The 42933-nt window shown below is 68.0% G+C and carries 44 protein-coding genes and 2 pseudogenes; 26 read left to right on the top strand and 20 right to left on the bottom strand.

The genetic code is table 11. The features are described 5' to 3' along the window. From HMPREF3115_RS32920 to HMPREF3115_RS26910, 9 genes are all read left to right on the top strand, one after another. The coding region (locus HMPREF3115_RS32920; protein WP_256276444.1) for a TOBE domain-containing protein at positions 1-555 on the top strand (555 nt) is incomplete at its 5' end. A 61-nt stretch (positions 556-616) separates the two neighbouring features. Beyond that, on the top strand, positions 617-1489 hold the full coding sequence (locus HMPREF3115_RS26870) for an ABC transporter permease (RefSeq protein ID WP_070556839.1): 873 nt from the start codon (positions 617-619) through the stop codon (positions 1487-1489). Next, positions 1489-2412 carry an ABC transporter permease gene (locus tag HMPREF3115_RS26875; protein ID WP_070556842.1) on the top strand — a complete coding sequence of 308 codons (924 nt, stop codon included), beginning with the start codon at positions 1489-1491 and terminating at the stop codon, positions 2410-2412. The genes HMPREF3115_RS26870 and HMPREF3115_RS26875 overlap by 1 nt, the downstream gene beginning before the upstream one ends. Before the next feature lie 151 nt (positions 2413-2563). Beyond that, a complete protein-coding gene (locus HMPREF3115_RS26880) occupies positions 2564-3004 on the top strand; it encodes a hypothetical protein (RefSeq protein WP_006414202.1) in 441 nt (146 codons plus the stop codon). A 615-nt stretch (positions 3005-3619) separates the two neighbouring features. Further along, on the top strand, positions 3620-3832 hold the full coding sequence (locus tag HMPREF3115_RS26885) for a hypothetical protein (protein WP_006414192.1): 213 nt from the start codon (positions 3620-3622) through the stop codon (positions 3830-3832). Positions 3833-4252: 420 nt separating this feature from the next. Continuing rightward, positions 4253-5443 carry a CaiB/BaiF CoA transferase family protein gene (locus HMPREF3115_RS26895; RefSeq protein ID WP_070556846.1) on the top strand — a complete coding sequence of 397 codons (1191 nt, stop codon included), beginning with the start codon at positions 4253-4255 and terminating at the stop codon, positions 5441-5443. A 12-nt stretch (positions 5444-5455) separates the two neighbouring features. Beyond that, positions 5456-6433, top strand: coding sequence for a hydroxymethylglutaryl-CoA lyase (locus tag HMPREF3115_RS26900; RefSeq protein ID WP_070556848.1), 978 nt, complete (start codon positions 5456-5458; stop codon positions 6431-6433). Beyond that, the gene (locus HMPREF3115_RS26905; RefSeq protein WP_006404794.1) at positions 6430-6813 is read left to right on the top strand and encodes a VOC family protein; all 384 of its coding nucleotides are present in this window, start codon (positions 6430-6432) and stop codon (positions 6811-6813) included. Before HMPREF3115_RS26900 ends, HMPREF3115_RS26905 begins: the two co-directional genes overlap by 4 nt. 223 nt (positions 6814-7036) lie before the next feature. Beyond that, positions 7037-7930, top strand: coding sequence for a LysR substrate-binding domain-containing protein (locus HMPREF3115_RS26910; protein WP_006400046.1), 894 nt, complete (start codon positions 7037-7039; stop codon positions 7928-7930). A 54-nt stretch (positions 7931-7984) separates the two neighbouring features. Here the strand turns inward: HMPREF3115_RS26910 and HMPREF3115_RS26915 are convergent, their stop codons facing one another. Beyond that, a complete protein-coding gene (locus HMPREF3115_RS26915; RefSeq protein ID WP_070556884.1) occupies positions 7985-9442 on the bottom strand; it encodes an MFS transporter in 1458 nt (485 codons plus the stop codon). 291 nt (positions 9443-9733) lie between these two features. On the opposite strand from HMPREF3115_RS26915, the pseudogene HMPREF3115_RS26920 reads away from it, so the two are divergent. The 5 genes and pseudogenes from HMPREF3115_RS26920 to HMPREF3115_RS26935 all read left to right on the top strand — a co-directional run. Next, positions 9734-10039 (top strand): annotated as a pseudogene (locus HMPREF3115_RS26920) (LysR family transcriptional regulator); the annotation flags it as partial. 111 nt (positions 10040-10150) lie between these two features. Then, positions 10151-11251 (top strand): NAD(P)H-dependent flavin oxidoreductase, encoded by a 1101-nt coding sequence (locus HMPREF3115_RS26925; protein WP_070556852.1) that lies wholly within the window; start codon positions 10151-10153, stop codon positions 11249-11251. Positions 11252-11379: 128 nt separating this feature from the next. Beyond that, on the top strand, positions 11380-11751 hold the full coding sequence (locus HMPREF3115_RS26930; protein WP_070556855.1) for a GFA family protein: 372 nt from the start codon (positions 11380-11382) through the stop codon (positions 11749-11751). Next, positions 11748-11894: a hypothetical protein gene (locus HMPREF3115_RS31825; protein WP_006404788.1), complete on the top strand. Its 147-nt coding sequence runs from the start codon at positions 11748-11750 to the stop codon at positions 11892-11894. Before HMPREF3115_RS26930 ends, HMPREF3115_RS31825 begins: the two co-directional genes overlap by 4 nt. Positions 11895-12026: 132 nt before the next feature. Continuing rightward, complete coding sequence (locus HMPREF3115_RS26935; protein WP_006404787.1) at positions 12027-12482, top strand: MarR family winged helix-turn-helix transcriptional regulator; 456 nt, start codon at positions 12027-12029, stop codon at positions 12480-12482. 312 nt (positions 12483-12794) lie between these two features. On the opposite strand, the gene HMPREF3115_RS26940 is transcribed toward HMPREF3115_RS26935, so the two are convergent. The 6 genes and pseudogenes from HMPREF3115_RS26940 to HMPREF3115_RS26960 form a co-directional block, all read right to left on the bottom strand. Then, positions 12795-13127, bottom strand: a complete 333-nt coding sequence (locus tag HMPREF3115_RS26940; protein ID WP_070556856.1) for a DUF4148 domain-containing protein — start codon at positions 13125-13127, stop codon at positions 12795-12797. 60 nt (positions 13128-13187) lie between these two features. Continuing rightward, the gene (locus tag HMPREF3115_RS26945; RefSeq protein WP_069220203.1) at positions 13188-13517 is read right to left on the bottom strand and encodes a DUF4148 domain-containing protein; all 330 of its coding nucleotides are present in this window, start codon (positions 13515-13517) and stop codon (positions 13188-13190) included. Between the two features lie 59 nt (positions 13518-13576). Further along, complete coding sequence (locus HMPREF3115_RS26950) at positions 13577-13996, bottom strand: organic hydroperoxide resistance protein (protein ID WP_070556859.1); 420 nt, start codon at positions 13994-13996, stop codon at positions 13577-13579. 275 nt (positions 13997-14271) lie between these two features. Further along, a pseudogene (locus HMPREF3115_RS32925) lies at positions 14272-14520 on the bottom strand (RidA family protein); the annotation flags it as partial. 208 nt (positions 14521-14728) lie between these two features. Next, a complete protein-coding gene (locus HMPREF3115_RS30420; protein WP_227747611.1) occupies positions 14729-14956 on the bottom strand; it encodes a hypothetical protein in 228 nt (75 codons plus the stop codon). After that, positions 14953-15771: a helix-turn-helix transcriptional regulator gene (locus HMPREF3115_RS26960; protein ID WP_070556861.1), complete on the bottom strand. Its 819-nt coding sequence runs from the start codon at positions 15769-15771 to the stop codon at positions 14953-14955. The genes HMPREF3115_RS30420 and HMPREF3115_RS26960 overlap by 4 nt, the downstream gene beginning before the upstream one ends. Positions 15772-15944: 173 nt before the next feature. On the opposite strand from HMPREF3115_RS26960, the gene HMPREF3115_RS26965 reads away from it, so the two are divergent. Both HMPREF3115_RS26965 and HMPREF3115_RS26970 read left to right on the top strand, forming a co-directional pair. Then, positions 15945-16790, top strand: a complete 846-nt coding sequence (locus HMPREF3115_RS26965) for a carbon-nitrogen hydrolase family protein (protein ID WP_070556863.1) — start codon at positions 15945-15947, stop codon at positions 16788-16790. Positions 16791-16924: 134 nt separating this feature from the next. Further along, positions 16925-18265, top strand: a complete 1341-nt coding sequence (locus HMPREF3115_RS26970; RefSeq protein ID WP_070556865.1) for an APC family permease — start codon at positions 16925-16927, stop codon at positions 18263-18265. 607 nt (positions 18266-18872) lie between these two features. Here the strand turns inward: HMPREF3115_RS26970 and HMPREF3115_RS26975 are convergent. Beyond that, on the bottom strand, positions 18873-19361 hold the full coding sequence (locus HMPREF3115_RS26975; RefSeq protein WP_006404776.1) for an aminoacyl-tRNA deacylase: 489 nt from the start codon (positions 19359-19361) through the stop codon (positions 18873-18875). Between the two features lie 465 nt (positions 19362-19826). Here HMPREF3115_RS26975 and HMPREF3115_RS26980 point away from each other — a divergent pair, with 465 nt between their 5' ends. Then, positions 19827-20114: a YciI-like protein gene (locus tag HMPREF3115_RS26980; protein ID WP_006400027.1), complete on the top strand. Its 288-nt coding sequence runs from the start codon at positions 19827-19829 to the stop codon at positions 20112-20114. Between the two features lie 6 nt (positions 20115-20120). On the opposite strand, the gene corA is transcribed toward HMPREF3115_RS26980, so the two are convergent. Beyond that, positions 20121-21098 (bottom strand): magnesium/cobalt transporter CorA, encoded by a 978-nt coding sequence (corA, locus tag HMPREF3115_RS26985; protein WP_006404775.1) that lies wholly within the window; start codon positions 21096-21098, stop codon positions 20121-20123. Positions 21099-21275: 177 nt separating this feature from the next. On the opposite strand from corA, the gene cydX reads away from it, so the two are divergent. Further along, complete coding sequence (cydX, locus tag HMPREF3115_RS26990) at positions 21276-21419, top strand: cytochrome bd-I oxidase subunit CydX (RefSeq protein WP_006404773.1); 144 nt, start codon at positions 21276-21278, stop codon at positions 21417-21419. Next, positions 21416-22033, top strand: coding sequence for a P-loop nucleotide/nucleoside kinase family protein (locus tag HMPREF3115_RS26995; protein ID WP_006404772.1), 618 nt, complete (start codon positions 21416-21418; stop codon positions 22031-22033). Before cydX ends, HMPREF3115_RS26995 begins: the two co-directional genes overlap by 4 nt. 97 nt (positions 22034-22130) lie before the next feature. On the opposite strand, the gene HMPREF3115_RS27000 is transcribed toward HMPREF3115_RS26995, so the two are convergent. Beyond that, a complete protein-coding gene (locus HMPREF3115_RS27000; RefSeq protein WP_006404771.1) occupies positions 22131-23231 on the bottom strand; it encodes a saccharopine dehydrogenase family protein in 1101 nt (366 codons plus the stop codon). Between the two features lie 518 nt (positions 23232-23749). Further along, on the bottom strand, positions 23750-24214 hold the full coding sequence (locus tag HMPREF3115_RS27005) for an Lrp/AsnC family transcriptional regulator (RefSeq protein WP_006400020.1): 465 nt from the start codon (positions 24212-24214) through the stop codon (positions 23750-23752). A gap of 240 nt (positions 24215-24454) precedes the next feature. Between HMPREF3115_RS27005 and HMPREF3115_RS27010 the strand changes: the two genes are divergently transcribed. Together HMPREF3115_RS27010 and HMPREF3115_RS27015 are read left to right on the top strand one after the other, a co-directional pair. Continuing rightward, positions 24455-24994, top strand: a complete 540-nt coding sequence (locus tag HMPREF3115_RS27010; RefSeq protein ID WP_070556867.1) for a Spy/CpxP family protein refolding chaperone — start codon at positions 24455-24457, stop codon at positions 24992-24994. Between the two features lie 134 nt (positions 24995-25128). Next, positions 25129-25560 (top strand): PGDYG domain-containing protein, encoded by a 432-nt coding sequence (locus HMPREF3115_RS27015; RefSeq protein ID WP_006400018.1) that lies wholly within the window; start codon positions 25129-25131, stop codon positions 25558-25560. 56 nt (positions 25561-25616) lie between these two features. Here HMPREF3115_RS27015 and HMPREF3115_RS27020 read toward each other — a convergent pair whose 3' ends face one another. The 8 genes from HMPREF3115_RS27020 to HMPREF3115_RS27060 form a co-directional block, all read right to left on the bottom strand. Further along, positions 25617-25979: a DUF3022 domain-containing protein gene (locus tag HMPREF3115_RS27020; protein ID WP_070556869.1), complete on the bottom strand. Its 363-nt coding sequence runs from the start codon at positions 25977-25979 to the stop codon at positions 25617-25619. Between the two features lie 63 nt (positions 25980-26042). Further along, complete coding sequence (locus HMPREF3115_RS27025; RefSeq protein WP_053297226.1) at positions 26043-26831, bottom strand: YhfC family glutamic-type intramembrane protease; 789 nt, start codon at positions 26829-26831, stop codon at positions 26043-26045. A gap of 54 nt (positions 26832-26885) precedes the next feature. Continuing rightward, a complete protein-coding gene (locus tag HMPREF3115_RS27030; RefSeq protein ID WP_006404763.1) occupies positions 26886-27929 on the bottom strand; it encodes a LacI family DNA-binding transcriptional regulator in 1044 nt (347 codons plus the stop codon). Positions 27930-28224: 295 nt separating this feature from the next. Continuing rightward, positions 28225-29190 (bottom strand): NAD(P)-dependent oxidoreductase, encoded by a 966-nt coding sequence (locus HMPREF3115_RS27040; RefSeq protein WP_053297225.1) that lies wholly within the window; start codon positions 29188-29190, stop codon positions 28225-28227. 4 nt (positions 29191-29194) lie between these two features. Further along, entirely contained in the window at positions 29195-30475 is a 1281-nt protein-coding gene (locus HMPREF3115_RS27045; RefSeq protein WP_006400012.1) for an MFS transporter, read from the bottom strand. 136 nt (positions 30476-30611) lie between these two features. Beyond that, positions 30612-31598: a sugar kinase gene (locus HMPREF3115_RS27050; protein WP_006404761.1), complete on the bottom strand. Its 987-nt coding sequence runs from the start codon at positions 31596-31598 to the stop codon at positions 30612-30614. A 27-nt stretch (positions 31599-31625) separates the two neighbouring features. Then, on the bottom strand, positions 31626-32390 hold the full coding sequence (locus HMPREF3115_RS27055; protein ID WP_070556871.1) for a TIM barrel protein: 765 nt from the start codon (positions 32388-32390) through the stop codon (positions 31626-31628). Positions 32391-32610: 220 nt separating this feature from the next. After that, positions 32611-33504, bottom strand: a complete 894-nt coding sequence (locus tag HMPREF3115_RS27060) for a LysR family transcriptional regulator (RefSeq protein WP_070556873.1) — start codon at positions 33502-33504, stop codon at positions 32611-32613. Between the two features lie 112 nt (positions 33505-33616). On the opposite strand from HMPREF3115_RS27060, the gene HMPREF3115_RS27065 reads away from it, so the two are divergent. Next, positions 33617-34684, top strand: a complete 1068-nt coding sequence (locus HMPREF3115_RS27065; RefSeq protein WP_080559059.1) for a YeiH family protein — start codon at positions 33617-33619, stop codon at positions 34682-34684. 103 nt (positions 34685-34787) lie between these two features. Then, the gene (locus HMPREF3115_RS27070; RefSeq protein ID WP_200053103.1) at positions 34788-36521 is read left to right on the top strand and encodes a ClcB-like voltage-gated chloride channel protein; all 1734 of its coding nucleotides are present in this window, start codon (positions 34788-34790) and stop codon (positions 36519-36521) included. Between the two features lie 15 nt (positions 36522-36536). Here HMPREF3115_RS27070 and HMPREF3115_RS27075 read toward each other — a convergent pair whose 3' ends face one another. Beyond that, entirely contained in the window at positions 36537-37157 is a 621-nt protein-coding gene (locus HMPREF3115_RS27075; protein ID WP_006400005.1) for a TetR/AcrR family transcriptional regulator, read from the bottom strand. 178 nt (positions 37158-37335) lie between these two features. On the opposite strand from HMPREF3115_RS27075, the gene HMPREF3115_RS27080 reads away from it, so the two are divergent. The 3 genes from HMPREF3115_RS27080 to HMPREF3115_RS27090 all read left to right on the top strand — a co-directional run. Beyond that, positions 37336-38448, top strand: a complete 1113-nt coding sequence (locus HMPREF3115_RS27080; protein ID WP_070556877.1) for an efflux RND transporter periplasmic adaptor subunit — start codon at positions 37336-37338, stop codon at positions 38446-38448. Continuing rightward, positions 38445-41597: an efflux RND transporter permease subunit gene (locus HMPREF3115_RS27085; protein WP_006404754.1), complete on the top strand. Its 3153-nt coding sequence runs from the start codon at positions 38445-38447 to the stop codon at positions 41595-41597. Before HMPREF3115_RS27080 ends, HMPREF3115_RS27085 begins: the two co-directional genes overlap by 4 nt. A gap of 2 nt (positions 41598-41599) precedes the next feature. Next, the coding region (locus HMPREF3115_RS27090; RefSeq protein WP_070556879.1) for an efflux transporter outer membrane subunit at positions 41600-42933 on the top strand (1334 nt) is incomplete at its 3' end.

The raw sequence follows: 42933 nt of genomic DNA on the forward strand, positions 1-42933 counted from the left end.
AAGCTGCGCATCGAGATGCGCGCGGAGATCCGCCGCATCCACACGCAGCTCGAGCGCGCGACGATCTACGTGACGCACGACCAGGACGAGGCGCTGTCGATGGCCGACCGGATCGTCGTGATGAAGGAGGGCGTCGTGCAGCAGGTCGCGTCGCCGAAGGAGGTCTATACGCGCCCGCACAACCTGCACGTCGCGCGCTTCATGGGCTATCGCAACGTGCTGCCGTTCACGCTCGAAGGGATGGCCGGCGACTACGTGACGGTCGCGGCCGCCGGCGTGCGTCTCGCGGGCGTGCCGATGGCGGGCTTCGACGGCAAGGCGGTCGCGGTCGCGCTGCGGCCCGACGATATCGAGCGCGCGGATGCCGCCGCCGACAACACGTTCGAGGCAACGGTCGAGACGGTCGAATACGGCGGCCGCGATTCGCTGATTCGCGCGCTCGCGCCGTTCGGCGCGATCTGGGCGCGCGTGGCGGGCGAGTTCGCGCCCGGCGAACGGCTGACGCTGCGCGTCGCGCCGTCGCGCACGCTCGTCTATCCGGGAGACGCGCCATGACCGCGTGCCGCCCGCTCGTCCGCATGCCGCGCGCGGCACGGGCCGCCGGCCGGGAGGCCGCATGAGCACGCTTGCATCCGGCAGCGCGCCGCGCGACGCGAAGGCGTGGCTCGTCACGCCCGCGCTCGCGTTCATCGTCGCGCTGTTCATCTACCCGTTCGCCTACGGCCTCGTGCTGTCGTTCGAGCCGATGAACGGCGGCGGAATGCTCGCGAACTACGTGCAGTTCTTCACCGATACCGCGCTGTGGCCGACCGTGCTCGTCACGCTGAAGCTCGCGGTGCCGGCGACGCTGATCAACGTCGGCGTGTCGGTGCCCGTCGCGTTCGCGCTGCGCCGCAATTCGCCGTACCAGAAGTTCGTGACGACGCTGCTCGTGATCCCGGTCACGCTCGGCACCGTGCTCGTCGCGGACGGGATGCTCACGTACTTCGGGCCGAACGGCTGGTTTCCCCAGGCGCTGCACGGACTGCATCTGTACGCGGACGAAGTGCGTCTCACGCACAACTACTGGGGCGTGCTGCTGTCGCTGATCGTGTCGGGCTTTCCGTTCGCGTTCCTGCTGATGCTGTCGTATATCAGCGGCATCGACCCGACGCTCGCGCGCGCGGCCGCGACGCTCGGCGCGAATCCGTGGCAGCAGTTCCGCCAGATCTATCTGCCGCTGCTCGTGCCGGGGCTCACGATGGCCGCGTGCCTGTCGTTCGTGCAGGCGTTCTCGGTGTTTCCGTCGGCCGTGCTGCTCGGTGCGCCGGCCGGCCCGACGCGCGTGATCTCGATCGCGGCGGCCGAAGCCGCGTTCGAAAACTACGACTACTCGCTCGCGTCGGCGATCGCGATCGTGATGGGCTTCGTGCAGCTGCTGGTGGTCGCCTCGATGCTCGGCGCGCGCCGTTTCTTCTACTCGGGTCCGGCGACGGGAGGCAAGGGCTGATGGCGACCGACAATCATGCCGCACCGGCCTGGCCGCCGAAGCAGGGGCCGCAGGACGCTCGCCCGGCCGATACGCCGAAGCCGCGCGCGCTGCGCGGCGGCCTGACGGGCCGCGCATGGCATGCGCTCGTCTGGGCCGTGATGGCGTTCTTTCTGCTGAACGTGCTGCTGCTGATCGCGACCGTGGCCGTGAATTCGGTCGCGACGCGCTGGTTCGGCACGCCGCTGCCGCAGGGCTTCACGCTGCACTGGTACGCAAAGGCGTGGGAGGACTTCCAGCTCGCGAGCGTGCTCTGGGTGACGGTCGAAGTCGTCGGCGCGGTCGTGCTGCTGTCGATCGCGCTCGGCGTGCCGGCCGCCTATGCGCTCGCGCGCGTGCAGTTCCGCGGCAAGCGTTTCGCGCTGCTCGTGTTCCTGCTGCCGCTGATGGTGCCGCCCGTCACGTACGGAATTCCGATGGCGACCGCGATGTACAAGATCGGGCTCGCGGGCACGCTGTCCGGCGTGATTCTCGCGAACCTCGTGCCGGCGCTGCCGTTCGTGATTCTCGTGATGACGCCGTTCATCGAGCAGATCGACCCGAACCTCGAAGCCGCCGCGCGGATCTTCGGCGCGAATACGTGGCGCTATTTCCGCTACGTGCTGCTGCCGCTGCTCGTGCCGGGCATGCTCGCGGCCGGGCTGCTCGTGCTCGTGCGCACGATCGGGATGTTCGAGCTGACCTTCTTCACCGCCGGGCCGAGCACGCAGACGCTCGTCGTCGCGCTGTACTACGCGGTGTTTTCGACGGGCGTGCGCGCGCCGCAGTCGATCGACGCGATGGCGATGATTTACATGGCGATCACGCTCGTGTGGGTCGTGATCGCGCTGCAGTTCGTGAGCCCGACGCAGCTCGTGAGCCGCGTGAAGCAGGAGCGTCAGTAGCGTCGCGGGCGCGTGCCGTCCGCACGATCGGTTACAAATGGATACCGCGTGCGTCGCGCGGACGTTGCAGACTACGCGGCGTACCGGCCCCGCGGCGCGCGCATGCGCGGCTTCGCAGGCCGCCCGCTATCGACCGATCGACGAATACTCCATGAAGTTTCACTCGCTGCTGATCCTCGGCTGCGCCTCGACGCTGCTGGCCGCCTGCAACCTGATCCACGACGGCCCCGGATCGTCGGACGTCGATGCCGCGGTGCGCCGCGCGCTCGAAGCCGAGAACCACGGCGGCCTGAACGCGCTATTCGGCCAGCCGCTGCCGGTGTCGGCCGACGTCGTGTCGGCGCGGCCCGACGGCGACTGCAGGAAGGCCGGCGAACGGACCTATACGTGCGACGTCGTCGTCACGTGGCGCAATGCCGATTACGCGCCGTCGCGCGCGAACCTGACCTTCGTGCAGGCCGCCGACGGCACGTGGCAGACCTCGGGCGTCGATGCCGCGATCGCGACCGGCGCCGCCAAATCGCTGATCGACAAGATCGGCCGCGCGTGGCCCGGCAACGGGGCGAGCGGCACGTCGGCCGCCGCGCGGTGATAGAGCGTTCGGCGTATCACGCTGGCGGCGACAGCGGGAGCGGCAGCGACAGCGGCATGGCGCGGCGTGCGCCAATGCGAATCCGCTGGACATGATTCGACGCGATTCGCCCGGCGGCATCGACGTGCAGACGCAGGCTGCGACGGCGCGATAGCGCTCGACACGTCTGGCTCCCGCGCCAACGGCCGTGGCCTCAGCGACGCGCACCTCGCCGGCCTGAATGTCGTCCGGACACGCGCTCTTGAACGGCTTGTAGCCGGCGAGTTCGAGTCGACTCAGCTGCGCAACCACTTAGGCACGCGTCACGGGCCCGTTGGCCGGCTGCGCGAACGACCCGAACGAACGCGAGCGGTGCCGCGATCGCAGCGGCAGCGACGAGCAGGGAAAGGGCGGCTTTCCTCATCTTCCGGCTTTGCGTCAAGACGCGAGGCCGACGCAGCCCGATTGCCGCACTGGTCCCATCGCTTTCGACAGGCGCTTGACGGCGGCTTAACGGCGAAAAAGGGCACGAACATCGCGCCCGGCCGCCTCCCGCGCATCTTCGGTATGACGAATTCGATATAGGGAAAACCCTTATCTTGCGCTACAATGTCGGCCTTGCTGAAAGGTCGAACCATGCCTGAACGTTTCCAAACCCTCGAAAAATTCGTGTTCTCGCTCGTCGTAATGTCCGCGGTCGTGTGCTCGGCATTTCTCGCGTACGAACGCCATCCGGAAATCAAGATCGCGCTGCAGCAAGGCGAAGCGCTGATGCGCGAAAGCGCGAAGTACTCGACGATCTGCTCGCCGTCGAAGGTCGATCCTTGCGTCGAGATGTCCGCTTACTGAGCGGCGTCGCAACTGAACCCGCGTTTTGCCGACTTCCGCCGTCGCGTGACGATGCTCGCGCGACCGGCGGCGCTGCTGTAAACCGACTCGCCAACAGGCCGTCGATAGGCTCGCCGACCGGCTTGCCATCCGACTCGCCAACCGCTCCCCGGCGGGCCTGACCGCGGCTGCCTGAGCCGCCGTCCCCTCGTCGTACATCACCGCCCCGCATCCACGCGGCGCCGGTCCATTCCCACGTCATCGTGGCTTCTGCGCTTTCCGCCCCGGAAAGTACGCGCCTCTCCGCTGCCAATGCACCGTCGATCGCCCGCCGACGCCTTTCCGAAACGGAAAGGGCGCTTGAGCATCGATCGATTTTCGCGCCGCGCAAACGCGGTCATGATCGCCGCCATGGACCTCATCATCTGATCGGAGACAGTCATGACAACACCGCTCGACGGCATCCGCGTCCTCGAACTCGGGCAACTGATCGCCGGGCCGTTTGCCGGCCGGATGCTCGCCGAATTCGGCGCGGACGTGATCAAGATCGAGCCGCCCGGCGTCGGCGACCCGCTGCGCAAATGGCGGCTGCTGCACGACGGCACGTCGGTATGGTGGGCCGTGCAGTCGCGCAACAAGTCGTCGGTGACGCTCGATCTGCGCACACCCGAAGGACAGGACGTCGTGCGCCGCCTCGTCGCCGAAGCCGACGTGCTGATCGAGAATTTCCGCCCCGGCACGCTCGAAGGGTGGGGGCTCGGCTGGGACACGCTGTCGGCGATCAACCCGCGGCTCGTAATGCTGCGCGTGTCGGGCTACGGCCAGAGCGGCCCATACCGCGACCGGCCGGGCTTCGGTGCGATCGCCGAAGCGATGGGCGGGCTGCGGCATCTGACCGGCGAGCCGGGCCGGACGCCGGTGCGCGTCGGCATCTCGCTCGGCGATTCGCTGTCCGCGCTGCACGGCGTGATCGGCGTGCTGCTCGCGCTGCGGCATCGCGATCGTCCGGGCGGCACCGGGCAGGTCGTCGACGTCGCGCTGTACGAGTCGGTCTTCAACATGATGGAAAGCCTGCTGCCCGAATACGCGGTGTTCGGCACGGTGCGCCAGCCGTCCGGCAGCAGCCTGCCCGGCATCGCGCCAACCAACGCGTATCGCTGCCGCGACGGCAAGTACGCATTGATCGCCGGCAACGGCGACAGCATTTTCCGGCGGCTGATGGACCTGATCGGCCGGGCCGACCTCGGCCAGCATCCTGCGCTCGCGCACAACGACGGCCGCGTCGCGCAGGTCGAGCGCCTCGATGCGGCGATCGGCGCCTGGACCGCGCAGCACGATCTCGACGACGTGCTCGCCGCGCTCCATGAAGCGCGCATTCCGTCGGGCCGCATCTACGACGTCGCAGACATCGCGTCCGATCCGCACTACCGTGCACGCGACATGATCGTCGAAGATGCGCTGCCGGACGGCACGCCGGTGCTCGTGCCGGGCATCGTGCCGAAGCTCGCGGCGACGCCGGGACGCATCGCACGGCCCGCGCCCGCGCTCGGCGCGGATACCGACACGGTGCTCGAATCGCTCGGCGTCGATGCGGCGACGCGCGACGACTGGCGCGCTCGCGGCGTGATCTGACGGAGGCTCGACATGAACGCTCGACACCAACGGTACAAACGGCTCCATCTGCACGAAGTCGCGCCGCGCGACGGTCTCCAGAACGAAGCGGCATTCGTCGACACCGACGCCAAGATCGCGCTGATCGACGCGCTGAGCGCGTGCGGCTACGCGAAGATCGAAGTCACGTCGTTCACGTCGCCGAAGGCGATCCCCGCGCTGCGCGACGCGGAGGCCGTGATGCACGGCATCGCGCGTGCGCCGGGCGTCGTCTACACCGCGCTCGTGCCGAACGTGCGCGGCGCGGAGCGCGCGCTGTCGTGCGGCGTCGACGAGGTGAACCTCGTGATGTCGGCGAGCGACAGCCACAACCGCGCGAACCTGCGGATGACGCGCGAGCAGTCGTTCGCGCAACTGCGCGAGGTGATCGAGGCGGTGCGCGGCACGGGCATCGCGATCAACGTGTCGCTGTCCACCGCGATGGGGTGCCCGATGGAAGGCGACGTGCCCGCCGAAACGGTGCTCGCCTGGATGCAGCGATTCGCCGATCTCGGCGTGCACGGCTTCACGCTCTGCGACACGACCGGCATGGCGTTTCCGTCGCAGGTGCGCGACCTCTGCGAACGCGCACGCGCGCGCTTCGGTGCGCTGCCGCTGACGCTGCACTTTCACAATACGCGCGGAATGGCGCTCGCGAACACGCTCGCGGCGCTCGACGCCGGCATCGACCGCTTCGACGCGTCGCTCGGCGGCCTCGGCGGCTGCCCGTACGCACCGGGCGCGACCGGCAACGCATGCACCGAGGAGCTCGTGCACATGCTCGAGCTCGACGGCTACGACACCGGCGTCGATCTCGCGGCCGTGCTCGCCGCGGCCGCACGATTGCCCGCGCTGATCGGTCACGACGTGCCGAGCCAGTTGCTGAAAGCCGGGCGCCGCTCGGACCTGCATCGTCCGCCGGCCGAAGCGATCGCAGCGCCGCGCGTTGTCCTCGATGGAGCACGCACATGACGCTGATCGATCGCATCGACCATCTCGTGCTGACCTGCGTCGATCCCGAGCGCACGCGGCAGTTCTATGTCGACGTGCTGCAGATGCGGCTCGAAACGTTCGGCGCGGGCCGCATCGCGTTCCGCTTCGGCAACCAGAAGATCAACCTCCACGTGCGTGGCGCGGAGTTCGAGCCGAAGGCGCACCTGCCGGTGCCGGGCGCGCTCGATCTGTGTCTGATCGCGGCCGTGCCGCTCGACGACGTGATCGCGCACCTCGCACGCGTCGGCTGGCCGATCGTCGAAGGGCCCGTCGAGCGCACGGGCGCGACGCAGCGGATCCGTTCCGTCTACGTGCGCGATCCCGATCTGAACCTGATCGAGATCGCCGAGCCGATCTGAACGAACCGATCTTGCCGAGCCAACCGGCGCGGCAGCGCCGTCTCGCACGTGCGGCGCGCCGGCTCGCGCACGGCCGCGCCGACTGTCAACCTGCCGATCCCGCCGCCGCCCGCGGCCCGCCGACGCATGCGTGCGCGTATGATCGGCGTCAGGCCGACGCGCGCCCGCGCATACCCTACCGGCACGGGCGCGGCTTTCTCCTCAGGCTTTCCAGGACCCGCTCATGGTGAACCCGCTTCATTTCGATCTGCAGTCGTTGCGCGTATTCGCGCTCGTCGCCGAGCACGGCAGTCTCACCAAGGCCGCCGAGCACGGGCAGCTCACGCTGTCGGCCGTCAGCAAACGCATCGCGGAACTCGAGAGCGTGACGGGCAGCGCGCTGTTCGTCCGGCATGCGCGCGGCGTCGAGCTGACGCCCGCGGGCCGTGCGCTGCTCGATCATGCGGCGAAGATTCTCGAACAGGTGAACCGGATGGCGCACGAGATGAGCGACTACGCCGCCGGCGTGCGCGGACACATCCATGTGTGGACGAACACGTCGGCGATCGTCCAGTTCCTGCCCGCCGATCTCGCCGCGTTTCTGACCGACAACCCCGGCATCCGGATCAGCCTCGCGGAGCGGCTCAGCCACGAAATCGTCGATGCGCTCGCGGCCGGGCAGGCCGACCTCGGCGTGTTCGCGGACAACGTGCCGGCGCCCGGCATCGAGCGCCGCGTGTATCGGCGCGACGAACTCGTGCTGCTGGTGCCGCGCGGCCATCGCTTCGCGACGCGCGAGCGGATCCGCTTCGCCGAGACGCTCGACGAGGATTACGTCGGGCTCAGCGACGGCAGCTCGCTGCTCGCGCGAATGACCGATGCGGCGTTCGCGGCCGAGCGGTCGCTGAAGCTGCGGATCCAGGTATCGAATTTCGACGGTGTGAGCCGGATGATCGAGGCCGGGCTCGGGATCGGCGTGCTGCCGCGCGACGCCGTGACGGGCGAGCGCGCGGCGCGGCTCGGCGTCGTGACGCTCGAGGATGCGTGGGCCACGCGCACGCTGTGGGTCGGCGTGAAGGCCGGTGCGGCGCTGACCTCGGACATCGCGAAGCTGTTCGACTTCATGTCGGCACGCTGAGGCGCCGACACGCAAACGGCCGGGCGGCGCGCGACGCGCGACGCACCCGATTCGTCACACCGGATTGATCTCGTCCTGGCTACGGCGCGTGGTCAGCGGCCCGAGCACGCGCAACGTGATCGCGACGATCGCGAGCGCGACCGAGATCGTGCCGAACATCGCGCCCGCGCCGCCGCGCACGAGCACCGGCAGCAGCACGAACGGCAGCGCGCCGCTGACGATGCGCGACAGCGCGTACGTGCTGCCGATCGCGGTCGAACGCACGCGCGCCGGAAAGATCTCGGCCTGATAGACGTGATACGCGTTGCTGAACACGTTCGACGCGCAGGTCGTCAACACGCCGAAACAGACGATCAGCACCGTATGGTTCGAATACGCGAAACAGAGCCCGAACGCGGCGATCGACAGGATCGACGCGATCACGAGCGTGCGGCGCTCGATGCGATGGAGCAACGGAATCGACAGCAGCGAGCCGAGCGGATAGCCGAGAAACGACAGCGCAAGGAACAGCGTGCTGTCCGTCACGTCGAAGCCGCGGCTTTTGACGACGACGCCCGCAAGCGTGCCGAAACCGTAGTAGCCGAAGCCCTGGAATAGATGAAAGATCACGAGCATCGCGTAGCGCGCGCCGTACGGCCGGCGGCGCAGCAACGCGAGGCGCTCGCCGAGCGCGAGCGGGCGCTGCGGTTCGACGGGTGGCGCGAAACGTTCGGGCATCCGTACGCCGGCGCTGTCCGCGAAGCGCCGTAGCGTCGCATATGCTTCGTCGTCGCGCCCCTGCGCGAGCAGCCAGCGCGGGCTTTCCGGCAACCGGTGCCGCACGAACAGCACGTACACCGCACCGAGGCTGCCGATCGCCAGAATGATTCGCCAGCCGGCCACGCTGCCGACATGCAACGGGTTGAGCCACAGCGCGAGAAAGCCGACGAGCGGCACTGCAACGTACGACGTCGTGTACGCCCACGCCGCGAGCCGTCCGCGCTTGTCCTTCGGCAGGATCTCGGACAGGTAGCTGTCCGCGACCGGATAGATCGCGCCGACGCCGATGCCGGTCAGGAGCCGGCACGCGACGAGCATGTCGGCGTTCACGGAGAACGCCCCGATCAGCGAGAACGCGCTGTACCAGACGAGCGTCAGCAGGAACGCGCGACGACGCCCGATGCGGTCCGCGACACTGCCGAGACATAGCGCGCCGACGAACATCCCGATGAACGCCGAGGCGAGCAGCAGCTTGAAGTCGGCGCTCTCGCGGTTCAGCCCGAATTCGCTTTGCAGCGCGGAGCCGATCGTGCTGACGAGAAAGATCTCGTACATGTCGAAGAACAGGCCGATTCCGATCACCCAGACGACGAACCGGTGCAGCGCGCCGACCGGCAGGTCGTCCATGAAAGCGCCGAGCGTGGCGTCGCGTGCGGAAACGGGCGCCGGCTCGGCGGCGGAGCGGGCGGCAGGCGGCGAGGCAGGTGCGGGCGGCGCCGCGCGGCCGCCGAGATCGAGGGAAGGGCTGGTCATCATGTCTCCGATTGTTGGAACCGCCGGGCATCGCGCCCGGTCGGCGAGGGCCGGCACAACGGCGCGCCGGCCATGCAAATCGCGTCAGTCCCGCGCCGCGCCGCGAGGGCCGGATGCGCGGGCTGCGCCGATCGTCCGACACATGCTCCGCGAATTTGCGGCTGCCGATAATTGAGGATGTCTCAAGCGTCCTTTCCCGTGCAGAAAGGGTTCCCTGCGCGGGCGCGCACGGGGCTACGGTATAGACAGCCTGCATGCCCGTTTCTCGCCGCGCGCGATCTTCCGAGTGCCATAAACCGGATCGATGCGATGGAGGTGTTCGTCGTCACGCTCGCCGAGCGCAGCCTCGCGGGCGCCGGACGGCGGCTCGGCCGTTCGCCGGCCGCGTGCCGTCGCGCGATCGCGTTTCTCGGGGCCCACACCGGCACCGCGCGGCTCTACCGGACGACGCGCACCATCCCGCTCGATGAAGCCGGCGAGCGCCACGCGGCCGCGTGCCGTCGCTTCCTTGCGGATTTCGAGGAAGCCGACATGCCGGTGGCCGGCGAACGCGCTGCGCCGCGCGGGATGCTGACGGTCACCGCGCCGGTCGCCGCCGATAGCGCGCTCGCCTGCCCGTGACGTAGGATGGCGCAGCGACGCAGCGCGCGTGCCCGCACCGGCGCCCGATTCGACCGACCTTTCGATCGCGATACAGGAGGCAACGACATGAACGCATCGACCGATAACCGCGCGCTGCTGCGCCAGCTCGGCATCCGCGTGCCGATCATCCAGGCGCCGATGGCCGGCGTCAGCACGCCGGCGCTCGCAGCCGCGGTGTCGAACGCGGGCGGGCTCGGCTCGCTCGGCGTCGGCGCGACGAATGCGGACGGCGCGCGCAAGATGATCCGCGACACGCGCGCGCTCACCGACCGGCCGTTCAACATCAACGTGTTCTGTCACCAGCCCGCGCGCGCCGATGCGGCGATCGAACGCGCGTGGCTCGACTGGCTCGCGCCGGCGTTTCGCCAATACGGCGCGACGCCGCCGGCGTCGCTGTCGGAGATCTATACGAGCTTCATCGCCGATCCCGCGATGCAGGCGATGCTCCTCGAAGAAAAGCCGGCCGTCGTCAGCTTCCATTTCGGGCTGCCGTCCGCCGACGTGATCGCGGCGCTCAAGCGCGCCGGCGTCACGCTGTTCGCGTCCGCGACGAATCTCGACGAAGCGCGGCAGATCGCCGACGGCGGCATCGACGCGATCGTCGCGCAGGGCGTCGAGGCCGGCGGCCATCGCGGCGTGTTCGATCCGGCTGCGCGCGACGACCGGCTCGGCACGTTCGCGCTCACGCGACTGCTCGTGCGCGAATGCGCGCTGCCCGTGATCGCGGCGGGCGGCATCATGGACGGCGAGGGGATCGCCGCGGCGCTCGCGCTCGGCGCACAGGCCGCACAGCTCGGCACCGCGTTCGTCGCGTGCCCCGAAACCTCGATCGACGACGGCTATCGCCGCGCGATCCTCAGCGACGCGACGCGGCACACGACGTTCACCGCGGCCATTTCCGGTCGCGTCGCGCGCGGCATTGCGAACCGGTTCACCGCGCTCGGCGACGATCCGCGCGCGCCGGTCACGCCCGCCTATCCGATTGCCTACGACGCCGGTAAAGCGCTGCACGCGGCAGCGAAGGCGAAGGGCGAATTCGGCTACGGCGCGCAGTGGGCCGGGCAGGCCGCACCGCTCGTCCGCTCGCTGCCCGCCGCCGAGCTGTTCGCGACGCTCGAGCGCGAGACGCGCGCCGCGATCGCGCGACTGCAGCACGCGCTCGACTGAGCGCATCTACTCGGCGGCGGCCGCGGGATTGCAACGTCATGTATCCGCGCGCAACGCGGATACAGTGCGATACGCAGCCGTTGCGCGCCTTCGCTATAACGCAGATATCGCCTTTTCCGGAGCACGCGATGTCTGCCACCTGGTTCAGCAGATCCTGCCATTGCGGGGCCGTCCGCTTCGAAGTGAAAGCTGCCCTCACACCGGCGGTGCGCTGCAATTGCAGCCTGTGCCGCCGGCGCGGCGCGCTGATGAGCCGGATGTTCGACGGGCGCGATCTGAAGATCGTCGAGGGCGAGCGCATGCTGAGCACGTATCGCTTCAACACCGGCACGGCGCGTCACTATTTCTGCAGCCGCTGCGGCGTCTATCCATTCCACCAGACGCGCATGGATCCCGCGTGCTGGCGCGTCAATCTCGGCTGCATCGACGGCATCGATCCGTATGCGCTCGACGCCACGATCGCCAACGGTGCGAGCCTGTCCGTCGTGGAGGACGCATGAAACGCTGGCTGACGATCCTGCTGTTCGCCGCGGGCGGGCTCGCGACCGAAATCGCGCATCCGGTGCAATGCTCGCTGCTGTCCGTCGGGCGACTGTCGTCGGTCGGCGACCGCCGGCGCCGGGACGACGCAACGCGCATCTGAGCTCGCGCGCCGCTTCGCCGCGCGGGCCGCGCGCCATCGTCGATCGCGAACGATTCTCCTGCTTCCGATACGATCGCATGCGATATATAATGCGCGTATCTGCGACCGTTTCCGCGTCGAAGGAGAACGCCGATGAAACCGAACGATGCGCAAGCGCCGGCCACGCCGAAGCTGTCCGAATTCCTCTGTTTTGCGATCTATTCGACGAACCTCGCGTTCGGCAAGGCGTACAAGCCGATCCTCGAGGAGCTCGGTCTCACTTATACGCAATACATCACGATCATCGCGTTGTGGGAGGAGGGCAGCCTGACGGTCGGCCAGCTCGGCGAGAAGCTGTTCCTCGAATCGAACACGCTGACGCCGATCCTGAAGAAGCTCGAGGCGATGGGTTATCTGGAACGCCACCGCGATCCGTCGGACGAGCGCCAGGTGCGCGTGAGCCTCACCAAGAGCGGCCGCCGCGTGCGCGAAAAGGGGCTCGGCATGAACCTCGTCGAGGCAACCGGCTTGAAGCCCGATGAATTCGCGAAAATGCAAAAGGCAATCGTCACGTTGCGCGGCAATCTGATCGATTCGATCGAAGACTAGCCGACGTCGGGCCGGCGAAGCGAATGCGAGCCGGCCCGTTTCTTACTTCCCCGCGTTTCTTGCTTTACCCGTTCATGCGCGCTTAGCCTACGCGTCGCGGCGCGCCATTCCGTCGAGTGCGCGAAGCATTCGCAGGCTTATCCGTCTTGAATCTCGGCGATGTGCATCGCCTGCAAACGCCGACAACGTCGTCGGCACAGTCACGTTCGCACTCGCTTTTGCCGTCATGTGTCGCCTCCAAAGAAAAAGCGCACGCGATTACATCGCATGCGCTTTATATGTCGGCGGACGGCAGCGGTTTCGCCGCGCCGCTCAATGCCCGAAGTAGACCGAGCGCTCGACCGTACGAACGGCGCGGCGGCTGCCGGACTGCGTCGCGGCGTCGGCCTCGCGGCCGTAGCCGGACGCCTGCGTGTCCGCGACGGCGATGCCGCTGTCGTGAACGCGCTTCAGCGCGGCCTGCAGATTGTCCGGATAGTTCGGATCGTTCGGCCGGTTCGGCTGGTAGCCGGCTTGCTGGAGCGCGGCCAGTTCGGCACGCAGTTGTGCGCGCGTGACAGTAGCACCATCGGAGGCAAACGCCGGTGCGGCGAGCGCGGCGGACACGGCAACGAGAAGAGCGGCGATCAACTGTGTTTTCATCATCGACCTCGATAGAAAGAGAAAGGATTCAAGACTTCTTCAGGTATGGCGGCGAAGCGGCGCTCAATGACCGAAATAGACGGAGCGCTCGGCGACACGGACCGCCGCACGGCGGCCGGACTGCGTCGCGGCGTTGCCGTCGCTGCCGTACGCGGTGCGCGACGCGGCGCCGGCGATCGCATCGTCCGCATGAAGCTGCGAAAGTGCCGCCTGGACCGTGTCCGGATAAGTCGCGTCGCTGGCACGGTTGACCGCGTAGCCGGTCTTTTCGAGTTGTGCGAGTTCGGCACGTACCTGCGCACGCGTGACGGTGGAGGGATTCGCAAAGGCCGGCGCGGCAACGGCAGCGGACGCGACGACGAGCAGGGTGGCAATCAGTCGGGTTTTCATCATTCACCTCGGTAGAAGATCGGGAATTCGGCGGAGCGGCGTGCTGCCGCCCGATGCATGAGTCAGACGATGCGGATTTCGACGTCGATGTTGCCGCGCGTCGCCTTCGAATACGGGCAGGTCTGGTGCGCGGTATCGACGATCTGCTGTACGACGTCGCGATCGAGGCCCGGCGCGCTGACGTTCAGCCGCGCCTGCAGAAAGTACGCGTTGTCGCCCATCCCGAGATCGACTTCCGCGTCGACCGACAGATCGGCGGGCAGCGTCACCTTCGCGGCACGCGCGGCGAGCTGCATCGCGCCGATGAAGCATGCGGACCAGCCGGCCGCGAACAACTGCTCGGGATTCGTGCCGTCGCCCGCGCTGCCCGGCGACGACAGGCGGATGTCCAGCCGGCCGTCGGAACTCCGCGCGCTACCGTCGCGGCCGCCGGAAGTCGTGTGCGTCTTGCCCGTGTACAGCACTTTGTCGATCTTGCTCATGGTTTGCTCCGTCAGTGGAAGGTTTTGTTCAGATGCGATTCGATCGCATGCGATGGAGTTTCGTCGACGGATCGCGCAATGTCAAGCGCGCTCGATTAAATCGCATGCGATGTTTTGTATTTCAATGTATCGAAAACCGGCTACGCCTTGTGCGGGAACGGTCTCGGGCGATCGGACGGTGCCGCGATCCGCCGCGGCCGGACACGGTTCGATATGGAAAAGCGGGGGCGGCGCAGGGACATCGGCGCCGAGCGGGCCGGGCGAGCCCATGTATGACGAATGTCGGCGATCACGACGAGAATCACGGCCGTATCGGCCGGCAACTGGCGTTGCGAAAACGCCGAGCTCGCGTGGCCGGCCTTGTCGGGAAGCACCGTCGCGAACAGGTGGGACGCGCCGTCGACGACGGCCGGTTGCCCGAGGAAGCCGTCGGCCGATGCGACGCGCCCGTCGACGCGAACGACGTGGCGCAGCCGGTCGAAGCCGCTGAAGTGTCGGCGAATTTGCGCGAGCACGTTCAGCGCATCGCATCGCCGGCGCCACCCGTAAAGGTCAGAGGCTTCGATGCCGACCGGATCGAACGCCGATGGGCGAACCTGTAGGCGCGGCCGAGGCGAGTTCGAACACCCACGGTGGCGCAACAGTCTTGCGTCGCAGCAGCAAAGGGCGATGCGCGCGGTGCGGGCGTATGGCGGCACAAACGACGGGACGGCGAGGGCGGAAGTGCCGCGTTCAGGCATGGCAGTTTGCCGCCGGCGAGACGGTCGGTTTGATAAAAACTTGGCGCTCGTCGGGATAACTTTTCTTATCACAATAGCCATATTGAAATCCAAAACTGGCGATTTCGAAAACGCGTCTCACGTCGTCCGGCATCCTGTTTCGATGGTGAGCAGGAACGAAACCGGAACAGGGAAGGGCGACAACATCGTCGATTGCGCTCGCCTGCGCGTCGCGAATCACGCCGGCTCGTTCGCCTTTCCGGCGTCGTAGAACATCGCGAACAGTTCTGACTGGGAGCTGATGCCGAGCTTCGCGTAGATGTGCTTCTTGTGCGCGCGCACGGTTTCGAACGAGATCGACAATTTTTCGCCGATCGCGCGCGACGAAAACCCGCTCAACGACAGCATCGCGACTTCGATCTCGCGCGTCGTCAGCGCGCCCCGTCCGCTCTTGCCGGTCAGCAGCCCGAAGCGCGCATGCGGGTCGGGCGCGTCGCCGTCAGCAGGGCGGGGCGCCGCTTTCGTCGCGAATTTCTCGAAATGCAGCCGCTGCTGCATTAGCGACAGCACCCACGGCGAGTACAGCGTCAGCAGCGCAATTTCGCGTTCGTCGTATTTACGGGTCTTGCCGAGCGAAAAACCGAGCGTGTGGTCGCGATCGATCACGACGTTGAAATGCACTTCGTCGCCGACAATGTTTTTCTTGAAATAGCGCTGGTAGTACTCGGTCATCCGGAAGTTGTCCGGCGCGACGTCGGCCAGCGTGTAGAAACCCGATGCCTGCATTTCGAATGCCGCGAGGTAGAACGGATCGAGCTGATAGAGCGCGGCCAGATAGTCCTGGAACATCACGTCGATCTTGCCGTCCGGCATGGCCTGCTCGGCGAGCACGAGCGGCGCGGCATCGCGCGCGAAACAGAGCGCGACCCAGTTGTCGAAACCGACGTGACGCTCGAGCACGCGCGTGAGCCGTGCCCAGAAGTGCGGGCCATCGAGCGCATCGATGGCCGAGCCGATCTCCCGATGAAAGGCGAGATCTCGCCATTCGAAGTCCATCGTGTGCTCCGGTGAGGGTAACCCTGGCGGGGAATTTCGAGCCAAAAATAATACCCCGATAATCGACACCGGTTCGAACGGCGGCCGCACGGGCGCCGTTCCGGTTCGCGAAGTGCCGCGCGGCGCGCAATGCGTGCGGCACAGATGAAAGGCAATTGGAAGGAGACGGTTTCATGCAGGTGGAACTCGCGCAACTATCGCTGATCGACGGCGACGTCGCGCACAACACGCACAAGGTCATCGACGCGATCGCGCGCGTCGACGTGGCAGGCGGCACGAAGCTGATCGTGTTTCCGGAAACGACGCTGTCGGGTTTTCCGACGCGCGAGAACGTCGCCGACGTCGCGCAGCCGCTCGAGGGCCGCGCATTGTCCGCGGTGCGCGACGCGGCGCGGCAAAAGGGCGTCGCCGTCGCGGTCGGCCTGGCGGAGCGCGACGGCGACCGGTTCTACAACACGACGGTGCTCGTCGACGAGCAGGGCGACATCGCGCTGCGCTACCGCAAGACGCATCTGTGGGCGTCCGACGTCGGCGTGTTCGCGCCGGGCGACCGCTTCGCGACCTGCCGCTGGAACGGCCTGACGGTCGGCGTGCTGATCTGCTACGACATCGAATTCCCTGAAACCGCGCGCGCGATCGGCTCGCTCGATGCCGATCTGCTCATCGTCACGAACGGCAACATGGACCCGTTCGGTCCCGTGCATCGTCGTGCGATCGCGGCGCGCGCGATGGAGAACCAGATGTTCGCGTTGATGGTGAACCGTTGCGGCACCGGCGACGACGATCTGACGTTCGCCGGCCTGTCCGCGCTCGTCGATCCGTTCGGCGACACGGTGCTCGAACTGGGTCGCGAGGAGGCGATCGCGCGCACGCGCATCGATCCGACGCGTCTCGAAGCAAGCCGCGAGCACTACAACTATCTGCACGACGCACGCGTGCCGCTCGGCCTCGTACCGATCGAACAGCCGGACGGCCGGCGCGCGCTCGCAATCGAAACGCCTCGACAGCGCGTCGGCTGACGCGGTCCCGATCTCGGTCCATTCACGGCATCGCGCGCCCCTGCGTGCGTGCGGTACCGGCTCATCCAATCGAAATGCCGGCCGCAAACGGCCCGAAGGCATTCGCATCGGCCCCGCGGGGCCCAGGAGATAACATGCAAGCGTCGTCGCCCCAAGAATCGCCGCGCCTGAAGCGCACGCTCGGCCTGCCGTCCGTGCTGCTGTTCGGTCTCGCCTATATGGCTCCGCTGATCGTCTACGGCACGTACGGCGTGCTTGCGAAGGCGAGCGACGACACGGCCGCGCTCGCCTATCTGCTCGCGCTAATCGCGATCGCGTTCACGGCGCTCAGCTACGGCAAGCTCGCGCGTCTCTATCCGGCCGCGGGCTCCGCGTACACGTACACGCGCAAGACGTTCAGTCCGCATGTCGGCTTCATGATCGGGTGGGCGACGCTGCTCGACTACTTCTTCCTGCCGATGGTGATCTGGCTGATCGGCGCGGCGTATCTGAATGCCGCATTTCCTCATGTGCCGACGTGGATCTGGATCGTCGCGTTCATCGTGCTGACGAGCGGCCTGAACATCGTCGGCATCGAGCTGGCCGCGCGTTTCAATATCGTGCTGATGATCGTGCAGCTGGCGATCGTCGCGATGTTCGTCGTGCTGTGCTGGCACTACGCATCGGCGGCAGCGGGCGCGGGCGGGATCGCGATGGCCGAACCGTTCTTCAAGCCGCACGTGCCGTTCGGCGCGACGATGGCGGGCGCCGCGATCGCCGCGTATTCCTACCTTGGCTTCGACGCCGTATCGACGCTGACCGAGGAAACGATCGATCCGAAGAAGAACATGCCGCGCGCGATCCTGCTGATCGCGCTGATCGGGGGCGCGATTTTCGTGATCGCCGCCTACACGATGCAGCTCGCGCATCCTGGCGTCGCCTTCAAGGACACGGATTCGGCCGCGTTCGAAGTGGCGAAGATGATCGGCGGCGATCTGTTCGTGACCGTGTTTCTTGCCGGCTTGATCCTCGCGCAATTCGCGTCGGGCATCTCCGCGCAGGCGAGCGTGGGGCGGCTGCTCTATGCGATGGGCCGCGACGAAATCCTGCCGAAGCGCGTGTTCGGGTTCATCCATCCGCGCTTCAAGACGCCGGCGATCAACATCGCGCTGGCCGGCATCGTCGGGCTCGTCGCACTGAGGCTGGACGTCGCGACGTCGACGTCGTTCATCAACTTCGGCGCGTTCCTGGCATTCACGGCCGTCAATCTGTGCGTGATTCGGCTCTACCTTTCCGGCAATCATGGCGAGCGCCGGATCGGAGTGGTCGGCGGACTCGTTTTTCCGGCGATCGGTGCGGTGTCGGATATCTGGCTGCTTGTCAGCCTCGAGAAAACGGCGATCGTGCTGGGTGTCGTGTGGTTCGTGCTCGGGCTCGTGTATTTGTGCTGGATAACGCGGCTGTTTCGTCAGGCACCGCCGGAAGTCGCGATCTGAGCGGAACGAGGAGGGTGCGGGTGGCGGTGTGTTCGGCGCGCCTGCTTCCTTCGCCTGTTGACGCGTTTGCGGGGCGGGCCGATGACATGGCGTTCCTCGGGACGCTCGTTGATGGGTTCCGGTTCGCCGGCGCGCCGGAGACGGCGATTGATAGAGTCTGCCGTCGATCTAGATCAGTCACCCGGACAAGTCCGGTGCACTCGCGGCTGGTAGACCTTCGGCGGACGCTGCCGGCGCGGAATCCACAAACCTGCGTCTGTCATCAGCCGCCGTACCCGACCAGCCGTCATGCCATCCGTTCTGTCGCAGCCATCGAAGCTCCCGGCGCCGGACAACCGGCGGCCGGATAGCTTACGCGGCACGAAAGCGGACATTACAACTTAGCCGCTACATCGTTTTGATGTGATAATTATGATTATGTCAAATAACGAATTTCCACAAAGCAACGTCTAAAACCCGCCCACACTAAGCGTGCCGAACGGCCACACCCGCTTCCAGCGGCCACCATCCGGCAAACCGCAAACTCATCCGCTCGACCACCGACGCACGCACCGGCCGCGGCGAGCGTCACCGGCCGCCGCACCATCCAACCGACGCATCGTCCGCCTCAGGACAACATCATCCCTTGCATCCGATGTGAAAAATGCGCGCGCTCGGCCGTCTCCATCAGCGACAGAAATTCGTCCTGCGTCATATGGATCAGCGCTTCGTGGTCACCGGCCTCGAAATAGACTTCCGGCTGCTGCGCGAGCCGTTCCTCGAGGAACGTTTTCATCCCGTACGCCATGCAGACCGGCGGCAGCGCGCCCATGTCGCAATCCTTGAACAGTTCGCGCAGTTCGACCTCCTTGGCGAGCACGAGATGGCGCCCGGTCTTGACCCACAGATCGGACAGACGCACGGCATGCGTCGTCGGCAGCACGGCGGCGACGTAGCCCTCTTCGTCCTCGAGCAACACGGTCTTCGCGAGCCGATCGCCGGGAATATGCGCGGCGGCGGCCGTCTCCATGCTCGTATGGCTGTACGGGTGATACACGACTTCGTATCGGGATGATTTCTGGCGCAGGCAATCCTGCAGGGTGGCTGACACTGGCATGGCACACCTCGTCTGGACTGGACAAGTGGGCAACGCGGGCGAACGAAGCTCGCTCCGGATTCGTTCAGCATAGGTCGCATTCGCGCCGATGGAAATCGGATCTGTCGGCGTGTCGGCCGGCGCACTTTTCCGATCGGCACCGATTTTTGCCGTGCCGTCGCGCGCCCTCGCCGCGCGTAAAAATTGCGTTGAACCTATGCCGGATAACCGCAATACAGGCCCGCTTTCTGCAGACTGAAGCGGCAATGCGCTGAAGGTGCGGAAACGCGGACCGAAGTGGCCGGCGGCGAACGGGCGGACCGTTAGTTGCAAAGGACGGAGCAGCGATACGAGCCGCAGCGACGACTTCGCGACGCGCGGCGCGAAGCACGACGCACCGTCATCGAGAGCCGCCAAACGCCGCCCGCTGTCCTATACTGACCGCGCCGCGCGCGATCCCGCGCGCCGACCGATCCCGGAGCCATCATGCATTTCCAGCTGATCTACGATCTCGTCGACGACTATCTGGCCCGCCGCGAAGCATTTCGCGCCGAGCATCTGGCGCTCGCGCGGGCCGCCACCGAACGCGGCGAACTGGTGCTCGCCGGCGCGCTCGCCGATCCGGCCGACCAGGCCGTGCTCGTGTTCGAAGGCGATTCGCCGGCCATCGCCGAGTCGTTCGCGCGTGCGGATCCGTATGTGCAGAACGGACTCGTCAAATCGTGGCGCGTGCGGCCGTGGCGCGTCGTCGTCGGCAAGCACGCGCCGCGCTGATCGCGGCTACAGCCACCCTGCGCGTTTGAAGCGCCACCACAGCGCGAGATCCGCGGCGACCATCACCGCGATGCAGCCGTAGAACCCGTATTTCAGGTGCAGCTCGGGCATGTTCGCGAAGTTCATCCCGTAAATGCCGGCGATCATCGTCGGGATCGCGAACAGCGCGGCGAACGAACCGAGCCGCTTGGTCACCTCGTTTTCGGCGAGCGAGATCATCCCGAGATTCACCTGGATCGCCGTCACGACCATCTCGCGCCGCCCTTCGATCGTCTTCACGATCCGCTGCAGATGGTCGTACACGTCGCGGAAATAGTTGACCATCCCGCTGCAGACGTTCGGAATGCGGCCGCCCGTCAGCTTCGCGAGCGGCTCGATCAGCGGCGCGGTGTGCTGATACAGCAGCACGAGCCGGCGCTTCAGCGAATAGAGATCCTCGATGATCGCGCGCGACGACGCCGTCGTCGCCTTCGCGAAGATGCGGTCCTCGAGCTCGTCGAGCTCGTTGCCGAGTGTCTCGAGAATCGGAAAGTAGCGATCGACGACCTGATCCATCAGCGCATAGAACACGAACGCCGACCCTTCGCGCAGCAGCTCGGGCTCGCGCTCGCAACGCTTGCGCACTTCGCGGAAATCCTGCTCGGTATGGTTGCGGATCGACAGCACATAGTTCGGGCCGACGAACAGGTTCAGTTCGCCGACCTTGAATTCGCCGTCGTCGTCGAGCTCGACCGTATGCAGCACCGCGAACAGCGAATCGCCGTACTCCTCGATCTTCGGCCGCTGATGCCCTTTGCGTGCATCCTCGAGCGCAAGCTCGTGCAGCCCGAACTCCTCGCCCATCAGCTCGAGCTCCTCGGGCGTCGGGTCCTTCAGCGCGACCCACACGAAGCATTCGGGCTTCGATACGTAGTCGCTGATGGCCTCGATCTCGATGTCGGCGAGCTTGCGGCCGTCCTGATATGCAGCGCAGTTGATCAGCATGTTGTCGGATGATGTTGCCGTTTTCCCGTCAGTTTACCGGTTTGCCGCGCGCGCGGCCGGCTTGCACCGTGCGCCGATATTGGTCATGATCGGACTCTCGCGCGTCGCCGCCCGCGCACCGGTACGCTCGGCCGGGCGAACGCGACCATGCAGCGCAACCGTCAAGGAGGCAGACCTATGTGGTATTTCGCGTGGATACTCGGGATCGGCGTCGCGCTCGGCTTCGGCATCGTCAACGCAATGTGGCTCGAAGCCGAAGTATTCTCGCGCGACGGCCGCCGCGCCGCGCCCGCTTCGCATGCCGGGAGCCGCCGCTCGTGACGCATCTGGTGTTCTTCTGCGGCCACGCCGGCACCGGCAAGACCACGCTCGCGAAACGGCTGATCCGGCCGCTGATGCGCGCGACCGGCGAGGCCTTCTGCCTGCTCGACAAGGATACGCTGTACGGCCGCTACAGCGCCGCCGCGATGGGCGCGCTCACCGCCGATCCGAACGATCGCGACAGCCCGCTCTTTCTGCAGCATCTGCGCGATCCCGAGTACCAGGGCCTGCTCGATACCGCACGTGAAAACCTCGCACTCGGCATCAGCGCGATCGTCGTCGGCCCGCTGTCGCGCGAGGTGCGCGACCGGCGCATTCTCGATCGCGCCTGGCTCGGCATCGCGCCCGACGTCGCGCTGACGGTCGTCTGGGTGCATACCTCCGAAGAAGTCGCACGCGAGCGGATCGTCGCGCGCGGCAACCCGAACGACGCATACAAGCTCGCGCACTGGGACGAATACCGGCAGCGCCGCTTCGTGCCGACCGGCTCCGAATGCGACGGCATCGTGATGTTCGACAACACCGCGCCGTCCGACGCGGACATCGACGCACTGCTGGTTCGCATCGTACCGCCCGCTCCGGCCGCGACGATCGTCCCGCCGCTGCCGGCCTGAAGCGCGCACGCGCCCTTCCCTGCGCCGAAACGACGACGCCGGACGTGCAGCTGCACGCCCGGCGTCGTCCGGCCCTCTCGGTCTGGTCTTGTCGTTATCAGGCAACCGCGTGCACGCGCTCCATCGTGCCGCCGTCGTACAGCTTGCCGAAGCGGTTCGCGAGGAACGCCTTCAGCGACACCTTCTCTTGCGGGATGAAACCGCTCTGCGGCAGCTTCTTCTCGCGGAACAGGTCCAGCACCGCGCACATCGCGCCGGCGGTCGTGATCTGGATCGCGCTCATGTGCATGCCGCACACTTCCTTCGCGAAGATCTTGCGCGTGAACACGTCCTGCACGAGTTGGCCGTCCTTCACGCCCGTCACCGTGATGAATACCAGCACGACGTCCTGCTTCGTCGACGGCACCGCGCGGCGCATGATCGACTTCAGCGTGTCGCGATCGCTCGACAGGCGCAGGTCCTCGAGCAGGAACTGCACGAGATCGCGGTGCCCCGGATAGCGGACCGACTTGTAGTCGAGCGACTCGACCTTGCCCGACAGCGTCTCGCACAGCGTGCCGAGGCCGCCGGACGTATTGAACGCTTCGTATTCGGTGCCGTCGAGCGAGAAATGCTCGAGGCCTTCGAGCGGCTGCACCCACTGCTTGCGACCGTCGCGGATCGCTTCGCACGGCTGGCAGTATTCGTTGATCAGCCCGTCGACGCTCCACGTCAGGTTGTACTTCAGCGCGTTGGTCGGATACTCGGGCAGCGCGCCGACGCGCATCTTCACGTCGCGCACCTCGGTGAAGCCGTTCACGAGCTCGTGCGCGGCCAGGCCGATGAAGCCCGGCGCGAGGCCGCACTGCGGCATGAACGCGCGATCCGAGCCTTCGGCGAGTTCGCGGATCGCGTGCGTCGCGCGCACGTCTTCGGTCAGGTCGAAATAGTGGACGCCTGCGGCCTTCGCGGCGGCCGCCACGTTCACGGCCAGGTAGTACGGCAGCGCGTTGATCAGCGCATCGAAGCCCTTCACGGCTTCGCGGATCGCAGCGGCGTCGGCCGAGTCGACCCGCTGCGTCGCGATGCCTTCGCGCGACAGCTTCGCGAGCGCGTCTGCGTCGCGGTCGAACGCGACGACTTCGTAGTCGCCCGTTTCGCGCAGCATGTGAGCAATGGTGTGGCCGATCAAACCGGCGCCGACGATGGCGATTTTCATGCGCTTATCTCCTGATGATGGGTTGGTGTTGTGGACGGCGTCGAGCCATGACCCGCAGTGTAGAGATGCGCAAAATCAGTTCCAAGACGAAGAATGATGCGAAACGACCGATAACTTCGACGCAATGACGACACATTTCGTCGAAACGACGAAACGCCACCGAAATGACCGTGTCGCGCGGCCCGGCAGGCGCGCGCGACGTGCCGATTCGCCGCACGCGCAGGCGCCGGCCGGCAAGGGAAATCACGAAGGAAAAGCGGCAGTTGATGGCGATCGAAACGCCGATCGCTGCACATCGCGCACCGAGATAACGCCAACCGCGAGCGCGTCCGGCGGGCGCCGATCGAATTGCCTCACGAACGGCAAATGAGGTTCGCCGATCGCTCGATCGGCATCGTCATGTTGAACGGAGACGCTTATCCCGCAGGCGGAATTAGTGGACGCGTATTCGCGTCGCGCGACGCGACGAACCGCACGACGACTCGCCCGATACGCGCGGCTTGCGGCCCACCGCGCACTCAGCCGCCGATGGTCCCGCGATCGATCTTGCGCGACAGGATGATCGACGTCGTCGTGCGTTCGACGCCTTCGAGCGTGCCGATCTGGTCGAGCAGATCGTTGAGCCGTTCCGGCGAATCGGCGCGCAGCCACGCGACGTAGTCGTATTCGCCGCTCACCGCGCATAGCAGCTGCACCTCCGGCATGCGGTCGAGCTTGCGCAGCACGTCCTTGCCGAACTTCGGCGTGAGGATGATGCCGACGTACGCGTAGATGCTCGCGTCGAGCACGTCCTGGCCGAGCCGCACGCTGTAGCCCGCGATCACGTTCGTGCGTTCGAGCCGCGCAATGCGCGCGACGACGGTCGTGCGCGCGACGTCGAGCTGCCGCGCGAGATCGGCAACGCTCGCACGCGCATTTGCTTGCAGCAACGCGACGAGTTGCCGATCGAGATCGTCGAGCTGGTCGAGACGGGGTGGACGCATGAGACTGTGCGCGGCGCCGTGCGCCGGCGAAGTGGAACGTGCCGCGATGATAGCGCGAACGCCGCTGCGCCCGAACGCCTGCACGCACCGACCTTTCAATTTCGATTCGTATCGGATGTAAGCAAGTGTCGCATTCGCTGCCGCTACGCGGGCAACGTGCTACTAATAGCGGCGACGCGAGAGGCGCGCGCGGCAACGGCCGCCACGCCCGCTCGCAAGACACCACCCGGAGAGCCAACCATGAAGAAAATCTCGCTCACCCTCGCTACGCTCCTCGTTGCCGCCGGCGCCTTCGCGCAGACGCCGCAGCCGCAAACGTCCGCTTCGGCCGCGACGACGTCGGCCGCGTCCGCGCCGAGCGCGGAGCAGCGCGCCGCACGTCGCGAAGCGCGCATCGAGCAGCGCATCAAGTATCTGCACGATCAGCTGAAGATCACGCCGGCACAGGAATCGCAATGGAAGACGTTCGCCGACACGATGCGCGACAACGGGGACACGATGGGCCGTCTCTACCGCGCGCGGATGGAAAGCCGCAACGTGTCCGCCGTGGACGACATGAAGCAGTACGCGGAACTCGCGCAGGCAAACGCGGACGGCGCGAAGAAGCTCGCTGACGCGTTCGCGCCGCTCTACGACAGCTTCCCGGCCGAGCAGAAGGCGCTCGCCGACACGACGTTCCGCAGCTGGCTGCACCACGGCGGCGAGCACCGCCGCAAGGACAACGCGAAGGAAGGCAAGGCCGCGGCCGCCCCGGCCGCGAGCGCGCCGGCGCAGCCCTGATACTGAGGCCGTACGGCGGCCGCCCGCCCTGCCCGCTGCGGCCGGGCGGCGCCGCGCACCGGGCCTGCAGTCGACGCGCCTCACACGGCGCGTCAATTTCGGGATAAGCTCCCGGCTTTTCCCGCCCTTCCGCCATGCTCGAACTCAAGCACCTCGACCTGCGCACCGATCCGCAGGCCCGCCGCGTCGTCAAGGATGAAACCGTCACCGTCGCGTTCGCGGACGCCGCCGGCGAACTGATGAGCCTCGAAGGTCCGAACCGCTACGTCGCCGGCGACGCGCTGATCACGGGCTCGACCGGCGACCGCTGGGTCGTGTCGCGCGCGCGCTTCGACGCGAAGTACGTGCCGGCCGATCCGGCGCTCGCGCACGGCGCACCGGGCGCATACCGGAACCGGCCGACGGTCGTGCTCGCACGCCGGATGGACGAACCGTTCGCCATCGCGCGCTCGGAAAACGGCGATACGCTGCGCGGCGCGGCCGGCGACTGGGTCATGCAATACGCGCCCGGCGACTACGGCGTCGTACAGGCGCAGCGCTTCGCGCAGGTCTACCGCGACGCGTGAGCGCGCGACGCGCGGGCCACACGTCATCGCGCAGTCACGTAATCGCGCTCACGCCGTCACGCAAAATCTTCGTCGAGCGCGAGTTCCGCTTCGCGCTCGACCGTCTCGCCCGCCGCATGCCGCTCTTCGAGCGACCCGAGCATCGCTTCCGTATAGGCATGCAGCACCGCGTGGCTGCGCGCGCGCTGCATCGGCTTCAGCGCCAGATAGCGGGCCAGCGCGGCCGGTGCGATCCGTACGTCGAGCGTCATCCGCTTCGGCGTCACGCCGAAACGCATCGCGAGCCAGTGCACGGACAGAAAGCGTCCACGCGCGTCGCTGCTTTCGACGAAGCGCGTCTGTTCCGGAAAGAGATCGCAAATGACGCGCGCGAGCGCATCGAATTCCGCGCTTGCGCAGTCAATCTGATAGTCGTCCATGTCATCCTCTGTCGCCTCGCCGCGCGTCGGCGCGGGCGTGGCGCAACCGTTCGTCCGCACGGGTCAGTTCGCCGCGCGCGGCGCGCGGCACGTCTTCACGAGCGCGGCTGTCAGGAGCGCCGCGATCACGAAGTACGCGGCCTCGGCCCACGCGGCCGGCAGCATCCTGACCTGATAGAGCAGCGCGGGCGCGGCCGCGAGCGCGTGCAGCACGATCGCCGCGGGCAGCACGCCGGCACGGCCGGCCCGCACGCCGCGCCACACGAACACCGACAGCGCGACCTGCACCGCAAAGGCGGCAACGCGTTCGAGCAGCAGCAGCACGACGGTCGGTACCGACAGCGTCGCCAGCATCATCTGCAGCCGCACCACGGTGTCAGGCGGCAGATCCGAAAGCTGTGCGTCGAGCTGGCCGCGGCTCGCGAGCCAGCCGAGATACGCCCACTGCCCCCATACCAGCACGCCGACGAACCATGCCTGCGCGCCGCCGTGCCCGATCCCGTAGCCGATCCCGCGCCCGTCGCGGGCCGACGCGCCGTAGCGGCGGCTCAGCCAGTGCATCCCGAGATAGCGGCCGAGCTCCTCGAACACGGCGGTCGCGAGCGCACTGTACGCGACGAACGCGAGCGGATGCGTGAGCCAGCCGCCGGCCGGCGTGCGGCTCAGCACGAAAGCGTGGAACGCGCGTTCGACGATCATCGCGGACAGCGCGAACATCGCGACGCCGACGATCGTGTCGCGGCGGTCGAGCGCAAGCGGCTTGCGCAGATAACGGAAGAGGACGAGCGGCAGCAGCGCGATGATCAGCGTGGCCGCAATCAGCACGGCCAGCGTGACGGGAGCAACGGTCATGGAGTTCCTTGTTGGGCGCGGCACACCGAACGCGCCGCGTGCCCCGAATGATACTCAGCTTGCGGTCGACGCGCGCGCGATCAGCTCGCCGGGCAGCATCGCGACGCGCACGTCGCCGCCCGCGCCGTCGATCCGCTCGTGCACGAACTCGACCGCCTTGTAGCCGATCTCGTAGGTCGGCTGACGGATCGTCGTGATGCCGATCAGCTCGGCCCATTCCGGATCGTCGATCGACAGCAGCGCGGCGTTCGACTGCCACGCGGCGCCGAATCGTGCGCGCAGATGACGCGCGATCGCGAGCGCGACCGGCGCGTTTGCCGCGAACAGCGCGGCGCGCACGCCGCGCCGCGCGGCATCGTCGATTCGCGCATCGAGGTCGGCCAGCGCGGCAGCAGCCGCCTGCGGCACGTTGAGATCGAGCACGACCGTCGGCGACACCGGCATGCCGCGCGCGGCGAGCGCCGCACGGAACGCGGCTTCGCGCAGCCGCCGCGAGCTGACGTGCTCGAACGGCTGCACGACGAAATGGATCGCGTCGAAGCCGCGCTCGATCAGATGCGCGAGCGCCGTCTCGATCGCGTCTGCATTGTCGAGGCCGATCAGGTCGGCCTCGAAGCCCTCGACCGTCCGGTCGACGAGCACGGCCGGAATGCCGCCGCCGCGCAGCGGCCGCAGCACCTCCTCTTCGGCGCCGAGCGCGTTCACGATCAGCCCTTCGACGCGATACGTGGTCAGCAGCTGCAGAAAACGGCGCTCCATCTCGACTTCGTTCGCGGCGTGGCAGATCAGCGGCATGTAGCCGAGCGCGTGGCACGCCGCTTCGACGCCTTGCAGCACTTCGACGGTATACGGATTGGTCAGGTCGGCCGCGAGCATGCCCAGCAGCCGGTTGCGGCCGCGCTTGAGCCCGCGCGCCATCTGGTTCGGCCGGTAGTTGAGCCGCGCGATCGCGGCTTCGATCCGCTGGCGCAGATCGGCCGACAGCACGTGCGTCTCGCCGTTCAGATAGCGCGAAACGCTGGTCTTGCCCGTGCCGGCCTCGCGCGCGACGTCGCTGATCGTCGCCGGACGGGACGTGGAAAGTTGCGATTCGGTCACTGTGATGCCTCGCGACGGGCGATCCGCGCCGCTGCGTCGGCGGACGGACCATTGTTGTTGGATACGAAAGCCACCTGGCGGACTCCTCTGTCGATCGGACGCCGACCGGAACCGGCGTGCCGCGCGGCGTCGCACGGACCGTCGTCGCGGGCGCGGCCGCGCGCATGCGCGACGAGCGGGCGATCATAACGCACGCCGCCCGCCGGCACCAAGACCGTCGATTCTAACGGCAGGCGCGCGGCCGGCCAGCCGCCCCCGGCGCGGCCCTGCCTCAGCGCCTTAGCGCCTTAGCGCCTTAGCGCGGCGCGAGCGCGTCCGGATTGACGAGGTTCGAGCGCAGCGTGCCGGCCAGCGCGCCGACCAGGTTTTCCGCCGCGCAGCGCGCCATCGCGTGACGCGTCTCGTGCGTCGCCGAACCGATGTGCGGCAGCGCGACGACGTTGCTCATCCGCAGCAGCGGCGAATCGGCCGACAGCGGTTCCTTCTCGAACACGTCGAGCCCCGCGCCGCGGATCGTGCCGGCGCGCAGCGCGTCGATCAGCGCGGCCTCGTCGACCACCGGCCCGCGCGACGCGTTGATCAGGATCGCGCTGCGCTTCATCTTCGCGAATTCGGCGGCGCCGATCAGATGGCGCGTCTCCGGCGACAGCGGCACCTGCAGACAGACGAAATCCGACTCCGCGAGCAGCGTGTCGAGCGTCACGCGCCGCGCGCCGTATTGCGTTTCCGCTTCCGGATGCACGGTGCGGTTCGTGTACAGCACCTGCATCCGGAAGCCGAGCGCCGCACGCCGCGCGACAGCGCCGCCGATGCGCCCCAGCCCGACGATGCCGAGCGTCTTGCCCTGCACGTCGGTGCCGTACAGCTCGGGGCCGATGCTGCGATGCCAGTGGCCGGCCTTCACCCATTCGGCGAGTTCGACGACGCGCCGCGCGGAAGCCAGGATCAGCGAGAACACGGTATCGGCGGTCGACTCGGTCAGCACGTCGGGCGTGTGCGCGAGCACGATGCCGCGCCGCGTCAGATCCGCGACGTCGAAGTTGTCGTAGCCGACCGAAATCGTCGACCACGCCTTGAGCCGCGGCGCGCGATCGAGCATCTGCGGCGTGATCTTCAGGCTCGCGCCGATTGCGCCGTCGGCATCGCCGAGCGCATCGGCCAGCGCGTCGGCGCCGTCGGCCTGCACGACGTCCGCATGCTCGCGCAGATACGCGAGGACGTCATCGGGCAGCGGCTTGTACGCGACGATACGAGGCTTCATCGTTTCATTTTCCTTGCAGCGGCGCCGCGAGCGAATGGGCATCGCGCGGCTGGGGTTTGACGGACAGCGTCAGGATCACGGCGGCGACGAGCGCGGCGCTCATGAACGCATACGACGCAAGCGGCGAGCCGGTCGCGCCGTTCAGATAGCCGACGAAATACGAGCCGACGAACGAGCCGAGCGCGCCCATGCTGTTGATCAGCGCCATCGCGCCGCCGGCGACGTTCTTCGGCAGCAGTTCCGGCACGATCGCGAAGAACGGGCCGTACGGCGCATACATCGCGGCGCCCGCCACGACGAGCAGCGCGTACGAGATCCAGAAGTGCGTCGAACCGAGCGCGAACGACGCGGCGAACGCGGCCGCGCCGACCAGCAGGAACGGCCACACGAACCCGCGCCGCGAGCCGACCTTGTCCGACGCCCACGATGCGGCGAGCATCGCGATCGTCGCCGCGAGATACGGCAGCGCGGACAGCCAGCCGGTCGCGACCATCCCGAGCGCCGAGCCGTTCTTCACGATCGACGGCAGCCACAGCACGAAGCCGTACACGCCGATGCTCCAGCAGAAATACTGCGCGCAGAGCTTGATCACGGCCGGCGAACGGAACGCTTCGCCGTAGTTGCGCACCGGCTTGATCGCGGCCTGCTCGGCCGCGAGCGTCGTCTCGAGATCGCGCTTTTCCTGCGCGGACAGCCACGGCGACTGCGCGGGCTTGTCCTGCACGAGGAACCACCAGCACACGGCCCAGAGGATCGCCGGCACGCCTTCCGCGATGAACATGTGGCGCCAGCCGAATTCGTGCACCAGATAGCCCGACACGACCGACATCCAGAGCACGGTCACCGGGTTGCCGAGGATCAGGAACGTGTTCGCGCGCGAGCGCTCGCTCTTCGTGAACCAGTTGCTGATGTAGATCAGCATCGCCGGCATCACGGCCGCCTCGACCACGCCGAGCACGAAGCGGATCACCATCAGCGACGGAATGTTGCTGACCACGCCGGTCAGCGCCGCGCACGCGCCCCACAGCACGAGGCTCACGAACACGAGCTTCTTCACGCTGCGACGCTCCGCATAGATCGCGCCGGGAATCTGGAAGAAGAAGTAGCCGAGGAAGAACAGCGCGCCGATCAGCGACGACAGGCCCTTGCCGATCCCGAGATCCTGGTTGATGCCCGCCGCCGCCGCGAACCCGTAGTTCGCGCGGTCGAGGTAGGCGAGGCTGTAGGTGATGAAGACGATCGGCATGATCGTCCACCAGCGGCGGGGTGCGAGATTGGTTGCCATCAGAGTGTCTCCTGTGTCGACCGGAGCGCTTGCGTCGGCGTCGTCGATCGGGGTGATTGCTGCATGCGTTGCTGCGGCTCCGCGCATCGCGATGCGCGCGCGAAACCGGTTCGCGGATTGTGCCGTGTCCGGCCTCTCATTGCGCGACGAAGCTTTCCTCTACTCGCTCGGCCCGTTCGCGCTCGAGCCGGTCGAGCGCCGCGCGCGTCGGCAGCCCTTCCGAATCGCCGATCACCTGGATCGCGAGTGCGCCGATCAGGTTGCCGCGCGCGACCGCCTGCGCGACCGGCTTGCGCTCCAGCAGCGCGCTGACGACGCCGACCGCGAAGCCGTCGCCGGCGCCGACCGTGTCGACGACATTGTCGACGCGTTCGCCCGCAACCGTGCCCTCGTCGCCGTCGGCGGTGCGATAGTACGCGCCCTGCGGGCCGAGCTTGATGACGACGCCGCGCGCGCCCTGGTCGAGATAGAAGCGCGCGATGTCGGCCGGTGTGTCGCGGCCGGTCAGCTGCCGCCCTTCGGCGAGGCCCGGCAGCACCCAGTCGGCGAGCGCCGCGAGCGCGTTCAGCGTCGTCGCCATCGCCTCGGCCGACGGCCACAGCGTCGGGCGCAGGTTCGGGTCGAACGAAATCGACTTGCCGGCTGCGCGCATCTCGCGCGCGAGGTGAAACGCCAGTTCGCACGAGCTCGCCGAGATCGCCGGCGCGACGCCGGTCAGATGCAGATGGCGCGCGCCGAGCACGTAGTCGGCCACGTAGTCGTCGCACGACAGGTGGCTCGCCGCCGAGCCCTTGCGGAAGTATTCGACCGTCGGATCGCTGCCGTCGTCATTGCGCGACTTCAGCTGGAAACCGGTCGGGTAGCGCGTATCGACGGTCACGCACGACGCGTCGATCCCTTCGCGCGCGAGCGTGTCGAGCACGTAGCGGCCGAACGAATCGTTGCCGACGCGGCTCATCCAGCCCACCCGGAAACCGAGCCGCGCGAGCCCGATCGCGACGTTGAGATCGGCGCCCGCGATGCGCTTCGTGAACTGCGCCGCGTGCGCGAGATGGCCCGGCTGCGCGGCGACGAACATCGCCATCGCTTCGCCGTAGGTGACGATATCGAGTGCTGTCTGCATCAGTGAATCCTCCGTGCCCTGGGTGCGTCACGCGGCCGCGAGCCACGCGACGCGGCGGCGTGCGTCGCCCGCCGGATCGTGTGCGTCGAACGGAAACTCGATCCCGCGCGGCGCCTGCGGCGGCAGCGCCGCCAGCACGTCGGTCACGAGCGGATCGTCGGGCGCCGGCGCGACGGCGAAGCGGCGCGCGCCCTCGCCTTCGACGGCCTTGCAGTGGATGTATTCGACGTGCGGCGCGAGCGCGTGCGCACACGCGAGCGGCGCTTCGCCCGGCCACTGCCAGTTGCCGATGTCGAACGTCATGCCGAGCGCATCGGGCAGGCCGCACGCCGCGAGCGCGTCGAACAGCCCGCGAAATTGCGCGAACGCGCCGCCCACCGCCAATTGCCCGTTCTCGACGACGACACGCGCCCGCGCACCGCGCGACAGCGCAACGATGTCGGTCGCGTGCGCGTCGCCGGCAAAGCCGCCCAGCTGGAATTTCACGAAGCGCGCGCCGAGCGCGTCGGCTTCGGCGAGCGTGTCGCGCAGCGCTGCCGCGTCGAGCGCGCCGTCGTCGGTGTACAGCGTGGCCGGCGTCGAATAGACCGACCACAACCCGTGTGCGGCGATCCGTTCGCCGAGCGCGGCCAGCGCGCCGGGCGCCGCGTCGTCGTCCGACGCGAACAGCTCGCGCCGCACCTCGAATCCGGCCGCGCCGGCTTCTGCCGCCGCCGCGACGAATGCACTGTGGCCCGCCTGGCGCACACGGTCCATTCCGAATGCGCTCGCCACGATCACGATGTCTGCCATGATGCCCTTTTTCCCCGGCGCTGGAACCGGTTCCATTTGCTTGAGACGGATGGTGCGCTTCGCTTCGGGCATGCACCATAGTGGAAATCCCTAGGGTCGGCGGCCGCCCGCACGCCGCCCCGCGGGCCCGCCCCGCCCCGCGCGACGCGCGCGTCTCGGCGCGCATCGTCCGTGCCTGCCGCCGCACCGACGTGGTGCACGGCGCGTGGAGCCGTGGCCGTTATCCGATCGGATGCGCGACGCTCATCTTGAGGAACTGCGCGGCGGCCCGCGACGGCGCACTGCCATGCGGCACCAGAATCGAGAAATGCCGCGTGAGCGGCGTCGGCGCGAAAGAACGCATGACGAGCGCCGCATCGCGATGACGCAGCGACATCGCCGACACGAAGCCGACGCCCATGCCCGCGCGCACGGCCTCCTTCACCGCTTCGACGCCGGCGATCTCGAACGCGACGCGCATCGGCGCCGCGCACTGTGCGAACGCGCGCTCGACGAGCTGCCGCACGCCCGAGCCCTCCTCGCGCAGCACGAGCGGATGCGGCGCCAGCGCATCGAGCGTCACGCCGGCGTCGTACTCGGGCGCCGCGAGCGGATGGCCGGCCGGCACGATCGCGACGATTTCGTCCTCGTGCCAGACGTGCACCGCGGTCCCCGGCGGCAACGCGTCGCCGGGCGGCCCTTCGATCATCGCGATATCGAGCGACGGCAATGCGGCGACGACGTCGGCCGTGTTGCCGCTCATGGTCTGGATCGCGATGCGCGGCGCCCGCGGCTGAAACGCGGCAATCAGGTACGGCAGCAGATAGCTCGCCGGCGTCGTGCTCGCGCCGATCCGCAGCGTGCCGGCATCGAGGCCGCGCACCGCGTCGCGGAACGCGCGTGCCTGCGCGAACGTGTCGCGCTGCGCCTTCGCGTACTGCGCGAGCTGCTCGCCGACCGGCGTGAGCCGGATGCCGCGCCCGTCGCGCTGGTACAGCGGCTCGCCGAATTCCTCCTGCAGCAGCCGCAACTGGCCGGACACGGCCGGCTGCGACAGATGGAGCGCGACGGCCGCATGGCTGATGTTCAGATGCTCGGCGACGGCGGCGAACGTTATCAGTTGATCCGGGGTCATGGCGTCGAATTATCGGTTTGGCGGATAGTTTATGTCACAAATCACAATTTTTCATATCGATATAACGAATTTAGGATTAGACCATCGCAACGACGCTGTCACGGTGCCTCCCATGTCCACTGCCCCGACTCCCTCTCTCGGCCACGCCGCGCCGTCGATGCGCGGCCAGTTGAACGGCGTGCTGTTCGTCGCGCTGTTTGCGGCCGCCGTCACGAGCCTGTCGCAACTGCCCGCGATCGCCGCGCTCGGCCTGTCGCCGCTGATCGTCGGGATCGTCGCCGGCGCGCTGTACGGCAATGCGCTGCGCGACGGCATGCCGGCGAGCTGGGCGGCCGGCGTGAACTTCTCCGCGCGCAAGCTGCTGCGCATCGCGGTCGCGTTCTTCGGGCTGCGCGTGAGCCTGCAGGAAATCGCGCAGGTCGGCCTGCCGGGTCTGACGGTATCGGTGCTGGTCGTCGTCAGCACGCTCGCGATCGGCACCTGGGCCGGCATGAAGCTGATGAAGCTCGACCGCGACGCGGCGCTGCTGACCGCCGCCGGCAGCGCGATCTGCGGCGCGGCCGCGGTGCTCGCGTTCGAATCGACGCTGCAGTCGAAGCCCCATCAAAGCGCGATGGCGGTCGGCAGCGTCGTGCTGTTCGGCACGCTGTCGATGTTCCTGTATCCGATCGCCTATCACGCCGGGCTGCTGAATCTCGATCCGGCCGGGCTCGGGCTGTTCTTCGGCGGCACGATCCACGAGGTCGCGCAGGTGGTCGGCGCCGCGAGCGACATCAGCCCGCAGGTCGCGCACGTCGCGACGATCGTCAAGATGACGCGCGTGATGCTGCTCGTGCCCGTGCTGCTTATGCTCGGCTGGTGGCTCGCGCGCTCGGCGCAAACGGCAGCCGGCGGCGCGCAAGGCAAGCGCAAGGTCGCGGTGCCCTGGTTCGCGCTCGGCTTCCTCGCCTTCGTGATCGTCAACTCGCTGAACGTGCTGCCGGCGGACGTCACGCATACGCTGAACGTGCTCGATACGTTCGCGCTGACGATGGCGATGACGGCGCTCGGGATCGAGACGCGCGTCGCGCAGATCCGCCAGGCCGGCCCGCGCGCGCTGACCACCGGGCTGATCCTGTACGTCTGGTTGATCGTCGGCGGCTACGGCATCACGTGGGCCGTGCAGCACTGGCTTGGCTGAGCCGCACGTCCGCACCGCTTCGCGCGCCGCGCCCGACGGGGATCTCCCGCGGGCGCGGCGCAGTGCTATGCTTCGCGTCGTTTTCCATCGCCCCCTGTCAGCCGTGCTCTCGTTCCTGCTGAAGCTGCGCACCCGCGCACAGACGCTGTTCCGCCTGTCGGATGCCCACACGATGCTGATCTGGTCGGCGATCGTCGGCGTCGGCGGCGCGTTCGCGACCATCGCGTTTCGCGAAGGGATCGACCTGATGCAGCATCTGATCGCCGGGCGCAGCGGCAGCTTCGTGCAGATGGCGCGCAGCCTGCCGTGGTACGTGCGCTTCTGGCTGCCGGCCGCCGGCGGCCTGCTCGCGGGCGGCGTGCTGCTGCTCGCGACGCGCGGCGAACGCAAGTCCGGCAAGACCGACTATATGGAAGCCGTCGCGCTCGGCAACGGCATCGTGCCCGTGCGGCAGAGCCTGTGGCGCAGCCTGTCGTCGCTGCTGACGATCGGCAGCGGCGGCTCGATCGGCCGCGAAGGCCCGATGGTGCAGCTCGCGGCGCTCGCCGCGTCGCTCGTCGGCCGCTTCGCGCATTTCGATCCGCCGCGCCTGCGGCTGCTCGTCGCGTGCGGCGCGGCCGCCGGCATCACGTCCGCGTACAACGCGCCGATCGCCGGCGCGTTCTTCGTCTCCGAAATCGTGCTCGGCACGATCGCGATGGAAAGCTTCGGGCCGATGGTCGTCGCATCGGTCGTCGCGAACATCGTGATGCGCGAGTTCGCCGGCTATCGGCCGCCGTACGAGATGCCGGTGTTTCCGGCCGTCACGGGCCCCGAGGTGCTGCTGTTCGTCGTGCTCGGCGCGCTGTGCGGCGTGCTCGCGCCGCAGTTCCTGCATCTGCTCGACGCGTCGAAGAACCAGTTCAAGCGGCTGCCCGTGCCGCTGCCGGTGCGGCTCGCGCTCGGCGGGCTCGTGGTCGGCGTGATTTCGGTGTGGATTCCGGATGTATGGGGCAACGGCTACAGCGTCGTGAACAACATCCTGCATTCGCCGTGGACCTGGCAGGCGCTCGTCGCGGTGCTCGTATTCAAGGTGCTCGCGACCGCCGCGACGACGGGCTCGGGCGCGATCGGCGGCGTGTTTACGCCGACGCTGTTCGTCGGCGCGGTATTCGGTTCGCTGTTCGGGCTCGCGATGAACGCGCTGTGGCCGGGGCATACGTCCGCGTACTTCGCCTATGCGATCGTCGGGATGGGCGCGTTCATGGCGGGCGCGACACAGGCGCCGCTGATGGCGATCCTGATGATCTTCGAGATGACGCTCAGCTATCAGGTCGTGCTGCCGCTGATGGTGTCGTGCGTGTTCGCGTACTTCGTCGCGCGCGCGACCGGCACGACGTCGATGTACGAGATCACGCTGCGCCATCATCAGGACGCGGCCGAGCGGATGCGGCTGCGCACCACGCAGATGCGCGAGCTGATCCAACCCGCGCAGACGGTCGTGCCGCTCACGGCGAGCGTCGCCGACATGACGCGCGTGTTTCTCGAATATCCGGTGAAGTATCTGTACGTGACCGACGATGCCGGGCGCTTTCGCGGCGCGGTCGCGCTGAAGGACATCACGTCCGACCTGCTCGACAAGCGCGACACGAGCGACAAGACGGCCGCGCACTATGTGCACACGCCGTTTCCGCTGCTCACGCCCGACATGCCGCTCGCGACCGCGCTCGAACGCTTCATGGCGTTCAAGGGCGAACGTCTGCCGGTGATCGAGAGCGAAGCCGAGCCGACGCTCGCGGGCGTCGTGTACAAGACCTCGCTGCTCGACGCGTATCGGCGCATGACGGGCGAGCGCTGAGCCGCCGCGCCGCCGTCAGTCGGGCGCGCGCCCCAGCACGACGCGCGCGAAGAAGCCGGCCAGCACCGATTCGGCGGCCTCGGCCGACACGTGCTGCGGATCGGCCGTGTAATACGACTGCACGCCGTCGCACAGAGACATCAGCCCGAACGCGAGCGTTTCGGCCGGCAGCAGCAGCGGCGTGCCCGCGCGATCCGCGAAGCGGCGGATGAATTCGGCCATCTGCACGCGCTTGCCGTGCAGGAACTGGTTGAAGCGCACGCGGAATTTCGCGTCGCGCGCCGCCTGCAGCTTCGCCTCGACCCATAGCAGCGAATACTCGTCGTCGCGAAACAGCTTTCGGTAATAGGCGAGCGCCATCGACTCCATCTGCTCGCGCGGCCCGCCCTCCTCGAAGATCGCCTCGAAATCGGCCTGCACCGACGCGTGATCGCGCTCCAGCAGCTCGAGCAGCAATTCCGACTTGCTGCGGAAGTTCGAATAGAACGCGCCGCGCGTATAGCCCGCAGCTGCCGCGATGTCCTCGACGCTCGCGGCGACGTAGCCTTTCTTCAGAAAAATCCGATGTGCGGCATTCAGCAGACGCTCGCGCGTCTGATCCCTGCTCTGCTCGCGAGTTAAGCGCTGTGGTTTCATGGCGCGCAGTCTAGCACCATTCCCCTTTCAGATTCAGCTTTGCATTCGGATACAGAGGTGTATTAGAATCCGCCGCAGTATCCGATCGTGCTGTCCGGGCGTCGCGCTCGCGCGGCCCCTTCGGGGCAGGCGCCGCCGCGCTTGCCGACCTCTTTCGCTCTCGTCCCTTGGGGGTTTCGTGAATCGCTCCGGTTCCCGTGCCGCGCTGCTGATCGGCGCCGCACTCGTTCTCGCCGCCTGTCATCCGAAGGAATCCGCGCCGCCGGCGCCGCGCCCGGTCGTCGCGCTGCCCGCGCACGCGGATGCCGCCGCGTCCGCCTTCACGCTGCCCGGCGAAATCCAGCCGCGTTACGCGACGCCGCTGTCGTTCCGCATCGCGGGCAAGATCGTCGAGCGCAAGGTGCGGCTTGGCGATACCGTGAAGGCCGGCCAGGTCGTCGCGCTGCTCGATCCGTCCGACGTCGAGAAAAACGCGGCGAGCGCGCAGGCGCAGCTCGACGCCGCCTCGCACCGGCTCGCGTTCGCCAAACAGCAGCTCGACCGCGACCGCGCGCAGGCGCGCGAGAACCTGATCGCGACCGCGCAGCTCGAGCAGACCGAGGACAGCTACACGACCGCGCTCGCGCAGCGCGATCAGGCGCAGCAGCAGCTCGCGCTCGCGAAGAATCAGCTGCGCTACGCGACGCTCGTCGCCGATCATGCGGGCTACATCACCGCCGAGCAGGCCGACACCGGGCAGAACGTGTCGGCCGGCCAGCCCGTCTATCAGCTCGCATGGGCCGGCGACGTCGACGTGGTCGTCGACGTACCGGAAACGGCGCTCGCGGCGCTGTCGCCCGGCCATCCGGCGACCGTCACGCTGCCGTCGCTGCCCGGCCGCACGTTCGCGGCGAAGGTGCGCGAGATCGCGCCGGCCGCCGATCCGCAAAGCCGGACGTATCGGATGCGGCTCACGCTCGCCGTGCCGGACGCGGCTGCGGTCCGTCTCGGGATGACCGCGAACGTCGCGTTCGACGGCGCGCCGCGCGCCGCCGACGCGCAACCGGTCACGCTGCCGGCGACCGCGCTGTTCCACGACGGTCCGCATCCGGCCGTCTGGATCGTGCGCGCGAAGGACGACACGCTCGAGCTGCGCCGCGTCGACGTCGCGCGCTTCAACGAGCGCACGGTCACCGTGTCGCGCGGCGTGCAGCCGGGCGAGCGCGTCGTGCTGCAGGGCGTGCATACGGTCAGCGCGGGCGAGAAGGTCCGTGCGATCGCGCCGCTGCATCCCGAGGATTTCGCGTCATGAGCGCGGCCCGCGAAGAAGGACGCTTCAACCTGTCCGCGTGGGCGCTGCGCCACCAGGCGCTCGTCGTCTATCTGATCGTGCTCGCGACGGTCGCGGGCATCCTCGCGTACACGCGGCTCGCGCAATCCGAAGATCCGCCGTTCACGTTCCGCGTGATGGTGATCCGCACGTTCTGGCCGGGCGCGACCGCGCGCCAGGTGCAGGAACAGGTGACCGACCGGATCGGTCGCAAGCTGCAGGAAACGCCGGCGATCGACTTCCTGCGCAGCTATTCGCGGCCCGGCGAATCGCTGATCTTCTTCACGATGAAGGATTCCGCGCCGGTCAAGGACGTGCCCGAAACCTGGTACCAGATCCGCAAGAAGGTCGGCGACATCGGCTATACGCTGCCGCCCGGCGTGCAGGGTCCGTTCTTCAACGACGAGTTCGGCGACGTCTACACGAATATCTGGACGCTCGAAGGCGACGGCTTCTCGCCCGCGCAGCTGCACGACTATGCGGACCAGCTGCGCACCGTGCTGCTGCGCGTGCCGGGCGTCGCGAAGGTCGACTACTTCGGCGATCCGGCCCAGCGCATCTTCATCGAGGTCGACAACGCGAAGCTCACGCGGCTCGGCATCTCGCCGCAGCAGCTCGGGCAGGCGATCAATGCGCAGAACGACGTGTCGTCCGCCGGCGTGCTGACGACGACCGACGATCGCGTGTTCGTGCGGCCGAGCGGCCAGTTCGACAACGTCGCCGCGATCGCCGACACGCTGATCAGGATCAACGGCCGCACCTTCCGGCTCGGCGATCTCGCGACGGTGCGGCGCGGCTACGACGACCCGGCCGTCACGCAGATGCGCACCGCCGCGTCGGGCACGGGCGCCGGCAAGCCGGTGCTCGGCATCGGCGTGACGATGCAGCCCGGCGGCGACGTGATCCGGCTCGGCAAGGCGCTCGACGCGCAGTCGAAAGCGCTGCAGGCGCAGCTGCCGGCCGGGCTCAAGCTCACCGAGGTGTCGAGCATGCCGCACGCGGTATCGCATTCGGTCGACGACTTCCTCGAAGCCGTCGCCGAAGCCGTCGCGATCGTGCTGATCGTGAGCCTCGTGTCGCTCGGGCTGCGCACCGGGATGGTCGTCGTGATCTCGATTCCGGTCGTGCTCGCGGTCACCGCGCTCTTCATGTACCTGTTCGACATCGGGCTGCACAAGGTGTCGCTCGGCACACTCGTGCTCGCGCTCGGGCTGCTGGTCGACGACGCGATCATCGCGGTCGAGATGATGGCCGTGAAGCTCGAACAGGGCTACAACCGCGCACGCGCCGCCGCGTTCGCGTACACCAGCACCGCGTTCCCGATGCTGACCGGCACGCTCGTCACGGTGTCGGGCTTCCTGCCGATCGCGCTCGCGAAGTCGAGCACCGGCGAATACACGCGCTCGATCTTCGAGGTCTCCGCGATCGCGCTGATCGCGTCGTGGTTCGCGGCCGTCGTGCTGATTCCGCTGCTCGGCTATCACCTGCTGCCCGAACGCAAGAAGCACGCGCACGACGCGCATCTGCCGGACGATCACGAGCACGAGATCTACGACACGCGGTTCTACCGGCGGCTGCGCGGCTGGATCGACTGGTGCATCGAGCGGCGCTTCGTCGTGCTCGCGATCACGGTCGCGCTGTTCGTCGTGTCGCTGCTCGGTTTCTCGCTCGTGCCGCAGCAGTTCTTCCCGAGCTCGGATCGCCCGGAGCTGCTCGTCGATCTGCGGCTGCCCGAAGGTGCGTCGTTCGCGGCGACGCTGCGCGAGACCGAGCGCGTCGAGCAGGCGATCGCGAAGCGGCCGGAGATCGACCACTGGGTCAACTTCGTCGGCAGCGGCGCGCCGCGTTTCTATCTGCCGCTCGATCAGCAGTTGCAACTGCCGAACTTCGCGCAGTTCGTGATCACCGCGAAATCGGTCGAGGATCGCGAAAAACTCGCGAGCTGGCTCGAAACGACGCTGCGCGACCGTTTCCCGGCCGTGCGCTGGCGGCTGTCGCGGCTCGAGAACGGGCCGCCCGTCGGCTACCCCGTGCAGTTCCGCGTAAGCGGCGACGACATCGCGACGGTCCGCTCGATCGCCGACAAGGTCGCAGCGACGATGCGCGGCGATGCGCGCACGGTCAACGTGCAGTTCGACTGGGACGAACCGGCCGAGCGCTCGGTGCGCTTCGAGCTCGACCAGAAGAAGGCGCGCGAGCTGAACGTCACGTCGCAGGACGTGTCGAGCTTCCTCGCGATGACGCTGTCCGGCACGACCGTCACGCAGTATCGCGAACGCGACAAGCTGATCGCCGTCGACCTGCGCGCGCCGCAGCCCGATCGCGTCGATCCGGCCAGGCTCGCCGGCCTCGCGATGCCGACGCCGAACGGCGCGGTGCCGCTCGGCTCGCTCGGCCGCTTCACGCCGACGCTCGAATACGGCGTGATCTGGGAGCGCGACCGCCAGCCGACGATCACCGTGCAGTCCGACGTGCGCGCGGGCGCGCAAGGCATCGACGTTACGCACGCGATCGACGGCAAGCTGAATGCGCTGCGCGCCCAGCTGCCGGTCGGCTACCGCGTCGAGATCGGCGGCTCGGTCGAGGAAAGCGCGAAGGCGCAGGCCTCGATCAATGCGCAGATGCCGCTGATGGCGATCGCCGTGTTCACGCTGCTGATGATCCAGCTGCAAAGCTTCTCGCGCGTGCTGATGGTCGTGCTGACCGCGCCGCTCGGGCTGATCGGCGTGGTGGGCACGCTGCTGCTGTTCGGCCAGCCGTTCGGCTTTGTCGCGATGCTCGGCGTGATCGCGATGTTCGGCATCATCATGCGCAACTCGGTGATTCTCGTCGACCAGATCGAGCAGGACATCGCGGCCGGTCACGGGCGCTTCGATGCGATCGTCGGCGCGACCGTGCGGCGCTTCCGGCCCATCACGCTGACCGCCGCGGCAGCCGTGCTCGCGCTGATTCCGCTGCTGCGCTCGAACTTCTTCGGGCCGATGGCCACCGCGCTGATGGGCGGCATCACGAGCGCAACCGTGCTGACGCTGTTCTACCTGCCCGCGCTGTACGCGACGTGGTTCCGCGTGAAGCGCGACGAGCGCGACCCGCAGGACGGGCCGCCGCATGGCGCGCCGTCGGGAGCCTGACCATGGAATCGTCGATGAACCTGAAAACGAAAGTCGTGCGCGCGCTCGCCGTCGCGAGCGTCGCCGGCCCGCTCGCGGGCTGCAGCGCGTTCGCGCCGAGCGGCGCGCCGCCCGCGATGCCGTCGCCCGCGCATTACGGCGCGGCGCCGCAGCCGCAGCAGACCGTTGCCGCACAAGGCATCGCGCAGCAGTTCGAAGTCGGCGCGCAGCCGGTGTCCGACTGGTGGACGCAATACCGTTCCGACGCGCTGAACGCGCTCGTCGACGAAGGGCTGCGCAGCAGCCCGACGCTCGCGGCCGCGTCGCACTCGCTCGATGCCGCGCGCGAGCAGTTGCGCGCGCAGATCGGCAGTTCGCTGCTGCCGTCGATCGATGCGGGCGGCCAGGCGGCGCGTCAGCGTGCGCTCGGCGTGCCGATTCGCGCGCTCGGCGCGCCGACGCTGCTGTACGACACGTTCGTCGGACAGCTGCAGGCGAGCTACACGATCGACCTGTTCGGCGCCGCGCGCTTCGCGAACCGGTCGCTCGCGAACCGCGTCGACGTCAGCGCGTTCCAGCTCGAGTCCGCGCGGCGCGCACTCGCCGCGAACATCGTGACCGCGGCGATCACCGTGTCGGTGCTCGACGCGCAGATCGACACGACCGAACGGCTCGTCGCGCTCGCGAACGATCAGGCGCGCGACGCCGAGCGCCGCCATGCGCTCGGCGCAGCGGCGCGCAGCGATGCGCTGAGCGCGCGGCAAAGCGCGGACACGTTCGCCGCGAGCCTGCCCGCGCTGCGCCAGCAGCGCGATAGCGCGCGCCATGCGCTCGCGGTGCTGGTCGGCCGTACGCCGGACCGGCCGCCGGCCGGCATCGCGCTCGCCGATCTGCATCTGCCCGAACAGGTGCCCGTCGTCGTGCCGTCCGACCTGCTGCAAAGCCGCCCCGACATCCGCGCCGCCGACGCGGCGCTGAAGGCCGCCGCGGCCGAAGTCGGCGTCGCGACCGCGCAGCTGTTCCCGCAGCTATCGCTGTCGGCCTCGATGGGCAAAGGCGGCTTCGACTGGCCGACGATGCTGTCGGGCGCCGGCGCGATCTGGAGCGTCGGCGCGTCGCTGACGCAGCCGCTGTTCCACGGCGGCGCGCTGCTCGCGCAACGCCGCGCCGCAAAGGCGACGTATGAAGCCGCCGTCGACCAGTACCGGCAGACCGTGCTCGCCGCCTTCCAGAACGTCGCCGATTCGCTCGCGGCGCTCGAACACGATGCGCAAGCGCTCGACGCGTCGTCGCAGGCGGCGCTCGCCGCGCGCGGCGCATCGGACGACGCCGCCGCGCGCGTGCGGCTCGGCGCGCT

Source organism: Burkholderia sp. HMSC10F09 (assembly GCF_001806955.1).
In the GTDB taxonomy this organism is placed as follows: Bacteria; Pseudomonadota; Gammaproteobacteria; order Burkholderiales; family Burkholderiaceae; genus Burkholderia; species Burkholderia multivorans.

Coding starts and splice junctions, on each gene's coding strand:
- HMPREF3115_RS26945 (WP_069220203.1), bottom strand. CDS start 13,517: ATGATGAAAACCCGACTGATTGCCACCCTGCTCGTCGTCGCGTCCGCT.
- HMPREF3115_RS26935 (WP_006404787.1), top strand. CDS start 12,027: ATGAAACCGAACGATGCGCAAGCGCCGGCCACGCCGAAGCTGTCCGAA.
- HMPREF3115_RS27065 (WP_080559059.1), top strand. CDS start 33,617: ATGTCCACTGCCCCGACTCCCTCTCTCGGCCACGCCGCGCCGTCGATG.
- HMPREF3115_RS27050 (WP_006404761.1), bottom strand. CDS start 31,598: ATGCAGACAGCACTCGATATCGTCACCTACGGCGAAGCGATGGCGATG.
- HMPREF3115_RS26905 (WP_006404794.1), top strand. CDS start 6,430: ATGACGCTGATCGATCGCATCGACCATCTCGTGCTGACCTGCGTCGAT.
- HMPREF3115_RS26870 (WP_070556839.1), top strand. CDS start 617: ATGAGCACGCTTGCATCCGGCAGCGCGCCGCGCGACGCGAAGGCGTGG.
- HMPREF3115_RS26930 (WP_070556855.1), top strand. CDS start 11,380: ATGTCTGCCACCTGGTTCAGCAGATCCTGCCATTGCGGGGCCGTCCGC.
- HMPREF3115_RS27060 (WP_070556873.1), bottom strand. CDS start 33,504: ATGACCCCGGATCAACTGATAACGTTCGCCGCCGTCGCCGAGCATCTG.
- HMPREF3115_RS26940 (WP_070556856.1), bottom strand. CDS start 13,127: ATGATGAAAACACAGTTGATCGCCGCTCTTCTCGTTGCCGTGTCCGCC.
- HMPREF3115_RS27075 (WP_006400005.1), bottom strand. CDS start 37,157: ATGAAACCACAGCGCTTAACTCGCGAGCAGAGCAGGGATCAGACGCGC.
- HMPREF3115_RS27010 (WP_070556867.1), top strand. CDS start 24,455: ATGAAGAAAATCTCGCTCACCCTCGCTACGCTCCTCGTTGCCGCCGGC.
- HMPREF3115_RS27045 (WP_006400012.1), bottom strand. CDS start 30,475: ATGGCAACCAATCTCGCACCCCGCCGCTGGTGGACGATCATGCCGATC.
- HMPREF3115_RS26885 (WP_006414192.1), top strand. CDS start 3,620: ATGCCTGAACGTTTCCAAACCCTCGAAAAATTCGTGTTCTCGCTCGTC.
- HMPREF3115_RS26970 (WP_070556865.1), top strand. CDS start 16,925: ATGCAAGCGTCGTCGCCCCAAGAATCGCCGCGCCTGAAGCGCACGCTC.
- HMPREF3115_RS27055 (WP_070556871.1), bottom strand. CDS start 32,390: ATGGCAGACATCGTGATCGTGGCGAGCGCATTCGGAATGGACCGTGTG.
- HMPREF3115_RS26965 (WP_070556863.1), top strand. CDS start 15,945: ATGCAGGTGGAACTCGCGCAACTATCGCTGATCGACGGCGACGTCGCG.
- HMPREF3115_RS26895 (WP_070556846.1), top strand. CDS start 4,253: ATGACAACACCGCTCGACGGCATCCGCGTCCTCGAACTCGGGCAACTG.
- HMPREF3115_RS26915 (WP_070556884.1), bottom strand. CDS start 9,442: ATGACCAGCCCTTCCCTCGATCTCGGCGGCCGCGCGGCGCCGCCCGCA.
- HMPREF3115_RS26910 (WP_006400046.1), top strand. CDS start 7,037: ATGGTGAACCCGCTTCATTTCGATCTGCAGTCGTTGCGCGTATTCGCG.
- HMPREF3115_RS26880 (WP_006414202.1), top strand. CDS start 2,564: ATGAAGTTTCACTCGCTGCTGATCCTCGGCTGCGCCTCGACGCTGCTG.
- HMPREF3115_RS27025 (WP_053297226.1), bottom strand. CDS start 26,831: ATGACCGTTGCTCCCGTCACGCTGGCCGTGCTGATTGCGGCCACGCTG.
- HMPREF3115_RS26950 (WP_070556859.1), bottom strand. CDS start 13,996: ATGAGCAAGATCGACAAAGTGCTGTACACGGGCAAGACGCACACGACT.
- HMPREF3115_RS27000 (WP_006404771.1), bottom strand. CDS start 23,231: ATGAAAATCGCCATCGTCGGCGCCGGTTTGATCGGCCACACCATTGCT.
- HMPREF3115_RS26975 (WP_006404776.1), bottom strand. CDS start 19,361: ATGCCAGTGTCAGCCACCCTGCAGGATTGCCTGCGCCAGAAATCATCC.
- HMPREF3115_RS26875 (WP_070556842.1), top strand. CDS start 1,489: ATGGCGACCGACAATCATGCCGCACCGGCCTGGCCGCCGAAGCAGGGG.
- cydX (WP_006404773.1), top strand. CDS start 21,276: ATGTGGTATTTCGCGTGGATACTCGGGATCGGCGTCGCGCTCGGCTTC.
- HMPREF3115_RS27085 (WP_006404754.1), top strand. CDS start 38,445: ATGAGCGCGGCCCGCGAAGAAGGACGCTTCAACCTGTCCGCGTGGGCG.
- HMPREF3115_RS27015 (WP_006400018.1), top strand. CDS start 25,129: ATGCTCGAACTCAAGCACCTCGACCTGCGCACCGATCCGCAGGCCCGC.
- HMPREF3115_RS27005 (WP_006400020.1), bottom strand. CDS start 24,214: ATGCGTCCACCCCGTCTCGACCAGCTCGACGATCTCGATCGGCAACTC.
- HMPREF3115_RS31825 (WP_006404788.1), top strand. CDS start 11,748: ATGAAACGCTGGCTGACGATCCTGCTGTTCGCCGCGGGCGGGCTCGCG.
- HMPREF3115_RS27020 (WP_070556869.1), bottom strand. CDS start 25,979: ATGGACGACTATCAGATTGACTGCGCAAGCGCGGAATTCGATGCGCTC.
- HMPREF3115_RS27040 (WP_053297225.1), bottom strand. CDS start 29,190: ATGAAGCCTCGTATCGTCGCGTACAAGCCGCTGCCCGATGACGTCCTC.
- HMPREF3115_RS26980 (WP_006400027.1), top strand. CDS start 19,827: ATGCATTTCCAGCTGATCTACGATCTCGTCGACGACTATCTGGCCCGC.
- HMPREF3115_RS26900 (WP_070556848.1), top strand. CDS start 5,456: ATGAACGCTCGACACCAACGGTACAAACGGCTCCATCTGCACGAAGTC.
- corA (WP_006404775.1), bottom strand. CDS start 21,098: ATGCTGATCAACTGCGCTGCATATCAGGACGGCCGCAAGCTCGCCGAC.
- HMPREF3115_RS26960 (WP_070556861.1), bottom strand. CDS start 15,771: ATGGACTTCGAATGGCGAGATCTCGCCTTTCATCGGGAGATCGGCTCG.
- HMPREF3115_RS26925 (WP_070556852.1), top strand. CDS start 10,151: ATGAACGCATCGACCGATAACCGCGCGCTGCTGCGCCAGCTCGGCATC.